Here is a 57,671-nt window from a genome sequence, read left to right as displayed (position 1 = left end):
ATGGGAACTTGCACATGCACTAGTCGAACAATTCGGAAAAGATCGTATGGAGTTAATTCAACAAAACATTACGCAACATAATAAATACGCAAAAGAATTTTAATAAAAAGGTGGTTTTAACATGCAAGTAAAAGATCAACTATTATCATTACAACCATATAAACCAGGTAAATCACCTGAACAAATGAAAGAAGTGTACGGAGATCATTCGTTTGTTAAATTAGCATCGAATGAAAATCCATTCGGCTGTTCGCCACGAGTTTTAGATGAGTTGCAAAAATCGTGGTTGGACCATGCTTTATACCCTGACGGAGGTGCTACAACGCTCCGTCAAACAATTGCAAATAAGTTACATGTGAAAATGGAACAAGTACTTTGTGGTAGTGGTTTAGATGAAGTCATTCAAATGATAAGCAGAGCAGTACTTAAAGCAGGAGATAACATCGTAACGGCTGGGGCAACATTCCCGCAGTATCGTCATCATGCAATTATAGAAGGTTGCGAAGTGAAGGGAGTTGCGTTAAATAACGGTGTATACGACTTAGACGAAATTTCTTCAGTAGTAGATAACAATACAAAAATTGTATGGATTTGTAACCCGAACAATCCAACAGGCACATATGTGAATGACCGAAAATTGACTCAATTCATTGAAGGTATTAGTGAAAATACGTTAATTGTCATTGATGAAGCGTACTATGAATACGTAACAGCAAAAGATTTCCCAGAGACATTACCGCTTTTAGAAAAACATAAAAATATTCTTGTGCTTAGAACATTTTCTAAAGCGTACGGATTAGCTTCTTTCCGCGTTGGATATGCGGTTGGACATGAAGAATTAATCGAAAAATTAAATGTTGTTCGTTTGCCATTTAACGTATCTTCATTAGCGCAAAAAGCAGCGACGATTGCTTTTGGTGATGACGAGTTTATTGAAGAAATAGTTCGTGTGAATACAGAAGGTTTACGACAATACGAAAGTTTCTGTAAGGAAAATGAAATTCCATTTTATCAGTCACAAACAAATTTCATCTTCTTGCCAGTAGAAAATGGTGGAGAGATTTATGAAGCTTGCGCACACGCAGGGTTTATTATTCGTCCGTTCCCGAATGGTGTCCGCATCACAGTCGGAACAAGGGAGCAAAATGAAGGAGTGATTTCAGTGTTACAACAACACTTTGAAAATAAAAAAAGAAAGTCTCGAGATGAGGCAAATGCGTAAAAAGGTAGTTTTAATTGGAACGGGTTTAATCGGAGGTTCTCTCGCATTAGCAATTAAGAAGGACCACGATGTAACGATAACAGGTTATGATATATTTCAAGAACAAGTAGAGCGCGCAAAAGAATTACACGTAGTAGATGAAATAGCAGTTGATTTACAGCATGCATGTGAAGAGGCACATTTAATTGTTTTTGCTTCTCCAGTTGAAGAAACGAAAAAGCTATTACACAAACTTGCGTCATTCCATTTACGAGAAGATGTTATAGTGACTGATGTTGGTAGTACAAAAGGGTCTATTATGAACGAAGCGGAAGCTTTATTTTCAAAGGAAATTTCTTTCATTGGTGGACATCCAATGGCAGGTTCTCATAAAACGGGAGTTGAAAGTGCAAAAGCGCATTTATTTGAAAATGCATTTTACATTTTAACACCGATGCATCATGTGCCAAATGAACATGTGGAAGAGTTAAAAGATTGGTTAAAAGGAACAGGGTCACATTTCCTTGTTTTAAATACAGAAGAACATGATTATGTAACAGGGATCGTTAGTCATTTCCCGCACCTTATCGCAGCAGGTTTAGTGAAGCAAGTAGAGAAACATGCAGGAGATAATCCGCTCATTCATCAGTTAGCTGCTGGAGGTTTTAAAGATATTACACGCATTGCATCTAGTAGTCCGAAAATGTGGAGTGATATTGTTAAGCAAAATCGTGAGCATTTAATGGTATTATTAAAAGAGTGGATCTCTGAAATGGAAGATTTATATGATACAGTTTCTACCGGAGATGCATGCGAGATTCAAAACTATTTTGCAGACGCGAAAGAATACCGAGACTCTTTACCAGTACGAAAGAGAGGAGCAATTCCTGCCTATCACGACTTATACGTCGATGTTTTAGATAAAGTAGGGGCATTGGCTCACATTACGAGTATTTTAGCGCGTGAGGAAATTAGTATTACGAACTTGCAAATATTAGAAGCGCGTGAAGGATTGCTTGGGGTATTACGTATTAGCTTCCAGCGAGAAGAAGATCGTATGAAAGCAAAGCTAGCGCTTGGAGAAGAAAAATATCAAACTTATGAAACAATTTAAATGAGAAGGTGAAAACGTGAAGGAAAGAACAATACAACCTGTTAATAACGGATTAAATGGCAACATTACAATTCCAGGAGATAAATCGATTTCTCACCGCGCTGTCATGTTCGGTGCGATTGCAGAAGGAAAAACAAAAATTAAAGGTTTCCTGCCTGGTGCAGACTGTTTAAGTACGATTTCTTGTTTTAAAGAAATGGGAGTAGACATTGTGCAAAACGGTGATGAAGTCACTGTAGTTGGTAAAGGATTAGAAGGTTTACAAGAACCGAAAGCTGTATTAGATGTTGGTAATTCTGGTACAACTATACGTTTAATGTCAGGGATTTTGGCAAATACACCATTTTTCTCTTGCGTACAAGGTGATGCATCTATTGCAAAAAGACCGATGAAACGTGTAACAAATCCATTAAAACAAATGGGTGCAAACATTGATGGTCGCGAAGAAGGAACCTTTACACCGCTAACAATACGTGGTGGAGATTTAAAAGCAATTGAATACACTTCGCCTGTAGCAAGCGCGCAAGTAAAATCAGCTATTTTACTTGCAGGACTTCGTGCAGAAGGTGTAACAGCTGTTACAGAACCACATATTTCTCGCGATCATACGGAAAGAATGCTTGAAGCATTTGGCGTTAAAGTAACTCGCGAAGGGAAAACAGTGAAACTAGCAGGTGGACAAAAGTTAACAGCGACAGACGTTCAAGTGCCCGGTGACGTATCATCAGCTGCATTTTTCTTAGTAGCGGGCGCGATTATTCCAAATAGTAAACTAGTATTAGAAAATGTAGGGATGAATCCAACTCGTACAGGTATTATTGATGTTTTAGAGAAGATGGGTGCAACGTTTACTGTAGAGCCAATTAACGAAGGAGCATCAGAACCAGCTGCAAACATTACAATTGAAACCTCTTCATTAAAAGGAATCGAAATCGGCGGAGATATTATCCCAAGATTAATCGATGAAATTCCTGTAATTGCATTAGCGGCAACGCAAGCAGAAGGAATTACAGTTATTAAAGATGCACACGAATTAAAAGTAAAAGAGACAAACCGTATTGATACAGTCGTTGCAGAGTTAACGAAACTAGGAGCTCGTATAGAAGCAACCGATGACGGAATGATCATTTACGGAAAATCAGCTCTAAAAGGTAATACAGTCAATAGTTACGGTGATCACCGCATAGGAATGATGCTTGCGATTGCTGGATGTATCGCAGAAGGAAAAACAATAATTGAAGACGCAGAAGCAGTAGGCGTATCATATCCTACGTTCTTCGAAGAACTTCAAAAGTTAGCTAAATAAAGTAATAAGAAGCAGATACAAGATGTATCTGCTTTTTTATATTGAATTCGTGTCGTTAAGTCCATATAATTTCATTCGCCGCACTTTAATATTTCGAATTATGGTACAATTCGAATAAGGAATGGAGGAGAGATATATGAACGTTATACGATTAAAGGAAGATAAATTTAGAGAAGCATTACGTTTATCAGAATACGCTTTTCAATATAAAGTTGATGAAGATCGATTGCAGCAACAACTTACAAAAATGAAAGAAAGTCATGAAGTATACGGTATTATGGAAGGGGAGAACTTCGCGGCAAAACTACACCTTATTCCATTTCATATATACATAGGTAAAGAAAAGTTTAAAATGGGTGGCGTTGCAGGGGTAGCGACGTATCCAGAGTATCGAAGAAGCGGTTATGTGAAAGAATTGCTTCAACACTCACTTCAAACGATGAAAAAAGACGGATATACAGTATCGATGCTACATCCATTTGCCGTTTCATTTTACCGTAAATACGGCTGGGAACTTTGTGCGAATCTTCTCGTATGTCATATGATAAAGAGTGATTTAGTTATGAAAAAACAAGTGAATGGTACGGTGAAACGTTTCAATAAAGAAAATCACCCGGAAGAGGTCGAGAAGCTTTATGAAACATTTGCAGAACGTTTTTCTGGTATGCTAGTTCGCAATGAAAAATGGTGGTTACAAGCAGTTTATGATGATTTAACATTAGCAATTTATTACGATAAAAATCAAACTGCAGCTGGCTATATGTTATATAAAATAGAAAACTATAAAATGACAGTAGATGAATTTGTTCCACTGCATAATGAAGCACGAAATGGTCTATGGAACTTTATTTGCCAGCATGATTCTATGATTAAAGATCTTGAAATGACAGTAAGTGAAAATGAACCGTTGTTATATACATTGCAAGAGCCACGTGTGAAGACAGAAATAAAACCATATTTTATGGGGAGAATTGTAGATGTAGAGCAATTCTTAAAACAATATGGGTTGAACTGGAACAATGTACAGCAAGAAGTGATCTTACATATTACAGATTCATTTGCTCAGTGGAATAACATAACAGTGAGACTAGCAAATCATGAAATAACAATTATAGAAGAACCAATGGATAAAGGAATCAAACTAGATATAAATGCACTATCTACAATATTGTTTGGATACAGACGCCCATTAGAACTAAATGAACTTGAATTAATTAGCGGAAGCGAAGAGGAAATACGAGTGTTTGAGAATGTAGTACCAGTGCGTAAGCCGTTTATTTATGATTTCTTTTAATCTGCATATTTGAAATCGGGCTATTCTAAAATTTCATTTGGAATAGCTTCTTCAGATGTTGTCAGTTTTTGTCGGTAAGTCGATATATTTTGAAAATCGCTGATATAATTAGAGATGCGCCGATATATCCTGAAAATCGCTGATATAATCAGAATTACGCTGATATATTTTAATAATCGCTGATATAAATTTTTTCACAAAACAAGGGATTAAAATCGCAATGATACTTGTCACACACTTGACTTTTAACCGATGTAATTTATAATTAAAAACGGAATGAATTTTCATTCCTGAAATTGAGGTGAAAAAATGGCTAAAAATAAACAAGAAGATATTTTTGATGCGGCAATACAACTTTTTGCAGAACGAGGTTATGATGGTACAACAATTCCGATGATTGCTGAAAAAGCAAAAGTAGGTGCTGGTACCATTTATCGTTATTTTGAAAATAAAGAAGCACTTGTTAATTCTTTATTTACGAAAAGTGTTTTACAGCTATCAGAGTTAATAAAAACCGACTTTCCAGTCAACGCAAATATTCGTGAACAGTTTAGCCATACATACAACCGTTTATTTGAATTTGCAAGACAAAATGCAGATGCTTTTCTTTTTACGAATTCTCACTGTGATAGTTATTTTCTCGATGAACATAGTAATGAAATATTCGAGGATTTTATGGGTTTCTTTATGGACTTGATTGAGGATGGAATCGAAAAAGGTTTTCTCCGTCCATTACCACCAATTGCGTTAATTATCATTGTATATCAACCGATTGAAAAATTAATTAAAGTAATGGAAACAGGCCAATTAGAATATACAGAAGAATTGGTAAAAGAACTGGAAGAAAGCTGTTGGAATGCTATTAGAATCATTTGATTCTATAGCGTTATAAGGACAGGAATGAACATTCATTCCGATGAGAGTGTGAAAAAGAAAAGCAGGAGATGATCAATCTGTACAATTAAAGGAATGAATATTCATTCCGAAATCCATAGTTTAATAGAGCTAAAAAGTAAATTAATAGAATGAGAGGAATGAACGTTCATTCCGAAAAGGTGTTTTCAAAATAATAGGAATGAATATTCATTCCGTAACTAATATAAAATTTTAATCGCGGGAGATGATCCAAATGAGCAAGCTGAAAAATTGGAGAAGTTTATCTTTTCTATTATGGATAGTTATTACTATTACAATGATCGTAACGATGCCTAATATGGATAAATTAGTGAAGGAAAAAGGGCATATTACGATTCCTAATACAGAACAAAGTAGTATTGCTGACAATATGATTAAAGAAATGAATAAAGACGGGACAGAAAAGTATGACATTATAGCAGTTTTTAATAGTGGTAGTAAAACAGCTTTAACGACTGAACAAAAAAAGGAAATAACAAAAACAATCAATGCTTTGCAAAATGAAAAAGAACAATTAGGAATTAATGAAGTTGTTTCACATTTAGATAATAAAGACTTAGAAAAACAATTAGTTTCTAAAGATAATACGACTATTTTAACGCAAATATCGGTAGATAAAAAACATGGTGAAATATCGAAAGTTTCAAATAACCTTCATAATAAAGTGAAAACGAAAGGAGTAACAACGTACTTAACAGGAAGTGACTTAATCGCGGGTGATTTTCTTACATCTTCTCAAGAGGGAGTGAAAAAGACTGAAGTTATTTCAATCATTTTCATTCTAGTTATATTAATCATTGTATTTCGTTCACCGATTGTTCCCATTGTTTCTCTTCTTACTGTTGGGGTATCGTATTTAGTTTCAATGGGGATTATTGCTCATCTTGTAGATCAATTTAATTTTCCATTTTCTAACTTTACACAAGTGTTTGTAGTTGTTGTCTTGTTCGGGGTTGGAACAGACTATAACATTTTATTATTTACGAGATTTAAAGAAGAATTAAGTAAACAAGAAAACGCATTTTTGGCTACGAAAGAAACATTTAAATCGGCAGGAAAAACAGTTTTATATAGCGGGATAGCAGTACTAATTGGTTTTGCATCTCTTGCTTTAGCGAGTTTTAAATTATATCAATCTACTTCAGCGGTAGCAATTGGTGTCGCAGTATTATTACTCGTATTAACTACGTTAAATCCATTTTTCATGGTGCTTCTAGGAAAAGGAATGTTTTATCCAGTTAAAACATTTAAAGGTCATGAAGATAGTCGCCTATGGGGATTCTTTGCGAAAAATTCAGTTGCAAGACCGTTTGTCGCTTTAATTATTGTATTCGTGATATCGATTCCTTTCGTATTAAAGTATTCTAATACACTTAATTACAACGATTTATTTGAAGTAGACAATAAATATGAGTCGAAAATGGGGATTAACGTAATAGAAAAACATTTTCCACCTGGTTTTTCTTCACCAAGTACGTTAGTCATTCAATCGAATAATAAGTTAGATGAGGCGAGTTCGCTTCAAACTTTAGATGAACTAACTGAAAAGATTTTGAAAGTGAAAGGTGTTTCAGAAGTATATGCACCGACACGTCCAACTGGTGAAAGAATTAAAGAACTATATATAAATAAACAAGCGGGTGAACTAAATACAGGTTTAGGAGATGCCAATGGTGGTATAAAGGAAATTAATGATGGATTAACTACTGCGAAAGATAAAATGGGTAGTAAGGATTCAAATAGTCTTGCAAACGTTCAAAAGTTAATTGATGGAACAAATGAAGCGAAAAATGGTGTGTCGGCATTAGGAACAGCTTTAAATCAACTATCAAATGGCATAAATGACGGAGCACAAGGTGCGCAGCAAATTGAGAGTGGGTTAACTTCAGTAAATGAAAATATAAGTGTATTATCTAATGCAACTTCACAACTTCATGCTGGCTATACACAGTTAGAAAAAGGTTTAAGTTCTTACGATCAATACTTCGGAAGTATTTCTCAAGCGATTGACGGTGCGAAGAAAGGTTATGAACAAATTGAAATGTTAATGACCAATTTCATTCAAACGAAACCAGAATTAGCAAATGATCCTAACATTCTGCAGACGATAGGAATTGCTAAAGAGGCTCAAAAGCAATTAGGTGGGCTGTCAAATGAATTAAATCAATTAGCAACGCAGCATAATGCGGCGATGGGATCATTTAAAGAAGCGAATCAATCGTTATTGAAAATGGATAACGGCTTAAAAGAAATGAGCAATGGAGTTACTAAGTTACAAAAAGGAGCAGCTAATCTTAAAAATGGATTAAATGAAGGAGCAACAGGTTCAAAACAAATTGCGAACAAGTCATCTGAGTTACAAACCGGATTAACGAAAATAAACGATGGGCAAGGACAGCTATTAACAGGACTGAAAGACTTGCAAGAACAGATGGGACAATTACAATCAGGACTATCTAAAAGTACAGAAGGGCTTGGAAAAGTAAGTAACGGCCTGAATGACGCACAGAAATATTTAGGAGAACTGAATGAATCAAAAAGCTCTGAGAAATTTTATATTCCAAAAGAAGTTTTGGAGGGAGAAGATTTCCAAAAAGCTTTGAATACGTACATGTCACATGATAGAAAGACTGCTAAAATGACAATCATTTTAGACGTAAATCCGTATTCAAAAGAAGCGATGCCAATTATTCAAGAAATCAATAAAACGATAGATGGTACTTTGAAGGGGACAGAATTAAATCATGTGAAAACAGCAATTGGAGGAACAACAGCTAGAAACGTTGATTTAAAAGAAGTAACAGGGCAAGACTTCTTACGTACAGCTACAATTATGTTAATTGGAATTGCGATTGTATTAATTGTGATTACACGCTCATTATTAAACACAATCTTTATTATTGGATCGTTACTATTAGCGTACTTTGCATCATTAGGTATAAGTGAACAAATTAGTACGCATGTATTACATGTAGATTCATTAAGCTGGAATGTTCCTTTCTTTAGTTTCATAATGATTGTCGCTTTAGGAGTGGATTATAGTATTTTTGTAATGATGAGATACAATGAGTTAGAAGGGGACTCAGCGACGAAAATTGTAACTGCTTCTCGTCATATTGGAGGAGTCGTATTATCAGCGGCACTTATTTTAGGTGGTACATTTGCTGCATTAATCCCTTCAGGTGTATTGACGCTTATACAAGTAGCATCCGTTGTTGGTGTTGCATTGTTACTATTAGCTATTATTGTGATACCAATATTGTTACCTGCTTTAATAGGATTAACGAGTAAAATGAAGGATTATACAAAGAAATTAAGTGTAAGGAAATAAAAGAAGACTCTTTTAAAAGTAACTGGTTCAGTTATAGGAGATAAAATATAAAATAACATACAAATTAGGGATGCTAAATCACATATGGTTTAGCATCCCTTTTTTAATTTTTATTACATTGTTTAAGTACTTTTATATAGTTAAATTGCAAAGGAAGAGAAAAAGAAAACAGTAAAAACACCAGCACAACGATTGGGGATTACTGACAAAGTATTTGATTTAAAAGATATAATTTACTTTAGATAGTTCACTCAAATAATGGTGGACTATCATTTTTAAAAGGTAAATGGAAAATTTATGTTAAAATAATGATAGAGATTGTGAAAAAATGTTCTTAAACTAACGGTCAGGTTACTTTAAGAAGGATTTTTCAAAGGAAATGGTGAATATCATATTTTGAAGGAGTGATTGCAGTGGAGTAAGTAATTTTTTTAATCTTGGTCAAATACTTTGAAGAAAGGGATTTATAACTATGAATACAAAACTAATAATAGTAGAAGGTTTACCTGGATTCGGAAAATCGACCACTGCAAAGCTAATAAATGATATTCTAAGCCAAAATAAAATTGAAGTTGAAGTTGAACTATTTTTAGAGGGAAATTTGAACCACCCAGCCGACTATGATGGTGTATCTTGTTTTAATAAATTTGAATTCGACAGATTATTATTTAACAGTGGAGATTTTAAAGAAGTGCTTCTTAAAAGAGTTTTAAAAAAAGGAAGCAATTATTTATTACCGTACAGAAAGATAAAAAATGAGTTTGGTGACCAGTTTCCGGACGAATTATTTAACGATATTTCAAGAAACGATATATATGAATTACCATTCGATAAAAATATTGAATTAATTGCTGACAAATGGAAAAACTTTGCTGAAATTGCTCTAGAAGATGATAAGGTGTATATTTTTGAATGTTGTTTCATACAAAATTCATTAACAATTGGGATGATTAAATACGGTGAACAAAAAGAAAAAATAATAAATTATGTAATGAAAGTTGCAAAAATCATAGAGAATTTAAATCCAATGTTATTCTATGTAGAACAAGATAATCTTGAATTTTCATTTAGGAAGGCATTAAAAGAAAGAAATCCAGAATGGGCCACAGGAATTGTCGACTATTACACGAACCAAGGCTATGGGAAAGAACATAACCATTCAGGTGTAGAAGGAGCGATAAAAGTCCTTGAAGCTAGAAGGAATTTAGAGTTAGAAATATTCGATATGTTAAAAATGAAAAAAGAAAAAATCAATAATACAAAATATGAAATTGACTCATATAGGTCAATGCTAAAAGATAAGTTAACAATACAAATGGTGAAATAGCTTTTTATAATAATTGGTACCTTAGTTGAAGAAGGAAATAAAAACGCTCAGAATATTTTCTGAACGTTTTAGTTTGCTATTTATAATGCGAAATGCATACAAGTTATTGTATTATTTCAATTGATAAACATAATGCTCCAATTATAAATGTTTTTTCAAAATGAATCCTCTTTAAAACGTGTATGTAACTTTAATATAATTAAAAACAAAGGTTTTATTCGAGTTTGGAAAGAAAGGAATAGCAATCAACCGTTGCTATTCATCCAGCTTCTACTATATAATAGCTATAGTCTACAATAATTGAGTCGTAATATGCGATTTTTTAAGACAATCGGTGAGAAAACGCTGAAATAAGCGGTATTAGTAGGAGGACACAAATGATTACAGTAAGTAACGTTAGTTTGCGTTTCGCGGATCGCAAATTGTTTGAAGATGTTAACATAAAATTCACGCCAGGTAACTGCTACGGTTTAATCGGAGCAAACGGTGCTGGTAAATCAACGTTTCTAAAGATTTTATCTGGAGAAATCGAACCATCAACAGGTGACATACATATTACGCCAGGTGAGCGTCTTGCAGTATTAAAACAGAACCACTTCGAATATGAAGAGTTCCCAGTATTAGAAACTGTAATTATGGGTCATACTCGTCTTTACAAAGTAATGCAAGAGAAAAATGCCATTTATATGAAAGAAGATTTTAGTGATGAAGATGGTATGCGTGCTGCTGAACTTGAAGGTGAGTTTGCTGAGCTTAACGGTTGGGAAGCTGAGTCAGAAGCTGCAATTCTTCTTAAAGGTTTAGGTATTGGTGAAGACCTTCATGATAAGAAAATGTCAGAATTAACTGGGGCAGAGAAAGTAAAAGTATTACTTGCTCAAGCTTTATTCGGTCAACCTGACATTCTATTACTAGATGAGCCTACCAACCACTTGGACTTAAAAGCGATCCAATGGTTAGAAAACTTCTTAATGAACTTTGAAAATACAGTTATCGTTGTATCCCATGACCGTCACTTCTTAAATAAAGTATGTACGCACATGGCTGATCTTGATTTCGGTAAAATTCAACTTTATGTTGGTAACTATGACTTCTGGTATGAGTCAAGCCAATTAGCTTTAAAATTAACGCAAGATGCTAATAAGAAAAAAGAAGAGAAAGTAAAAGAGTTACAGAACTTCATTGCGCGCTTTAGCTCAAACGCATCTAAAGCGAAACAAGCAACTTCTCGTAAAAAATTATTAGATAAAATTACATTAGATGATATTAAGCCATCATCTCGTCGTTACCCATTCGTTGGCTTCACACCAGAACGTGAAGTAGGAAATGACTTATTAACTGTTGAAGGTCTTTCTAAAACAATTGATGGTGAAAAAGTGTTAGATAATGTGTACTTCACTTTAAATAAAGGTGATAAAGTTGCATTTATCGGTCGTAACGATATTGCGATGACGACATTATTTAAAATCCTTATGGGTGAAATGGAGCCAGATAGTGGTTCATTCAAATGGGGCGTTACAACATCTCAATCGTACTTCCCAAGAGATAACTCTAAATACTTTGAGAACAGTGACTACAACTTAGTTGAATGGTTACGTCAATTCTCTCCACAAGATGAGTCAGAAAGCTTCTTACGTGGTTTCTTAGGCCGTATGTTATTCTCAGGCGAAGAAGTTAAGAAGAACGTTTCTGTACTATCTGGAGGCGAAAAAGTTCGTTGTATGTTATCTAAAATGATGTTAAGTGGTGCAAACGTAATTACACTTGACGACCCAACGAACCACTTAGACCTTGAGTCTATCACTGCATTAAACAATGGTTTAATCGCATTTAAAGGTACAATTTTATTCACATCACATGACCATCAGTTCGTACAAACAATTGCAAACCGCATTATCGAAGTAACGCCAAACGGTGTAATCGATAAAGAGGCTACTTACGATGAGTTCTTAGAAAATGAAGAACTTCAAAAACAAGTAGATGCAATGTACAAAGGTCAATAATAAATGATAAAAAACCTCGCTCTCGTTATGAGAGCGAGGTTTTTTATCATCATTATTTTTATGGATTGTGAATAATTATTCAAGAATAACTTTATTAGAGGAAAGAGATTTGGATTTTGCACATAGAAGAATTGCTGAAGCATAAATAACTGAATGAAGAAATAATATATATCGAAAAATTAAATGCTATCTATTGTGAATTTCATTATATTACATTAATGTTCCAGAACTGGAGACATATTTATTTGCGAAGTAGTGAATAAAGGTATATAGTATGTGATGTCATTATTAGTGGATGAATCTTGGGAGAAGACAGGAAATGTTACAAATTTATTTTGTTAAATAGAAACCAAGGTCAAAATGTCTAGAAAGAAATAGTTGAATAAATACTAGCTTCAAATTATAATTACTAGTATTCTTCATATAGTTAAATAAATAAAATCTATTTGAAGATAAAAAATTGAATAGAGAGACAGACTTATAAAAAAATAAGCCTTGGATGATCAAAAGAGGTGGAGAAATGAAACAATTCTTATTAAAGAGCAAAAGTGTGCTAAGCAATCATTTTGGATTCTTTCTGTTTGCCGTTATTTTATTTTGGCTCAAAACATATGCGGCTTATGTAACAGAATTTAATTTAGGTATTTCAAATACAATCCAAAAATTCTTGCTGTTTTTCAACCCGCTTAGTTCAGCAGTGCTATTTTTAGGACTTGCATTATTTGCAAAAGGGAAACGATCTTATATTTGGTTAATTGTTATCAACTTGTTATTGTCGATTCTTTTATATGCAAACGTCGTATACTATCGCTTTTTCAGTGACTTTATTACGTTCCCGACGTTGACACAAACGAATAACTTTGGAGATTTAGGTGGTAGTATTGTTGCGTTGCTACATCTTTATGATCCGCTATACTTCTTAGATACAATGATTTTAATTGTGTTAGTTGCAACGAAATTTGCAAATCCGAAACCAATTCGTGTTGCGAAATATAAAGTATCACTAGTATTTGTAGCAGGTATTTTATTATTCAGTGTTAACTTAGGACTTGCAGAATCTGACCGTCCTGAATTATTAACAAGAACATTTGATCGTAATTATATTGTGAAATATTTAGGAGCATATAACTATACAATTTATGATGGTATTCAAAGTGCGAAAGCATCAACGGAAAGAGCGTTAGCTGATGGAGATAATATGACGGAAGTAAGAAATTATTTAACATCAACTTACGCAAGTCCAAATCCTGAGTATTTCGGTAAAGGTAAGGGAATGAACGTAATTTATATTCATTTAGAGTCATTCCAAAACTTCTTAATTGATTATAAATTAAATGGTCAAGAAGTTACGCCGTTTTTAAACTCATTTACAAAAGATGCGAATACGCTTTACTTTGATAACTTCTTCCATCAAACAGGACAAGGGAAAACGTCTGATGCGGAGTTTATGTTAGAGAATTCTATGTTTGGTTTACCACAAGGATCTGTATTTACAACGAAATCTCATAACACATACCAATCAGCACCAGCAATTTTAGGGCAACAAGGATACACATCAGCTGTATTCCATGGCAACTATAAAACATTTTGGAACCGTGACGATATTTATAAATCATTTGGTTTTAATAAATTCTTTGATGCTTCATACTATGATATGAACGAAAAAGATGTAGTAAACTATGGATTAAAAGATAAACCATTCTTTAATGAATCCATTCCGTTATTAGAGACATTGAAACAACCGTTCTATACGAAGTTTATTACGTTATCAAATCACTTCCCTTATCCAATTGATAAAGAGGAAGCGACAATTGAACCAGCGAACACAGGTGACTCATCTGTAGATACGTATTTCCAAACAGCACGTTATTTAGACGAATCTGTAAAAGGTTTCATCGATTACTTGAAACAATCTGGTTTATACGATAATTCTATTATCGTTATGTACGGAGACCATTACGGTATTTCAGATAATCATAATGCAGCAATGTCAAAAGTAATGGGTAAAGAAATTAACTCGTTTGAAAATGCACAGTTACAGCGTGTACCTTTAATCGTTCGTGTACCAGGTGTGAAAGGTGGCGTACAACATCAATACGGTGGTGAAATTGATGTTCTTCCAACTCTTTTACACTTACTAGGAACAGATACAAAAAATTATGTTCAATTTGGTTCAGATTTATTATCACCAGATCATAAACAAGTTGTTGCGTTCCGTAACGGCAACTTCGTAAGCCCAACAGTTACTGCACTAAACGGCAAATATTATGATACAACAACTGGAAAACCTGTAGAATTTACAGATGAAATAAAACAAAATGAACAAATGGTTCAAAACTCGTTAAAATACTCTGACCAAGTCGTAAATGGTGACTTATTACGATTCTACACACCGGAAGGATTTACACCGATAGATCGTTCGAAGTATAACTATAACAATCGTGATAAAAACAAAACGAAAGTAAAAACGGCTCCGGAAGGGGAAGCTAAATAAATAACAAAAGGCACTATTCAAATGAATAGTGTCTTTTGTTTGTAAATATAACATCATCATCAGATAGAACCATCTGTTGCTTTTTGTTTTGCCTTTCCGAAGAAAACTACACCGGCAATGATGATAATGATGAATGCCCATTTTATGAAAGGGTTACTTTCGAAAAATGCAGCGAACCATTTTTCATCCACAATCATTTTCGCGGCAGTATAAGCTAAAACAGCTGCTCCAATCGTAATGATGATAGGATACCGGTCAACCCATTTTAAAATTAATGTACTGCCCCAAACTACTACTGGAATTGAAACTAATAGCCCGATAATTACTAAAGAAAAGTTGCCATGTGCAGCTCCAGCAACAGCGAGAACGTTATCAATTCCCATCAATGCATCAGCAATGATAATGGTTTTAATAGCAGACCAAAAACCTTCTTCTGCTTTAATATCATGATCTTTGCCTTCAGCAATTAATTTGTAAGCAATCCATATAAGGAGTACACCACCAATTAGAAGTAGCCCTGGTATTTTTAACAACCAAACGACAATTAAAGTAGCGAGAGCTCTAATCGCGATTGCCCCGATAGTGCCCCATATAATAACTTTCTTTTGTTGATCTTTCGGTAATCGTCTTGCTGCTAATCCAATTACAATGGCATTATCACCTGCTAACACTAAATCAATTACAATAATGGCAAGCAAGGCTGACAAATATTCAGCTGAAAGAAAATCCATATACATCCCCCCTTAAGAGTAATATGTGCTAAAGTGTTGATAATATAAAAAATAGGATTGAATTTGTATATTCAATCCATAATTTCTTACTGTATTTTGATAAATCTATTTCAATTTCGTATAAGTCGCTTTTGCACTCTTTTTTGCTTTTCGTTTCTTTTTCTTAATTTTCGATTCATCTTTTTAATACGGTTTTCTTTTCTATTATCCCAGTTATCACTTCTGATTGTATGAATAGATGTATCTTCCTTAGCACGAAAACGTCGTACTTTTTTTACGAAGGAAAGGGGGATTTTTCCGATAACCCCTTGTTTTTCTAACGAATCCTCTTTATCTAGATACCAATCAGGATGTGATAATAAATAGTCGAAATCGAATATGATCCCGTATTCTTTATCCATATAGGTATACCATTCTTCCAGTGCAGGTTTATCTGCTTGATGAAAATACATAGAACTATCACACATGGCACAACACCAGTAACTAATATCACTCCATAGTACCCATTCTTTCGGTACATCTAGTGTTAAAATTACCATTTTTGAATTTTTTCTACCCCAAGCTTTATGATTTCGGTTTGGGTAATTATTTGCTTCCCAGACCCAAATAGGATAGTTACCTTCGTAATGAGGCAATTTTGTTTTAGCAACGCGCACCATCCAGTCATATGAATATATATCGTCTGAATCGATAAATTCTTTATTACCTTCTAAATAACCAAGTTTCTTAAATTGCTTCCAAGCTTCTTCAGTTTGAACTGTATATACGATCATAATGGCACCTACTTATTTAAACTAAATTATAGTATAGCATGTGATTTTTAATTTGTATTGATTTAGAGAAGGGGGAGTTTGAGTCGAATATACGAGGAGTAACTCAACGATAAAAAGACTTGATTCCTATATAAAGGAAATCAAGTCTTTTTCATTACATACGATTATCATGCCAGAAGTTTAATGGGAAGTGTTCGTTCTCACTATAGGCTTCTAATTCATATCCTTTTTCTTTCAGCCCTTTAATAATACCAGGTACTGCTTTTACAGATTGTGGATGAATGTCGTGCATAAGGATAACTTCTGTCGGCTTGTTTGCACCATTGATAACGTTTTCTACAATTTTAGCTGATGCAGCGTCAACAGGCATTTTGTTATATCTCCAGTCTAATGAATCAATTGTCCAATCCCAAACTTTTAGCCCATTCTCAACAACTTTGTTACGAAGCGCTTCGTTTAATCCTGGCATTGAGCCGTAAGATGGACGAGTTAATACTGGCGATTTACCTAGAACGCCAGCGATTAATCCTTGGTCTTCTTTCATCTCATCTACATAATGACCTTCTGTGTAAAGTTTCTTGTAGTTATGAGTCATACTGTGCATCCCAACGTAGTGGCCTTCAGCATCTTCGCGTTTTACAAGATCAGGGAAAGCTTTTACATTTGAACCAATAAGGAAGAATGTTGCTTTTGCATTTTCTTTCTTTAACATATCTAAAAGCTCAGCTGTGTATTTTCCAGGACCATCATCAAATGTTAAATAAGCTACTTTTCTAACTTGCCCATTATATTGTTTAGGAGCTTCTTTCGGTGCAAGAGATGATTGAATTTCACTTACAAGTTGAACAGATTTTGCTTCATCCTCTGTACTTGCTAGAGCAGTATGTGCTGATCCTAAAGCCGCTTCGTATGTAAATAATACCCCCGCGCAAATCAACATAGCCCTTTTCACTAAAGTTGTCATTCGAATTCCATTGTGCATAATTTTCCTTCTCTCTATAAAAGTTCTACTCTACTATATTAGCAATTATAGGTATGGAAATGCAAAAAAACTTTTTTACAAGCGCAAGAAAGTTTGTAAAAAAGTATGCAAGATTTTAAAGGAATGGCATTTTTAAAGAAATGTCATAAAAAATTGGATAAATTGAATTATGAATTGGAAACAATACAAGAGATATTAATTTTAGGAGGTGCTTTAATTGAATTATAAAAAAATGCTTTCTATATTTATGACGAGCATATTTACGGTAGGATTGTTAATTGGTTGTAACCCAGCTCCAAAAGATGAAAAGGAGCCAGATCCAACGGAGGAACCTTCTGAACAAAGACAGGAGGAAAAAAATGAAAAACAAGACCCTGCTAAAGAACAAAATAATGAGTTAAACAAAAAGGATGAACAAGAACCAGATCCAACAGAAGAGCCATCTGAGGAACAAAAGAAGAAAAAAGAAAATGAGTAGTCGAACAGTAATGAATTGTATAGCTTAACATATCAAATATTTTCGGAAAACATAAACCACTTTTCGCTCTAAAAGGAAAGTGGTTTATAATTGTATATGAGCTAATGAGTGTAAAAAATATAGATAGCCAAACTTATTTTCAGCTTAATATGCGTAACTTATAAAGAAAAGAAGCTGTATACCATACTTATTAGATGTTTCATGTAATACGGAGTTGATGATGAAAAAATATATTTTTTTGCGAATCAATAAGGAGACGGTATATCTTCTGGATAAATTTAAAATTTCACATACCGTATTTTAAAAATACACATAGGAAAACCAAAAAGTAATGTAGAATATATCGTACATACATATATGAAGTCAAAATAAAAGATAAAGAGGTGGGTATATGTTACTTGAGGAAGTAATGCAGCAACTAGAGGAATATGGAACAGAACAAAATCGTAAAACGTATAAAAATCACGGAGCGAAAGAGCCACTATTCGGAGTTAGTTTTGCCAATTTAAAATTGTTAAAAAAGAAGATAAAAAAAGATCACGATTTAGCAATTTCATTATGGGAAACAAAAAATATGGATGCAATGACTTTAGCAACAATGATTTTAGATCCAAAGAAAGTTACGACAGAACTGCTAAATAAATGGGTACAGGAAGTTGATTATTATTGTTTAATGGATGTTTTGATGACGGCTATTTGTACGTCGCCAATTGCGATAGAAAGAATGGACAAAGTCTGATGATGAATGGATTGGACGAGCAGGCTGGTCTTTATTAGCAAATATAGCGATTAAAAATAAAACGTTACAAGATGATTTCTTCTTTCCTTATCTAGAAGAGATTAAAGCAAATATACATAATGAAAAAAATAGAAAAAAAGAAGCAATGAATAGTGCTTTAATTGCGATAGGAATTCGTAATGAAGACTTAGAGAGAAAAGCGATTGAAATGGCACGTGAAATTGGAAAAGTGCAGGTTGATCACGGGGCAACATCTTGCAAAACACCAGACGCAGAGCCGTATATTAAAAAGGCGAGAGAAAGAGCTAAAAAAAGAAAGTGAAATAAGAAAAGGGGAACGGTTATGAAAGCAATGGAAGCGGCACAAAGCATAATTACATCACAATTTCCGAATTGTGATGTAGCTTTACTTGGAGGAAGCGTTGCAAGAGGAGAAGCGACAAAAACATCCGATCTGGACATTGTAATAGTTGATCAAAGTTTAACGTCTTGTTATCGAGAATCTTTCTATAGTAATGGCTGGCCTGTTGAAGTGTTTGTACATAATTTTGAAACGTATAAAACCTTTTTTAAAATGGATTGCGATCGCGGGAGACCTTCGTTACCACAATTAGTTTCAGAGGGGATTGTATTAAAAGGTGAAAATGAAATTGTTGAAAAACTAAAAAGAGAAGCAAGTGATTTACTAAATAAAGGACCAGTTAAATGGACCGAAGAAATGATGAAGCAGAAGCGGTATTTTATTACGGATACTTTGGATGATTTTATTGGTGCATCAAAAAGAGAAGAAGAATTGTTTATCGCGAATTTATTAGCTGATTTATTACATGAATATGTATTAAGAGTAAATGGGAAATGGCTTGGAAATTCAAAATGGTTTATAAGGGTACTTAGAAAATATGATGAACAGTATGCAGATCAATTTGTAGCGGCGTTCGATCATTTTTATACAACGGGAGAAAAAAGTAAATTAATTACTTTTGTAGAAAAAACGTTAGAACAGTATGGAGGAAGAATGTTCGAAGGGTTTTCTATAGGAAAATAAAAAGGGGATAGCACAATGAATGTTCCATTCGTTCAATTAAGAGAACTGACGCTAGATGATGTAGAAGACCGATATCAATGGTCATTAGATACAAAAGTAACAAAACATTTAGTTGTACCAGATCAATATCCACCGTTCACTCTTGAAGATACAAAACAATGGATTGAGGCATGTATAAATCGAAAAAATGGTTATGAACAAAGAGCTATCACTGCAGAGAACGGCATACATATTGGATGGGTAGATCTTAAAAACTTTGATAAAACAAATAAAAATGCAGAATTGGGAATCGCGATTGGTAATAAAGAATACTGGGGTAAAGGGTATGGAATAGCCGCCCTATATAGTATGTTACATGTAGCATTCTTTGAATTAGAAAAAGTATGGCTACGTGTAGATGAAAATAATTTACAAGCTAGAAAGAGCTATGGAAAGGCTGGTTTTGTATGCGAAGGGTTAATGAGAAATGATCGATTACGTAAAGGTCAGTTCATTCATCGCTATCGTTATAGTATGTTAAGAGAAGAATATCAATCTTTAATTAGTAGTTTGTAAAAATGTTATGTTAACTTAAAGGGGATGAAGAAATATGATTCGATTACTTACGAAAGAAGATGCAAAAAAATATTGGGACTTACGTTTACAAGCATTACAAGTAAATCCCGAGGCATTTGTAACGACTTATGAAGAGGCGATTCGTCAAGAAAATCCGATTAAGCGAGTGGAAAGTAATTTAACAGCTGCTACTAGTTGTACATTCGGTGCTTTTAATGAGGAGAAGCAATTAGTTGGAGTTGTCACTTTACTAACAGAAGAGAAAGAGGCGTATAAACATAAAGGGCATATCGTTGCGATGTATGTAGATGCAAGCAATCGAAGAAGTGGCCTTGCACGTGAGTTAATATGTAAGGCAATTGAAAGAGCAAAAGAAATGAACTTGGAACAATTAACATTAGGTGTTGTATCCACAAACGAGCCGGCAAAAAAATTGTATGAATCAATGGGCTTTAAAACATATGGAATTGAAAAAAGAGCTATAAAAATGAACGGTGTATATAGTGATGATGAATATATGGTGTTGTTCTTTTAAGAGAGGGAGTTTCGTATGAAAGATCTTCATTTAGAAAAAAATATGAACCCGCAAGTTGCGATTTTGTATGCGATGGTTACGGATACATATAAACGATTGCAAAAGTTAGTAGAAGGTATTGATGAGAAGGAATTGTCTTTTAAAGGATCAGAAAATAATGAAAATAGCATCGGACAACTACTTCAACATTTAGCAGTTGTTGATTTGCATTGGGTGTATCGCTTAAAAGGAGAAGCAGTTCCAATCGTGCTTGAAAATAAATACGGACCTATGTTAAATGAAGTAGGAGAACTGCCAAGTTTAAAAAAACAGACGTTACAACAATTAATGCAAGATTATGAAGCGGTGCATCATATGTTTTATGAGGAATGCATGAAACTAACAGAATATGATTTAACACGAGAGGTTTTTTATGAAAAGGGAGAAAATGCGACTATAAGATGGGGGATATGGCATATAGCCGATCATAATCGATATCATCAAGCTCATATTGGTCGACTAAGAACACTATATAGAGCTAGAATAGATGCGAGATAAAGATTTCGAATTTTAATTATATTTAATTTGTTGTATAGTATAAGAAGAAACTAAACAAGGGGTTTTATAATGAAAGCTATTGCAGTAGGGATATTGGCATCATTTTTCTTTGCCTTTACCTTCGTTTTAAATCGGGCAATGGATCTAGAAGGCGGAAGCTGGATTTGGAGTGCATCATTACGGTACTACTTTATGGTTCCAATGCTTTTACTTATTGTCATGTATAGAGGAAACTTAAAGCAACTCTTTCAATATATGAAAAATAATCCGAAAGATTGGTTAGTGTGGAGTATCGTTGGATTCGGTCTCTTCTATGCACCACTTAGTTTTGCTGGAGCTTTTGGACCTGGTTGGCTCGTTGCATCTACATGGCAAATTACAATCGTCGCAGGGATTTTGTTAACACCATTTTTTGCGGTAGATCCGTTACATAAAAAACTCCCAATGAAGGAATTAGTTATGTCGGGTATTATTTTATGCGGTGTTGTACTTATGCAAGTAGAACATGCTTCTTCATTAGGAATTCGTGAAACCGTTTTATGTGTAGTTCCAGTACTTATTGCAGCTTTTGCGTATCCTCTTGGAAATCGAAAAATGATGCAAGTTTGTAAAGGGGAGTTAGATGTATTCCAGCGAGTTCTTGGTATGACATTAGCAAGCCTACCATTTTGGTTTTTACTATCTGGTTATGAAGTATCAACAGGTGGTCTACCGTCAAGTAGCCAAGTGTTTCAATGTTTTATTGTAGCGGTTAGTTCAGGTTTAATCGCAACGGTATTATTCTTCTTTGCGACAGATCTTGTAAAAGATGATCCGCAAAAACTAGCAACAGTAGAAGCAACTCAGTCAGGTGAAGTTTTATTTGCGCTAGTAGGAGAACTCATCTTACTATCTGCGCCAATTCCGTCATCTTTATCTTGGATTGGTATGAGTCTAGTTATTATTGGAATGATACTACATAGTTATGTAGCAGTCGTTGTGAAAAAAGAAGAAAAAATAACTGCGTAATGAGATTAGCTCTTTTTATAAAGAGCTAATCTTTTTTCGTAAAAAGGGATGAAGAGATGAATTTGCAACACGTTGAACAAATTGAGAAAGATTCTATTTTAAATGTACTACAATATGCAGTTGGACCAAGTGAAACGAGTTTAAAGAAAGCGGTTTTATTTTATGAAAGGAATAAAGGGACATTGTATAGACATAAAGAACAGGCTTGTATAGGTATTGAAATAATAGGAGCAAATAAAGCAAAAATTCGCCACATAGCAGTCATTCCGCAATATCGTCATAAAGGGATTGCGTTGCAGATGATAAAGGAAGTAGTAAGAATACATCAATTGACGTATCTCGAGGCAGAGACAGACGATGAGGCGGTAGAATTTTATAAAAAAATTGGTTTTCAGGTTAGAAGTTTAGGAGAAAAATATCCAGGAGTTGAAAGATTTCATTGTTACTTGTAAAAGGAGCAATGAAAATATACATATTGAGTATGGTTTGAAAAAAGTAATAATAACATTATATAATATAGGTATCTGGAAAAATATAGATAAAAGAAGATGGGTGTATAACACATGAGAATGGATAAAAGTAAATTTATAAAAATTGCTACTTCAATAGGAGTGTCATCTTTTTTATTAACGGGCTGTGGCGATTATGAAGAAGATACTGCCCAGCAAGAAAGTACTGCTGTTAAAACAGATGGTGCAAAACAAGGAAATGAACAAGAAAGATTAAATTGTGATGATAAAGCTCCAACTAATGAAAATGTAGAAAAAGATGAGTTATGTAAGGAAAATAACCCGTCATTTTCTTCTTATCATGAAAATTCACATTTACCGATACTGCCGTTCGTTGCAGGATATTTATTAGCAAGCAGAACTTCAAATATGAATTATACAGTAAAACCGAATATAATGAAGAAACCGTATGCAAATAACATTATTCCATATCGTGAAAAAGACCAAAGTAGAACTGGAGGCAGCGGTGGTGGAGGGTATTACGGCGGAACTAACAGCAACAATAATAAATCTTCCAATAAAGTAGATTTAAATAAACAGCAGCCAAATCCATCAAATAAAGTAACACCAGATACAAATGCGCCGAAATCATCTACGACACAAACGCCGAAAGTGAATTCTGGTTCTAGTGGAATTGGGAATGCAAAAGCGCCAGCAGGATCCTAAAATGAAAGGATAATGGAGTAATGTATACAGAACAAGAACAGAAAGATTATATGAAAGTATGGTTTTCACTTGCAGAAGAGGCTGGTCGGAATGGGTTTACTTGGCCGAGTCTATTAGAAAATGAAGAATGGAATCAATATATGGCAACAGGTATGTATCGTATGCCAATAAAAACTTATACTGCTATTTCAAAAGCGACAGAAGAAATTATGTATGTGCTATATAGAACGTATCAATACATTCTCAATACGACAAAAGATTTTCAAAAATTAGGATTTCCAGCTGAAACGTGGGAAATTGCGAGAATGAAACATACAGGTTTGTTTTCATATTTTACAAGGTTTGACTTTATCGTAAATGGTGAAGATATAAAGTTAATAGAAGTAAATTGTGATACACCCACAGGTTATTTAGAGCCATCTGTCGCAAATGAAGTATTATGCCGTTATCACGATGTAAATCATCCAAATCATATAGAAGAGCATATTGTGCAGGCGTGGGAACAAATTAAACATGACTATAGTATAGATCCTAGAGAAACGATTTATTTTACGAGTTATGATTGGCATGATGAAGACCATCAAACGGTTCAATTTTTAAGAAGCTATTGCTTAGATCAGTCAACGGATTATATAGGTATACAAGATATCGTCGTGGCAGATGATGGTATATATACGCCAGATGGTGAGAGAATTCATTATTTATATAGACTATATCCAATTGAATATTTAGTTTCAGACGCTGATAAAAACGGGAAAAGAATTGGACTCCAGTTTTTAGATCATATAGCGCAAGGTAGAGTGAAAATCATTAATCCACCAGCTGCTTTTCTTATGCAAAATAAAAGTGTACTCGCATTAATTTGGCAACTTTACGAAGAGGAAGTTTTCTTTGAGGAAGAGGAGCGAGGAATCATTCAGAACTACTTCTTACCGACATATTTTACAAATAAACCGTTTATAGAAAGAAATGAATCATATGTTTCTAAACCTTTATACGGCCGTGAAGGCGGAGGAGTATCTATATACGAAAATAATGAACTATTAGCTGAAGATAAAACAGAGTATTACTTTGAACAGCGGAAAATATATCAGCAATACGTAGAAATGCCTGACTATCCAATTGACACGTGGGACGGTCCGTATACTGGTAAACTATTAATTGGTTCACACTGTATTAGCGGGAGAGCTGCTGGTTTATTTTTACGTGTAGGTGAGAAAATAACAGGAAATTTATCGATGTTTACTGGAGTTACAATTGAAGGATAAATGAAACAAAGAGCTTATCATTTTTGATAAGCTCTTTGCTCATATAGCGTTTTTATTGCTGTGATGTAACGCTTTCATTTTTCTTCATTTCAAAGATTTTGTTTCCATCTTCATCTACAATTGTAATAAAGTCTCTAAGTTTTGGTACACCAATATACATGACTGGGTTTTCATCTTTTCCTTTACTTTTCTCGATATGCAAGACGATAACAGATTTGTCTTTTTCATCCTTCACTTCTTTTACTGTAATTTTATCATTTTTATATTTCGTTCCAAATGCTAAATATATCATTCTTTTACCTTCGCTAATACTATCATTTGAGTAATGTACCATCGTTGGATCTTCTTGTGCTTTTTCATATAAATTTGATGGGCCCAATCCAATTTTATTATATCTGGATTTTTCTATTACCCAATAATCTTCATATTCATTTTGAAAAGAGACACATGCGCTTAAGAAAACGAGTCCAAATAGTAGAAAAGAGAATAAAGCTTTTTTCATTTGTTCACCTTCTTTAGTTATTTCAAATCAATACACCATAATGTAACTGATATCTTTGTAAGTATATTACCATTTTTTTATGTTCGTAAAGACGATTAAGTTAAAAATTAAGAAAAATATGATAATATATGTATGTATGTAGTATTTTAAAACAAATGGGGGAACAATCGTGAAAATGAATGACATAGTGGCAAGTACGCAATTGCCAAATACAATCAAAACAATTACAAATGATTTAAGAAAATTAGGGTTGAAAAAAGGAATGACGGTTATTGTACATTCTTCGTTAAGTTCTATTGGCTGGGTATCAGGCGGAGCAGTTGCAGTAGTAGAGGCGTTAATGGAGGTTATTACAGAAGAGGGAACGATTATTATGCCAACTCAGTCTTCGGATTTATCTGATCCGAAACATTGGTCAAGACCACCTGTACCTGAAGAATGGTGGCAAATTATTCGGGATAACGTCCCAGCATTTGAGCCACATATAACACCAACAAGGGCAATGGGAAAAGTAGTTGAATGTTTTCGTACATATCCGAATGTAGTACGTAGTAACCATCCATTAGGAAGCTTTGCTGCATGGGGAAGACATGCAGAAGAAATAACGGAGAATCAGTCACTATCGATGAGTTTAGGAGAAGAATCTCCATTAAGAAAAATATACGATCTAGACGGATACATATTATTAATTGGTGTTGGATATGATTCCAATACTTCTGTACATTTATCAGAAGTACGTTCTGGTGCATGTGAGTTAATAAAAGTAGGGGCACCTATTATAGAAAATGGTGAAAGAGTATGGAAAGAATTTGTTGATATGGATTACGATTCTGATAAATTTGTAGAAATTGGTGTAGAGTTTGAGCAAAAGGGAACCGTAACAATGGGGAAAATAGGAAACGCAAAGTGCCGTCTTATGAAACAACGTGATATAGTTGACTTTGGAACAGAATGGTTTCGTAAGAAAAATTAGTAAGGGATGGTTACGATGAAGGGGAAAAAGGTATTAATTACAAGCGGTGGTTGTTTAGAAAAATGGGATCAAGTACGCGGACATACAAATATGGCAAAAGGAACAATTGGAAGAATAATCGCCGAAGATCTTATAAGTAAAGGGGCCCATGTTATATATTTACACGGTTATTTTGCGGAGAAACCGAATGATATAAACAATCAATTAGAATTACACCCATTTGAAGGAATTATTGATTTACGAGATAAAATGAAAAGTATCATTACGCATGAAAAAGTCGATGCGGTTATTATGGCAGCGGCTGGGTCTGATTGGGTTGTGGACAAAATTTGTGATCAAGAGGGCAATGTTCTTGATATGAATGGAAAAATCTCAAGTGATATAGCGCCAATTATACATTTTCAAAAGGCACCGAAAGTATTAAAGCAAATAAAACAGTGGGATTCAGAAACTGTACTCGTTGGCTTTAAACTTGAAAGCGATGTAAATGAAGAAGAACTGTTTGAAAGAGCGAAAAATAGAATGGAAGAAGCAAAGGCAAGTGTAATGATTGCAAATTCACCACATTCTTTATATTCGCGCGGAGCGGTACACTACGTAATTGGACAAGACGGTAAAGGGCAGTTATGTAATGGAAAAGATGAAACAGCGAAAGAAATTGTTAAAAGGTTAGAGGTATTATGTAATCGCGTTACTGCTTTATAATTTCAAGTATTTGGATAAGAGTGAATCTGCATAGTATATATTGGTAAGTGAAACTTTTTGCTTTGATACAAACGTTAACCATTCAATATGGATACATAGAATAATTGGTGAGGAGTGAATTCTATGGAACATTTATTAAAGCAAGCTATTAAACTCCGGAAAGAAAAGAAATATGCGCAGTCTAAAGAGATACTCATTGGATTAACGAACTTTACGAGGGATGCAGAAGTACTTTATCAATGTGCATGGATACATGATGTAATGGGGCTGGAAACAGAAGCTATGCCGTATTATGAACAGGCGATTGCAAACGGTCTTGAAGGTGAGTCGCTTTGCGGCGCATATATCGGTCTTGGTAGTACATATCGTTGTATAGGTGAGTATGACAAAGCAATTACTGTTTTAGAAACAGGTTTGCAGCAGTTTCCAGATAATGATGTGATGAAAGTATTTTTGTCATTAGCGAAATATAATGTAAACGATCATGAATCCGCGATGAAATTATTACTTGAAACAGTCGTAAAAGTAGAAGAGGTTAAAGAATTTGAACGTGCTATTTCATTTTATAAAGACCATTTAAACGAGGTTTATAAATAGAGGAGTGAATGTATGAGTGTCACACTTTCGCGAAGGCGAAAAGGTATATGGATTGGACTTGTATCTTTAATTTTGTTATCAAACTATTTATTGTATGCTCTTCCGATTGTACCAGCTACTCCGAAAGAAGTTGTTCTTGGATCATTATTAGATTGCATGTTTGTAATTCCAGTCATTACGTATTTCTTTATTATTCGAAAAAGATACTCGTTAACATATATATTTCCTGTTGTAATAGCTGGTTATATATTTGCAAGATTTATTATTCCAAGCGACTATTTACAAGCTTTTTCATACGTTTCTTATATTATAGTTGCAGGAGAAATTGCTTTTGTATGTGTAGAGTTATTTCTTCTATATAAAATTGTTAGAAAGCTTCCTAACATAATAAAAAAATATAAAGAATATAAAAGTGAGTATTCTTTATTTTCTTATGCAATTGATGCTGCGTTTGAAGCCACTATGAAAAGAAATAAATTAGTAGATATCATTGTAACAGAGTGTAAGTTAATCTATTATGCATTTTTATCGTGGCGTGAAAAAGTGCCAGAAGGTGAATCCGTATACTCATATCACAAAAAGACTGGTGCAATAGGTGTATATATCATGATCATCCATGCGACCTTAATAGAAAGTATCGGTTTTCATTATTTGCTTCATCAATGGAATCCAGTAATAGCATGGATGTTACTTATTTTAAACGTGTATGCAATGTTTTATTTTTTAGCTGAAATACAAGCAATGCGAAAAAATCTAATTATTCTTGCGGAAGAAAAGATAATCATTCAAATTGGGTTAGGAAAGAAAATTATTATACCATTTACACAAATTGATACAATTACGTTTTATAAAGGAGAACTTTTAAAGAAAGAGAAAGAGGTTCTTGATGCAACCGTGATGGAATTTATAAAGGAACCTCCAACATTTGAAATAATACTTAAAGAGCCAATGAAAGCGCAATTGTTATATGGATTTTCTAAAACAGTAAGTCGTGTTCACTTAAATGTTGATGAGGAACGGAAGTTTTATGATGCGGTTACGGAGAAGTTAAAACATGAATAATGCTACTAATTTTCATCATGCGTTTGGTGTGTACGGCATTTGTATCGAAAACAATCAAATATTAGTAATCGATAAAATGAAAGGTCCATATAGAAATCGGTATGATCTACCTGGTGGTAGTTTAGAAGATGGGGAAACATTATTAGCTGCACTTCATAGAGAGATAAAAGAGGAGACCGGGATAAATGTAACGGTAGTAAAACAAATAGGTACAATTGATTTTCAATTTCCATCAAAGTTCAAGGAGTACACACATGTACATCATATCGCAGTTTTCTACGGTGTTGAAAGGTGCGGAGGTAAATTCGAAGTACCGGAACAATTTGAAGAACAAGATTCATCAGGAGCTAGATGGATTCCTATCGAAAGCATTACAGAACGCAATTCATCTCCGCTTGTATGTAGTGCAGTAGAGTGGCTGAAAACAAATGAGCTTCCATTAGAAGTGAAAAAATATGAAACATGGACAGTGAAAAACTCCTTCTAAAATAAGAGGGAGTTTTTATTGTGTATTTGGAGACCAAACACTTCTTTATCACTATATAAATGGATATAATTAAGGTTAGAAATAGCTTAAGGGGAAACAAACAATGAATAAATTACTTACACTTAAAAGTAAAATTGTAGAAAGAAAAATCCGGTATGACTCGACAATAGTAGATCATACTTGCTTATTACTTGAAAAGCAGTTGCAAAGTATCGTGCTATTTCATGAGGTTCAGTATTCATTTACAATGACTGCACATAGTGCAAGTTTAACAATCCCAAAAGGAAGTTACACCATTGCATACTACTGGGAAGATCGTCCGTACAATTTATACATATGGAGAGATAAGAATGGAATGTATGTAGGCTCTTATTTTAATGTTGTAAAAAATACGCAAATAACAGACGAACTAGTGTCATTTGAAGATTTAATTATTGATATTTTAGTACTTCCAAGCGGAGAATATTTTATTTTAGATGAAGATGAGTTACCTGAGCCTTTAGAGAGTTTTGAAGGTGGCTATGTGAATGAAGCTCTTTATGTATTAGAGGAAATCATTCAAAAGACGCTTCCTCAAATGATTGTAGAGACAGAAAGGGTGAGGTTAAACTAAAGTGTAATCGCTTTGAAAATAGAATACGTGTTTAATGAAATTGAGTAGTCTTAAGTTATATGATCTAACTTTTTTGATAAGTGTAAGGTTAGAAGTGTATTTCTTGAGGCATGTGAGTTTTCTTATTGGTTACAATGGATTAAGAACGATAAGAAATAGCTTTCGATGAAACAACAGTCAAGAAGTTTAAACAAATCGTTTGTATGTTTTAATAAAACCTAGTTGACTTATCGGAAATGTTTGTATAATATGTAGTTAATTCCATAACGTATTGCTGATTGGAGAAACCAAAGGCATTTTATCTATTGATAAAATGCCTTTGGTTTTTTTATTACATAAATACTGAATCTATTCATTTAGATGAATCATTTCAAGGAGGGGAAGAAGTGACTGTTTCAATTAATGAGGTATCAAAATGTTTTTTGAAGCAAACTGGTACTGTTCAAGTATTAGAGAATATTAATTTTCAATTAGAAAAAGGGGATTTTGTTACAGTAATTGGTCCGAGTGGTTGCGGGAAAAGTACATTATTAAAAATTGTTGCCGGTTTAGACAACGATTTTGAAGGTGAAATCATTATTGATGGGGAGCGCATAACAAAACCGAGTAAGAAGCAAGGATTTATATTTCAAGAGCATCGTCTGTTTCCGTGGTTAACAGTTGAAGAAAACATTGCAGCTGATTTGTCATTAAAAGATAAGTATGTGAAGGATAAGGTAAAGGAATGGGTTGAAATTGTTCGGTTAGATGGTTTTGAAAAATCATATCCGAAAGAAATATCAGGTGGGATGTCACAACGCGTTGCGATTGCAAGAGCTTTATTAAGAGACCCAAGTGTATTATTACTCGATGAACCTTTTGGAGCACTGGATGCGTTTACGCGAAGTCATTTGCAAGAAGTATTGCTGAATATTTGGGAGCAAAAGAAAACGACAATGATATTTGTTACACACGATATAGATGAAGCGATATATCTTTCAAACCGAATTGTCATCATGAGTGCAAAGCCAGGAGAAATACATAAAGTAATTGAAAATAATTTGTCTTACCCGCGAAATAAAACTTCTCAATCATTCCAACAGCTTCGAACGAAAGTATTACAGCAGTTTGAGCATGGAGGATTGATTCAAACAAGTATATAGGGAAAGGGTGAGTATTTATGTATAAAAAATTTAAAGTTCTTTCTTTTGCTTTAGCTATTTCTTTATTTTTATTCGGATGTGAAAAAAGCACAGCAAGTAGTAAGAAAGAAGATGTAACAGTGCAAATTGGTATTCAGCAAGGATTAAGTCCGCTCTTACTGGCACAGAAAAAGGGCTGGTTTGAAGAAGAATTTAAAAAGGAAGGAGTTAAAGTGAAATGGACAGAGTTTCAAAGTGGTCCTCCTTATTTTGAAGCAATTGCATCAGATCGATTAGACTTTGGTGAAGTGGGGAACTCCCCGGTTATTTCAGCGCAATCAGCAGGTATTGGATTTACTGAAATTGCTAATACAAGCTATGCGAGAAAAGGAACAGGGATTCTTGTACAACAGGATAGCAAGATTACGAGTGTCAAAGAATTGAAAGGTAAAAAAATCGCAGTTGCAAAAGGAAGTAGCGCATTTAATTTATTGTATCGAGCGCTAGATAAAGAAGGTATCGATGCGAAAGATGTTAATATCATTCAGTTACAACCAGATGAAGCGCAGCCAGCATTTGAATCAGGATCAGTAGATGCATGGGCAATTTGGGATCCCTTCATATCGTTACATACGGTAAATAAAGGAGCGAAGGTGATTACAGATGGTGAAATATTAAATGTATCTTCTCCAGAGTTTTTAATTGCGAGAACAAAATTTGCAAAAGAGCATCCAGAATTAGTTGAGAAATTCCTTAAAGTATATGAAAAAGCACGTGTATGGCAAGATGAAAACTTGGATGAGGCAATAAAAATATACAATTCTGCAAAGAAAATAGATGCAGAGATTGTAAAAGAAGTATTTCAACACGACAAACCCATCTTAGTTCCGGTAACAAAAGAAATAATAGCAGAACAGCAAAAGACAGCAGACTTTCAATATAAGCTCGGTTCTATAAAGAAAGAAATTAAGACAGATAAAGTTGTAGATAATTCTTTCGTAGAAAAAGCGTTAAAGGCGAAGTGAAAAGAGGTTGTATAAATTGGAGAATACGAAAGCGGTTATTAAAAGGGCGAGTATAACGATTGAGAAAAACAATGTAAAGAAAGTACAGAAGACGAATATCAAATTTTTGATAAGGGCAATTACTATACCGATTATTATATTAATAATTTGGCAATTGGCCGGCGTATTTGGTCTAGTTTCTAAAACAGTTTTACCAACGCCGCTAGATATATTTGTAGCTTTTCAAGAACTTTTAAAAACAGGAGAGTTATTCGGTCATTTAAGTATTAGTGTATTCAGGGCTGCGGCTGGTTTCTTTATTGGCGGGAGTTTAGGAATTATTTTAGGAACAATTGTTGGATTTTCAACGAGGAGTGAGCAATATTTAGATCCGTCAGTACAAATGTTAAGAACTGTGCCTCACTTAGCTGTTGCACCGCTTTTCGTATTATGGTTCGGTTTTGGGGAAACATCAAAAGTGTTATTAATTGCAGATGGTGCATTTTTTCCTTTATACGTAAACGCGTTTCTAGGAATACGAGGTGTAGATTCAAAATTATTTGATGTTGCGAGAGTGTTAGAGTTTAGTAAAAGAAAATTAATTACAAAATTAATTTTACCTGCCGCATTACCGAACCTATTACTAGGAGCAAGATTATCATTAGGAGTTGCATGGGTGAGTTTAGTAGTAGCAGAACTTATGGGATCTACAGAAGGTATTGGCTATATGATAATGGATGCAAGGCAATTTTCAAATACAGATATCGTATTTGTCGGTATTATAATTTTTGCATTCGTTGGGAAGTTTTCTGATTCACTCGTACGTTTACTAGAAGTTAAGTTTTTAAGATGGAGGGATAATTTTAAAGGTGAGACAGGGAATTAATATATAAATTATTAGGGGTAATTTATATAGAGTGCTTTAATATACGTTTCAAAATAATAAAGGGGTGTGCAAAAAAAATGGAATTATTATGGTTTATTCCGGCTTATGGAGATGGTAGATATTTAGGTACAACAAAGAGAGGAAGAGCAGCTGAGTATGGTTATTATAAACAAGTTGCACAGGCAGCCGATTATTTAGGATATACAGGTGTGTTACTTCCAACTGGTCAAGGTTGTGAAGATCCATGGGTGTTAGCGTCAGCTCTTGCAGCTGAGACAGAAAAGCTGAAATTTTTAGTAGCAGTTAGACCGGGACTAATGTCACCAACAGTTGCAGCGAGGATGGCTTCTACATTTGATAGAATTTCAGACGGCAGACTTCTAATTAATGTAGTAGCTGGAGGGGATCCAGTTGAATTGCAAGGTGATGGATTATATCTTGAGCATGATGAAAGATATGAAGCAGCAGATGAGTTTTTAAAAGTTTGGAAATCGACATTGCAAGGTGAAACAATTTCTTTAGAAGGAAAACATATTAAGGTTACGGATAGTAAAGTTGTGTTCCCGCCAGTTCAAACGCCTTACCCTCCTATATATTTTGGAGGATCATCCGCTGCTGGAAAGGAAGTTGCAGCAGAACATAGTGATGTATATTTAACGTGGGGCGAGCCACCAAAGCAAGTGAAAGAGAAAATAGATGAAGTAAGAAAACTTGCGGAAGAAAAGGGGCGTACGGTTCAATTTGGCATTAGATTACACGTAATTGTAAGAGAAACAGAAGAAGAAGCATGGGAAGAGGCAGAACGTTTAATTCAATATGTAGATAATGAGACAATTGAGCTTGCTCAAAAAACATTTGCAAGATACGATTCAGTTGGTCAAAAACGAATGACTTATTTAAATAAAGGTACACGGGAGTCGTTAGAGATAAGTCCAAACTTATGGGCTGGTATAGGACTTGTAAGAGGTGGCGCAGGTACTGCACTTGTAGGTGATCCGCATACAGTAGCAGATAGAATAAAAGAATATGAAGCATTAGGAATTGATACATTTGTTTTATCAGGATATCCTCATTTAGAAGAGGCATATGAAGTGGCAGAACTGTTATTTCCTTTATTGAAAGAAGATAAAAAACAAGAGAATAAAATTGTTGGTGAAATGATAGCTGATGCATATGCATTAAAAAAATAGTGAGAAATAAAGTGAAACTTTAATCCTTTGGATGAATTGTCCCAAAGGATTATTAGTTGAACCAATCGGGTATTTACAGGCAGTTTCACCTATGCTTTACTCCATTTTATTTACTGCCTGTTAATACGGGATAAAAAAACTCGCAAGTAAATCACTTGCGAGTTTTCATCGTAAACTATCAGAAAATATGGTAAAATTAAATAGTAACTTAAGGTACGGTTGGTTGTTCAATTATCACTTCTCCAAGTAGGAGGGGGGTGATAATAAGTGAGTGAAATAGCGTTGTTACTGCAAGGTGGACTGTTTCTCGTTGCATTGTTAACGTTCGTCGTCGTTTTAATAGACAAGCTCAAAAAATAACAACCCACCTATGCCAATAGAATGTGGGTTGTTTTGTTTGTAAGAAACAAATAGGATAAATGAACAATCCAATCTGCTAAGTTACGTGGACTAGTGTGTAGCCGCACACTAGTCTTTTTTATTTATATACAATTTATAATTGGTTTATGTGATTGTATTGTTCTTTTCATACTTATTATAACACAGTGTCTTTTCATCAAGAAAGGAGACCGTATGTTCTGTTTTGTGATTAAATAGAAGGTGCTTTTTCTTTAAAGAGCCCGTCCATATACTGTTTTAAAGTTTGGACATAAAATTCCTGTTTATTTACATTATTGACCCCGACAATTGGTGATGGAAGTTCATATCTCTTTTCGGATAAATGAACGACAACGTCAAAAATATCAAATAGACGAATGAAACAGAACAGGCCATCTTTATCGCTTAATAAAATAAAGTAATGGTTTTCGCTATTTGTATTTAATGTATTCCATAATGAACTTTTGCTTAAATCGCGAACAATGCTCTTTTCTTTTAATTCTATGAAGTCAGCATTTGATAGAATGTTAGAAATATCAATCGCATCTGGATCTTCAAAATAGCCATCGACTGCTTGTACAGCGAAAGTATAAGCCATTTTTAATACACTCATTTTATACTTACGGTTATCTAAAAGTAATTCACGTTGAATAGAGCTAGCTACTTTCGTTACACGTTCTTCTTTCCAAATTTCATTATGTAGTGAAATATCGTGCTTTTTACATAGTTTCATAATTAAAGCATTGGAATAAAGTATTTCATCACTTACTTCAACAACATCTGTCTCAGCGGCCGCAAGTTCCTCACCATGCTCATTTGTATAGAGAGGGGAGTCAATCTGTTTTTTCATTTGCTCAATCTTAAATTGACTTAATTTATGCCGAATTAAGGGGCGATCAATATTTGTTGTCATTTGTTCATGACAAGTATCACAAATGGAGTTTGTGAAATAATATCCACATAATATTTCTGGGATGACATATTGTTCACTAAGTTCTTTCGTATCTTTTCTGCAAATGATGCATTGTGTCATTTTTATCACCTTTACCTGCAAATTTGTATGTAATCTCATTGTAGTGTATTTATTGGTATTTTGGAATATTGTAAAGGAAAATATTATGTGAAATTGTTGCTTGTTTTGGTACAATGAAGAGAAGTGCTAGTTTAAAGGAGGACGTTTTTTTGAAATCGAAAGTGCACTTTTGGACATTAGAAGTGCTAATGGTTGTAGCGATCATATTTATTTGCACAAAAATATCGTTTCTATTTCAACCGATTGGTATCTTCATATCAACGTTGTTTTTCCCAATCTTAATCGCGCTTTTTTTATACTTCATATTTAATCCGGTATTAGTCTTTTTGGAGGATAAAAAAGTACCTAGAAATTTAGCGATTTTACTGTTATATCTTTTTATCATAACATTAACTGCGGTAGGAGTGGGAGTAGTAGTTCCAACGATCTCCCAACAGCTAATGGATTTAGTAAAAAATATGCCAGGTTATATAAAAGAGGGAAAAGTATACATACAAGATTTATCCCATCATAGATTGTTTGAATGGTTATCTACACAAAACTATGTTTCCATTGAAACAATTGAAAAAAATGCAATTGAATACTTAAAGGATATACCAAACACACTTACGTCGAGTGCAACGGCTTTATTTGGTATTATCACGAACGTTGCGTTAGTCATATTTACAGTACCGTTCATATTGTTTTACATGTTTAAAGATGGACATGCGTTTCCAGGGAAAGCAGTTAGTCTATTACCTGAGTCTTACCGTGAAGAAGGACTTCGTATCATTAAGGAAACGAACGAAACATTATCTGCATATATTCAAGGGCAAGCGCTCGTTTGTATATTTGTAGGTGCTTTTACTTTTATCGGTTATTTCATTATCGATTTACCGTACGCTTTCGTTTTAGGAATTATAGCAGCATTTACAAATATCATTCCTAACTTAGGTCCATTTATCGGTGCGGCACCAGCTGTTATTGTAGGTCTGTTCGTATCTCCGATGCAAGCGTTGTACGTAATTATTATCGTAACAATTGTACAACAGTTTGAAAGTAACATCATTTCACCGCGTATTATGAGTTCAAAATTAAATATCCATCCGTTAACAATTATTATTTTAATTTTAGGGGTAGGTAACTTTGCGGGAATTATCGGAATGATTTTGGCAGTACCAGTTTATGCAGTAACAAAAACAGTTGTATCGAACTTAGTGAGATTGTTTAAGACGAAACGAAGTAATCGAAAATAGTATAAGTTGAGAAAGATACACCGCTTTTTAAGTGGTGTATCTTTTGTTTGTTAATCAATGTAAAAAAGTGTATGCATAAACTTTTATTATATATTTATTACATATCAAATATAACGATAAACTTGTATGATATAGCCTCTATAAAACTATGTGGAATCCCTCTGAACTATCCAAATCATTTCCTTACAGCGTGCTAGCAACATCATAATCGACCCCTTTCAAATTTTATATTTTTAAAGGATTATAGATGAGAGTAGTACTTGCTTCTACGATCTCTAATTTCGTCTATAATCTCTTTATATTGTTCTTCTTGTTTTAATTCAGCTCCAGAAAGGTTCTTTTTCTGAATTGTAATTGTTAAAAAGAAAAGGTGAAACTTCATGATACATTCCTCCTTTCGAAAGGAATTATAGATGGCTACAGTAGTGACTTTGACGTTCTTTTACATCCTCCATAGCTTTATTAATTTGATGGTCATGCAATATCTCACTGTCTGAGAACTTAGTTTTTTGAATGGTGATCGTTAAAAAGAATACTTTAAATTTCATTAGATAAAACCCCTTTATAAGTTTATTAGAAAAGACGGCTGTAATAAGAAGCTTGATGCTCTTTTACTTCGTCCATAATAGTTTGAATGTGTTGCTCACGCAAAATCTCATTCTGAGAAAGCTTACGTTTTTGAATAGTGATAGTTAAAAAGAATGCTTTAAATTTCATGAAGGCATTGCTCCTTTATAATTAATTTAGAAAAGACGTGTGTAATAAGAGGCTTGACGCTCTTTTACTTCATCCATAATAGTTTGAATGTGTTGCTCACGTAAAATCTCACTTTGAGAAAGTTTATGTTTTTGAATGGTGATCGTTAAAAAGAATGCTTTAAATTTCATGAAGGTATTGCCCCTTTAAAATATATTTTTAATACATTTGCGTATAGTATGAACTTTTAATGTCAGTCATTTCATCAGTCAGTTGTTTTAATTGTTGTTTACGATTGATTTCAGCTTCAGTTAAAGTATTTTTCTGAAGTACAGTCGTAAAAAAGAAAATATGAAAAGTCATAAATGAATTCCTCCTTTCGAAAAGGAATTACATGTGATCACAATAAAGTGTTTGGCGCTCCTTAACATCATTCATAGCTTTTTCAATTTGCTCATTATGAAAAATTTCATCTTTGGAAATTGTATTTCTTTGAATCGTAATACTTAAAAACAATACGCTAATTGTCATCGAATGTTGCTCCTTTCTTTAAAAAATAATGTAAGAGACTAAAAAATCGCACAAAAAAGCCACAGGAAGATATAGTTCTCCTATGGCCAGGCGTGAAAAAGCCACAGGAAAGTATACGACCTCCTGTGGCGAATTTATGAATTAATAGAAATAAAGTGCGATTTTCAATTCTCCATTAGGGTGGTCGAATTCATATTTAATTGTCCAGAAAACACAGGTGCAGTTAACGCTAAAGTTAAAGCATGTAATTGTAATTTCATCATTTCCTTCGACCTCCTTTTAGAATATTTTTCTTACGTTAGTAAGTATATACAATTAATGGATAATTGTAAACATGAAAATTGAAAATTTTTAATTTTGATTAAAATGCGTATGTTTTAAAGAAATTTGACGAGACATAATGTAATTAACGAAATAGCGATAAAAATGGGGGCTGCTAAATGAAATATATGCATCGTAATGGAGTGGTTATGCTAACAATTTTTTTATGTATTACTGCTTGTTCTAGCGGAGAAAGAATAAAAGAAATATCTGATATGGAACCAAGTGATTTTAAGAAATATGCTGGGACATACGTTGGTAATCATTCAGTTGAAACTTCAAAATTTTAGAAAGAGAGTCATTCTTAAATGAATGACTCTCTTTTTTTAAAGAAATTTATGGAAATAGATATTTTTATGTGATATGGTTAATTACATAAGTAATGAACCTATGAACCTAAGGTGGTGAAATTGTGAAACCTACTCTAGAGGAAAATAAATTAATATACTTGCAAATTGCAGAAACGATTGAATCAGATATTTTAAAAGACATATTACTTGAAGAAGAACAAGTTCCATCAACAAATCAATTTGCGAAAATGTTACAAATAAATCCAGCTACTGCAGCTAAAGGGGTAAACGTATTAGTGGATGAAGGGATTTTATATAAAAAGAGAGGGATCGGGATGTTTGTTGCAAAGGGAGCGAAAGAAGTCGTACTAAAAAAGAGACAAAACACTTTTATGACTGAATATTTACCGAAAGTGTGGGAAGAAGCAAAAGTGCTAGAAATATCAAAAGATGAATTGATGGATATGATTCAAAAAATTACGAAGGAGGGGAAAGAGGGATGATTGCACTTGAAACGAAAGAGATAACGAAAAAATATAAAAAGAAAGTAGCTGTAAATGAAGTTACGATTTCATTGGAAGAGCATAAAATATATGGTTTGCTTGGAAGAAATGGAGCAGGAAAAACGACACTATTAAATTTACTTGCAGGCCAAATTACTTCAAGTAGTGGAAGCGTATCAATATTTGGCGAACATGTTTTTGAGAATAGTAAAGCGATGCAAAATATTTGTTTTGTTAGAGTGAAAGAAGAAGCTCATTTAAGTTTTAAAGTAAAAGAAATTTTTAAGATGTGCAGCATGTTTTATAAAAACTGGGATGGAAAGTATGCTGAAGAACTCGCTAATAAATTTCAGCTTAATATGACAGTGAAATATCATAAATTATCACACGGCATGCAAACAGTCGTCGGCATTATTCAAGGGTTAGCAAGTAGGGCGCCAATAACAATTTTTGATGAACCGACTACAGGTTTAGACGCAGCACATCGAGAGTTGTTTTATAGTTTACTACTAGAAGATTACGCTGAGTATCCACGAACAATTATATTATCAACACATTTAGTAGAAGAAGTAACCCATGTGATTGAAGATGTAATTATCATAAAAGAAGGAAAACTAGTTGTTCAATCATCGGTAGAAGATTTATTGCAACAAGGTCATATTATTTCAGGAAAAAAAGATAAAGTAGATGGATTTTCAAACAATAAAAAAGTAATAAATCGAGAAGTTTATGGAAATAAGGGGATTGCTGTTATATGGGACGAGCTTTCTAATGAAGATTATTACTCTCTTGAAAAAGAAGGTTTAGTAATTGATAGAATTACATTACAAAAACTATTTATTCACATAACTGGTGGTGAAGTGAAATGACGATGTTATTGAAGCAGTTAAAGTTACATATTAATTTTCATTATAAAGCAATTTTAATATTTTGGATTGTAGCTTTATTAATAAAAGGGTCTTTAAATGCTGTTCATTTAAATGGAGCGAACATTGGTTATTTACCCGAAATTATAAATAATCCTTCAATAGCAATTATGTTATTTATAGTAGGGAGTGTTTTCATCATACAAGATGAGCTATTTCGTTTAGCAGTTTCATTCGGTGTAACGAGAATCCAATATTTTATCGGAGCCATTTGTTATATCGTATTGCAATCCGCAATGTTTGCGTTTCTTCAAGTAATGCTTATGCAAGAAATAAAATATAATTTAGTAAATGTTAGTTTTGGAGAGCAATTGGTACAAGAATTTATTTTGCACTTTTTATTTTATGTTACAACAGCATGTTTCTTCCAAGTGGTAGTGGTTTTTAAACAACGATTTCAGTGGATTGGTCTTATGATTGGTGGAACACTATTCTTATCAACAATTAGTGTACTTTATGGAGAAGCAGGGGTAACCGGTTTATTATTTACAAGTGATGGATCTTTAGTAGATATTCCATATTTTACTGTTATTTCAATTGGATTAACTACCTTTTATATCATAACTAGTAGTATATTTATACGCAAAGTATCATTTGAACGAACGGTTTAATAGAGTGTTAGATTATTTTAGAGAGAAGGAAGAGTAAATGGAAGATACTTCTTCATTAATAACTGTCTTTTTATGCATTGCACTACTAATATTTTGGCGTCGTTATCGCTCCATGCATAGGCCAATAAAGGGATCAGGAAAACGTATTTTATGGCCATTATTATTTTTAACACCAGGGATTATATGGTTTTTTGGCCCCGTACATTCAGCTATATTACAAGTAATTATAGCGGTATTCATTGGTGTACTTTTTGCTGTGCCGCTTATAGTATTAACAAATTATGAGCAAAGAGAGGATGGGAATATTTATACGAAAAAAAGTGCAGCTTTTTTAATTACTTTTATTGCACTGATTATTTTAAGATATGGTTCAAGGCAATATATTGTTGATTTAGATCAACAAACGATTGGTTTATTATTTTACGTAGTTGCCGTGTCATATATCTTTCCGTGGAGAATTGCTTGTTATATTAAGTTCAGAAAAGTTTGGCGGGAAAAGAATAATCATGCTATATAAGAAAAAACTTCTCTTTTGAGAAGTTTTTTCTTTTTATATATAATTGTAAACATTTGTTGAAGTGCACACTGCTATACAATATGATAAATATAAAAAAGGGGAAGTAGGGAGTATAAAAATGCGTACGATTTTACTTTTTCTAAATAAAATTTCTATCAATGAAATAGAGGCCATTAGGCTAAAACATGATCCTTTATTTGGGTTAATTCCACCGCATATTACAATTGTATTCCCATTTAAGAGTAATATTTCAAATGATGAATTAAAATCTCATATTTTGAATTTATCAAGAGGGGTAGGGAAAATTGAAATTGAATTCGCAAATCGTATTACTAGTGTAGGAAACTATTTGTTTTTAGAAGTTGAGAGAGGGAAAGAACAAATAACCAAACTACATGATATGCTGTATACAGAACCTTTAAGACAATTTTTGAAAGAAGATATTCCGTACATACCACATGTAACAATCGGGAGAAAAGAGAGTGCGGAGTTAGCTGCAAAAGTAGCCGAGGATATTCATAGTTTACCTGAAAAGTTACAATGTGTAATTGATAGAATTAGTGTGGAGCGAATTGGAGAGAACGAGGAATCAATTATTGAATTTGAAGTACCGTTGCAAAAAAGCTGACAAAAGTCAGCTTTTTTTATTCGTAGCATAAAGTAAAGCACCAATCGCACCACTATTACCACCATCTCGTAAAAAGATGGGTGTTTTATTTTGGTATTTTGTGTAGCTACTAATAATATTTTGAAGATGTATGTTATTACATAGAGTCGAACCAATATAAATAATATGGTCAATGTTTTTTGTTTCGGCGAATTGAAGGCTTAATGCAGTAACGACTTCACCGACAAGTCCTTGTACAGTAGCAAGTATATCTGAGCTATTATAAATTGAGTCTGTAATAGCGGCTTTACCAAAATTGCTTGCAGTTAAACTATTATCAATAGGAGAGAGAATACCACCATAAATATCTCCAACCGTAATATCAAGTTCTTTTCTAGATCCTACTTTTGTTAAAGGAATCACATCTTCAAAATGATCTATATTTGTTAACAATTTTGAAAGCCCCATAATAGTACCACCGCCAACACCGGTTCCACCAGCGCGAATATATTTGTCATTATAAACGTAATGAATAGAAGTACCTGTACCGATATTTGTTAAAACAAAGTTGTTTATATCATATTTTTCTTTTTTTAATATGTAACGGACACCTACAAGAGTAGCTTCAAATTCGTTTAGTTCAACTATTTTATATGAGTCTGAAAGTAGTTGTTGTAATTGTTTCGCTTTACCACCAGTAATACATATTTGTTTTATACCAGTTCGGTTCTTAAGCCAATCTATTATGTTATCTTGTTCATTTGAATAAAATTTTTCAAAGGCTAATTGCTTTTTTTCGTTCAAATAAGCAATTTTCGTTAATGTTCCTCCAGCATCGATACCGATCGTACTTTCCATTTTTCTGCCCCTAACTAAGTAATTTGTTTACTCTGTTCATGTTGATGAGACGAATTTGTAGGAGATAGATACCCTAGTGAATGAAAACGTCTCTATTCTGCTTGGTATATTAATAGCTTTTCTATCGTTACAATCGGCTGATTATTAACGGTTGCGGTACCTTTACCAAGAACAAAACCTCGGCGATTGCGAGTTAACTCATAATGTAAATCAAGTTTATCACCAGGATATGCTTTTTCATGGAATTCAACCCCATCTAAAGAGGAAAGGAAGCCTAGCCCTTCAGAGTCACTTGTATGTACAAATGCGCTAAGCTGAGCAAGTGCCTCTACAATTAACATATGAGGCATATGATTTTGACTATCATTTATAAACCATTCGTTATTTGTAATGAGTTTATATCCTGTAACGGATTCACCTTGTTTTACATTTGTTACTTTATCAATCATTAAAAATGGATAACGATGGGGAAGAGTGTCCTTAATATGCATATGAAAGTACCTCCAATGAATAATACCCCTGCTATAGTTAAGCAGGGGAGTTGCAATTAATTTTTAACTAATTCTTCTGCTTTTTCAAGAGAAAAAATACCGCTATTTCTAATGTTTTCAACAACTTGTTGTAACACTGCTTTATCTTGAACGAGTGCAATGCGTACAAATCCTTCTCCGTGAGGTCCGAATGCATGACCTGGTGTGACAACGACATTCGCATGATCCATTAATGCATAAGCGAAGTCTATAGAAGTCCAGCCTTTCGGAATTTCGGCCCAGACGAACATACTGCCAGCTGGTTTTTCAACATTCCAGCCAAATGTTCGGAACCCATCGACTAAAGTATCTCTACGTTCTTGATAAATACGGCGGTTTTTCTCACAAAAAGCAGCACCATTTCTTAGTGCAGCACATGCCGCTTTTTGAATTGGTAAAAATACTCCGTAATCTGTATTAGATTTAAATTGTGTAAGTGCCCCGACAATTTCTTCATTACCAATCATATAACCAATACGGCTACCTGCTAAACTATAACTTTTTGACAAAGAGTTGATTTCTACGCCAACATCTTTAGCACCAGGCACAGAGAGGAAGCTAATTGGTTTATTACCATCAAAATAAAATTCAGCATAAGCAAAATCATGGAAAACAATAATGTTATGCTTTTTCGCGAATGCGATTACCTCTTTAAAGAAATCTTCATGAGCCATTGCTGGAACGGGATTCCCTGGGAAGTTTAAAATCATCATCTTCGCTTGATCCGCAATTTTTTCAGGGATTAGCTCTAAGTTAGGCAAGAAATCATTTTCTTTTTTTAAAGGCATATAGTAAGATGTTGCACCGGCCATTTGAATTCCTGTTTCATAAGCTGTATATCCTGGGTCAGGAACTAATATAATATCTCCCGGATTCGCATAAACCATAGGTAAATGAACGAGTCCATCTTGTGACCCCATTAATAATAAAACTTCTTTATCGGCATTTAATATAACATTATGAGTGTTGTTGTAATATTCAGTTACAGCTTCGTGAAATTCTTGAATACCACTTAATGTGTATCCATAGCTTTCTTTTTGATTTGCTGTATGTACCATTTCTTCTCTTACGAAATCAGCAGGTGGCATATCAGGATTCCCGATACTTAAATCAATCATTTTGTGACCTGCTGCAATTTTTTCTTTTTTATAGGCTCCTAATTCACTAAATATAGAAGATTGGAATGCTTTCATTCTAGTTGCTAACGTGTAAGTCATCAAAACCCCTCCTAAAAAACAGTGTTTTCTTTCTGCGTTTTTAATTATTCTGAAAACACATGGTTACATTTTATCACTTTTTTGTGAAAATTAAAATGATTGACAAATTTAGAGGGAGGATAAAGAGATGGAATATAAAATAACGCAGAAAATATTTTCTGCGTTTGATATGAAGTGTCATCATTTCTTTTTATATGTACATAATCTTTCCACTGCATAAAAGTATACATTTAATTTGCCATCGACAACTTGTAAAGTTTGATCCGATGTAAATGAGTTACCATAATCAATGTGATATACATTAGAATCCTTTACAAATGAACCTTTGTATAAATCTTCTTTTTTCTTTGTTGTTTGCATTTCTACTAAATATTGAATAATTTTTTCTTTCTTTTCTTCTTTTACAACTGTTTCAAATTTATACGATATAGGACAAAGACCGTTTTTGTTGTCAACGACTTCCCAAGAACTGTATATATCATTATTGCTACATCCACTGAGTAGTATAATGAATAACGGAATAATTAATAGAACCTTTTTCATTTTGTACTCCTTTCTTTTCGTTTTCAATAAACGTGCGAATACGATAGGGATATTGTAATAAATAAAGTTTAAATTTTTATAAAGAATTATTTAATTTCATATAAAAATTTAGAGGGGATTAAAAAAGCATGAGTCTAGTGTAAAGTCAGATTCATGCCGAGTACAATAGTCTATGTGATGTTTCTTTTGAGGAAAAATAAAGAGGAAAGTAGGATCACAATTCCATTTAAAATATATACAATTGCAACAATAAAGGCTAGGCCCCCTGCGCCAAATCCAGCTTTATCGAATATAGAAGCGAACGCTACGGTAGCCAAAAAAAACAATAGGAGTTATCAGTAAAAATATGAAACCGGCGATAATTCTTTTTTTAAAGTTATGTCCAGATAAGGAAATAGCTAAAAAGTTTATGATGCTAAGCAGAGCTAATACAAAAATAAATATACTAAATAACTGCATGCCATCAGACAATTGCGCACCCCCTATATATCATGTTAGTATACTGTATTCGAAAGAGAAAAGGGGTACTCCTTTAAATAATTACAATAAGCGTAATAAATAAGTTTGTATATAACAAAGACGCATGGATTAATCTAATAGGACCCATGCGTCTTTGTTTATGTTATAAATTCGCAGATTGCGATGGTTGTTTTTCATACTGTTTCTGTTTAGAAAGCGATATGAAAATAATGAATAATGAAATAACACCGAAAATAAGAACCATATATTGCAATCCAATCGTATCTAAGAAGAAGCCTGTGCCAAGTAAGACAATTTGGAACATCACTCTTTCAAACATATTACGGAATGAGAAGAGTCGGCCGTGATAGCTCTTTTCCACTTTTGTTTGGAAAATTGTCGACATAATAGGGAAGAAACAACCAACACTAAAACCAAACAACCCAAATGATGTAAGAGACATCCATTTTATATCGCTAAAGAACAATGATAGATGTGCAAAAGCGGTACAAACAGCGAAGAAATATAGTAACTTTTCAGGTTTGAAATGATCAGATAAACGTTTAATAACGAAGGCACCTAACATAAATGCGATACCTTCAATCGTATATATAAAGCCTTTAATCGTTGGATCATGTTGCATTTCGCTAATATTAATTACCATTAAATTAAATCCAGCTATAAATAATAGAGGGATAATACTTAATATAAGTGCTGTGAAAGCAATCGGAATTCCTCTTAAAATACGAAATACTTCCATAAAGCTATTATCTTTTGCAGCTTGTTTACTTGGTGTTGTTGATTTCTTATCTTCGAATTGTAGGAAGAAAGTTGAGAGGAATAATAAAGCATATGCTGCCATTGAGAAGGCGTACATATATTGTAAACTCATTACAACTAAAAGAATTCCACCTAGTGAAGTACCTGCAATACGAGCGATTGTACCTACATTCATATGTACACCGTTCATTTGTAATAACTCATGCTCACGTACGATGAGTGGAATTACAGATTGTAATGCAGGGAAATAAAATGCTGCTGAAATTTGAAGCGCAACCATAAATGCAATCATAAAGGCGATACTTTCAAATTGGATAGCGAAAAACATAAAAATAACACTAATAACACGACCAAAACCAGCATAAAGAAGGACTTTTTTCTTTTCATATTGATCGATGATACGACCAGCCATAGGTCCCACTAGAACACCTGCTAATAGTCCGATAAACAATATAACTGATTTCATGAAATCAGAAGGGACATATTTTTGCATAAATTCCAGGTTGCCAAGAATTCCAAGCCATAACCCTAAACCAGCAATAAACTCCCCAATTAAAACAATCCAAACATTTTTATTACGCCACATAATATAAAACCTCTCCGTCTTTTAAAATGAAAAACTCGTATATAAAACCTCCTTATTTTATATATTATTTTTAACGAACTTTTTTAGAGTCAGAGTCTATATTACGTGTTTCATGAGTGGATTTCAATTTATTTGATTTATTAAAAATTTCATTTGTGATGTAATGAAATAAGCTTCTAATGATACGTATATTAAAAATAAAAAAAGCAAGAACGTAATATTACGTCTTACTTTTCTCAAATATAATATTTGAGTAGGTTTGCTTAATATGAATTATAAACTTGTCCAATTGCTAACCCACTAAAAGAGAGGGGACCAATGACATCTGCACTTGCATCACTTGTCAGATTTTCCACAGTTAAAGTATATTCGTGAATCCCGTTGCTTACATTTTTATCAATAGTTTGAAATGTTTCAACGGAATATTGTTTATAATCTGTGGAGCCTATACTTACTTGTGTGTTAAAAATATCAATGTCGTTACGGAAAATTCTAACAAATATTTGTGATATATTTGTTACACTTTTAAAACCAATTGTGGTAATTAATTCTATTCTATTATTGCGTGAATATTTTAGTGGAATTTTTAATTCAATATTTACTAGAATTGCTTTGTTTGGGGAGTTGGGAATTGTAAAAGTCGTTGCATCCGTTTTATTTATTGGCTGAATACCTTGGTAATCAATGATATGAGTTATGTTCGTCACCTCCTCATATATAAAAATATGAACGTAATGACGGATTAGATTGGACGTATAAAAGAAGATATAAATAAAATTGAGAATAGGGTTACATATAAAGTTATAATATAAAAGCATCAAGAATAGAACCACGATTAGGAGGTATATTTCTTGATGCTTTTCATACTTTAAGCAGAAAATTCTTCTTTGCGTACTTCGAAAAATTCATTACGACGTAAGTAATTATAAACTTTCTCGGAAACCTCTTCTTCTTCAGACATTAAGAAACGATGATCAAAAGCATAGAAGGATTGACCTTTAACTAATTTTACGTAGTATATTTTACACGCCTCCTCTAGCAGAATTGGAATTTACTTAATATTATGATGGCCCATATGCTTGTGAATCATACTTGAAGTTTCAAAGGATAAAAGCTAAACAAATTAAAAAAGCTTACAAAATTGTAATGTTGTTGTCACGTTTTCCGATAGTTAAAAATAACCAATCTCTTCTATACTACAAATAAGTTACATAAAATAAGGGGGTAAAAATAATGGGTGAAGTGATTGGAGAAGTTGTAGTAGGTATTTGTGAGCTTGTAGTAGAAGTAACGGCAGAAGCCATTGGTAGCATAGCTTCAGGAAATGAAAAAAGGGAAAAAGAAACTATATAGGATAAAAAGCTGTAAGATACATTTTCTTACAGCTTTTTGTTTTTTCAAAGCACTATATGTAATCTGACTAAAAGAGGAATTGAAAATATGAAATAGAACTTATTAGGTATCTGAATCGTGTAAATAATAATAGAAAGAAGATGATAAGATGAGTAAAGAAGAGCTTGTAAAACAACAGTTTGGTAATAATGCGGAAAAGTATGTGAAAAGTAAAATTCATGCAAAAGGACCAGATTTACAATATGTAGTTCAACAAGTCGAGTCTCGTCATAATAATCGTCTTCTTGATATTGCTACTGGCGGTGGACATGTTGCGAATGTATTAGCTCCATTGTTTAAAGAAGTAGTTGCCTTAGATTTAACAGAAAAAATGTTAGAGAATGCGAAAGATTTTATTATAAGTAATGGACATGAAAATGTATCTTTTGTCGCTGGAAACGCTGAAAATTTACCGTTTTCTGATAGTTTTTTTGATACAATTACGTGCCGAATTGCAGCACATCACTTTACGAATCCAGCTCAGTTTATTTATGAAGTAAATCGTACGTTAGAACGTAATGGATTGTTTATATTAATAGATAATATTTCACCGGAAAATAATGAATTTGACATATTTTATAATTTTATAGAAAAAAAGCGAGATCCGAGTCATGAACGAGCTTTAAAAAAAACAGAATGGATTACCTTGTTAGAGAAAAATGGTTTGCAAATGCAGTCATGTCTTACTTTTGACAAGAAATTTGATTTTGACTGGTGGTGCGATATGATGAATGTACCTTTGCAGAAGCGGGTGAAGTTAACAGAATGTATGATGAAAACATCAGTTGAAATGCAAGAATTCTTTAACATTCAATATGAAAATAATAAAATCATATCGTTTTATACTGAAATGGCATTGTTTGCATGTAAAAAAAGTTCAACATTAAAAAGATAAATTTCTTGCAGTCTTTCCAAAGTACGTTATACTTAGTAACAGAGAAAATGAGAATTGAGGAAATGTAATAATGATTCGCGTACGTATTGAAGGAACTGAAGAAGAAATGCTTGAATTTATGGAGAAAATGCCGGATATTCCTGGATTTGAAAAAACACATATGAGAGAACCGAGAAAAGGAAATAATCCAAAATATGATTCAAGTAAAAATGTACTAGCATATTTATCTTATAAAAAGATTGAAGTCGCCAATAAATAGGCGGCTTTTTTAGTTTGCACCGTTTCACAGCCTTGTCTTTTTTACATACTAATAATAGTAGATAATGCTGAAGAGGGGTGAGTATAGTTAATAAGAAAATCATCTTTTTTGGAGACTTTGGTATTGATGATGCTGTGGCGTTAATTTATGCAAATAAAACATGTAAATTAGATATTTTAGGTATTGTTGCTGAATATGGGAATGTATCGCGAGAAATCGTAACAGAAAATGTGTATTTTTTAGAAAGATACTATGCTACAGAAGTAAAAATCATTGAGGGTGCAGCAAGACCGATGACAGCTGAAGAACCTTTATTCTTTCCTGAAATTCATGGGGAGCATGGTTTAGGGCCAATTATTCCGCCTGATATGAGGATTTGTAAACGGGAAAATTTTTGTGAATTAATTAAATTAATTGAACCTTGTCCAGAAGATATTATTATCGTAGCAACAGGACGATTAACAACATTGGCAACGTTATTTTTATTATATCCAAATGTTATGGATAAAGTATGTTCGTATTATATTATGGGCGGTGCTTTTTTATTTCCTGGTAATGTTACTCCTGTATCAGAAGCGAATTTTTATGGAGATCCAATCGCCGCAAATATTGTAATGAAGTACGCAAAGAATGCGCATATTTATCCATTAAATGTAACGCAAGAAGCCCTAATTACTCCTGAAATGGTGGATATTATTAATAAAGAAGGAACAGGGCAGGCGAAACTTATAAAACCAATGATTGATTTTTATTATGAGAACTTTTATAAAAAAGAATACCCTGGTATTGCTGGAAGTCCGATTCATGATTTACTTCCGTTTATTTCGTTTATAAATGATGATATTTTTGAATATAAAAAATCAGCAGTTTGGATTAGTACGACAAATGACGTAACAAGAGGGCAAAGTGTGGCAGACTTTAGAAAAATAGCTGAGCCGACAAGGTTTGATGATCGTCCAGTACAAAGGATTGCGGTTGGTTTTAACTATCCTGCATTTAAAGAAGAGTTTATGCGGACAATATTGAAACCTGATTGCCCATAATATGTGAAATATGAAGGATTTCTACCATAAATCAAAAAAACTGGCTGTCCATTATTTTGAAATAATTTAATAGTTGAGCTGTATGAATAACTTATGGAAAATGTAACATAACTAATGGTAAGCAATTGTTTCTAATTATATTTTGATTGTTGAAATATAAAGGAGGGTATTATATGATTTGGTCTCTAATCGTTGGTGGTATATTAGGGTGGCTTGCTAGCTTAATTACTGGCAGGGATGTACCAGGTGGTGTAATTGGTAATATTATCGCTGGTATTATCGGATCTTGGATTGGTACGAAATTACTTGGTAGTTTCGGCCCGGTAATCGGCGGATTTGCAATTATTCCAGCTTTAATTGGTGCGATTATTTTAATTTTCATCGTAAGTTTCTTATTACGAGCAATGCGAAAATGAATGTAAGGACTGTTTACATTTGTAAGCAGTCCTTTTTATATGTTATGCTAGTATTATACAATCAGGAGGTGTCAGCATTGAAATCATTTACAGTAAATTTCCATCAAGAAGATAATGCTAAAGCGACAACAGTACATAAATTAAGTGAAGAGGACTTCAATAAAGCAACAGAAAAAGGTACTCGTCATCTATTTGATTTAGATACAAACGTTGGATTCTTCGTATTCTTTGACGCAGAAGATGCAGAAGGAAATGATCAATACTTAATGCTACAATATGAAGGAGATCATGAAGAGCCAACTGCGTGCTACGGATTTGATTTAAAACTATACTATCAATTTTTAGCACTATACTTAAATGATCTTGAATTCCAAGGCGAAACGGATGAGGAAGAGGAAGAATATGGTCCAATTCATCATTTAGCTCACTTACTTTACCATATTGTTGAAGATGGTAAGTCAATCGAAGTGTAAAAATACATATGTAAAGCTGTCCTTTTTGGACAGCTTTTTTCATTATTATAATGAATGTTATGATTTGCAAAATGGTAAATGGATTTCTGATGGTGATAAATGGTTTGATTAAATAGAAAAAGCAACAAAGAAGGTTCATCCTCCTTTGTTGCTTTTTCTACGTTTAAGGGAGGATTGCAGTGTAAATAGCGAGAAGGAGTGTATAAGGAGATGGGAAAAATGATAAACAATACAATTCCAAGTTTTTTAAAATTATGGGAAAGTAACGAAGTAGAATTAGCAACGCTTAATCAATACTTCACTTCGCATCCAGAAATATTTGAAGAATACTTTAAGTATCATTGTCCTAAAACGAAAGAACGTCTTTCTAATGCCATTAATCTATATCCCGCAAAAATAGAAGATATTTGTATCATTGCAGAATCATTGCCAATCATTATCCAAGAGGTAACAAATGCATATCATAATAAATTTAACTTTGATGTAAAAATGAAATTTCATTTATTTGTTGGAGGATTTGGATCAAATGCATTTGTAGAAAGGGAGATTATTGGAGACATATTTTTTGCGGCAGAAAAATTATCTCCAGATTTAAATCACCTTCGTGTTATTGTCGCTCACGAAATAGGACATATATATCATAATGTTATGTTACAAAATGATGGAATGGACTGGGGGAAAGCCGAGTGGGCCGATGCGACAGTTAATTTGTATCGTGAAGGCGTTGCAACATACTTATCAAAGCAAATTATAAAAGGTTTAAATGAATCAGTATATTACTCATATGACAATGATGGTGAACGTTGGTTACAATGCTATATAGAAAATGAAGAACATATAAAGAAACGTTTTTTGGAAGATTATATAGAAGGATGGACGTTTGAAAAAGAGAAAGAGTGGTTTCGGTTATCTGGTGGACAGTATTTTGGATACAACCGACTCGGTTATTTTTTAGGAACTGCTTTTGTAGAATATATTGTACAAGCATTGGGAGAGAGTGAAGTATTTACTTTTTGGAATAAATACAATTTAAAAAGTAGTGTGTTGGATTGGTTATCGAAATGAATAGCATTTAATAGGGAGCTGAAATGTATGAAAGTGTATGTAAAGATAGCTTTATTATGTCTTACTTTTACATGCATATTTGCCTTAGCGGCATGTAAAGGAACAGATGAAAAAAAGGAAACAAACCCAACTTCGGAAAATAGTAAAAACGAACAGAATACTTCTTCTGAAGGAAAGAAAGAGCCTGAGGTTAAATCAAATACCGATTCAAATTCGAAGGATACAGTTATAAATCAAAAATCAATTAACCACGTTAAAAACTTGTTTGAACTAGCGAAAGAAGGAAAAGTACCTAATGTTCCGTTCGCAGCTCATACAGGAGATATTGAAGAAATAGAAAAAGCGTGGGGGAAAGCAGATAAAACAGAACAAGCAGGAAACGGGATGTACGCAACTTTTACAAATAAAAATGTTTCCTTCGGTTTTAATAAAGGATCACAAGTTTTTGATGTACGCTCCTATCATGCAGAACTAAAATCAATTACATTACAAGAAATTGAAAAGGCATTAGGAAAACCAAACTCAGTTAAAGGAAATGGTGATGATAAAATATATGTATATAAAGTAAATAATCAGTTTGAGTTAAAATTCATCATTCCAAAATCGACTGGAAAGGTAAATCATATTTCGGTATTTTCGCCAGAGGATAGTATAAATAAAATGGCAGGGTAGGATAATAAAAAAAGGATGTCACAAAAGTCGAAATCGATGACTATGTGACATCCTTTTTTTGGGTGTAAATAAGAAACTTCCTTTTATAAAATATGATGGGGATGCTCTAAAACAGCTTTTTGAATAACTTCTCTTCTTTTCTTACGCTCTAAATTTCGAACAAAAAGAGCTTGGATAATGCCTCCAATTGTTAAGAAACAAGCACAAATATAAAATAGCATACTACCGTTTAGTTTACTTAATAAAACCGCACCGATAACAGGACCGCAAGTTCGAGATACATCCCAGTGTAAGCCGTAAATTGAAAAATACAATCCACGTTTATCTGAAGGAGCGATTTCTGAAACAAATCGAAGTAAATGGTTTAAAGCAATACTTTCGCCAATGACTAAAAAGAGTAATGTGAAAAATAGTGACACGATTGTTGCTGAAAGGCCGTAGCCAATTGCAGCTATTGTATAGCAGATGTAAGAAATAAGAATAATTTTCGCCATAGAAAATCGTTCAGACCATTTCACAAGGAAAACTTGTAGAGTGATTTCCATAAGAGCTTTGCATGTTGTAATAAAAACGAGTATGCGATCGAAATCCGGAAGTGTATGTTTCACGAAAATAAGATAATTTGTTTCAGTTTGTGCATAAAAAAAGCTAATAGGAAGTGTAGTGATCATTAGTCCAAATACGGCGTAATGTTTTTGTACAAATTGTTTTGGAGATGATACTTCAAGCTTTTGCGTTGATGTTGTCATTGCCGGAGCGGTTTCTGGAAGCTGTATCCAAACAACGACTGCATATGCTATAAGTGCAATGCTTTGCACTATAAATACATATTCAGGGTGAGTCTTATAAAAAATAGTACCAATTAAAGGGCCGATTAGGGTACCTATTGCTCCCATCGTTTGCAGAAGAGAGAAAACTTCTGCTTGCTGCCCATGTTTTGTTAAATCAGCAATTTGTGCCCGTTGAGCGGGAATATATAAGGAACGGCCAACCCCATTTATGACATATAACAAAGCAAATATAAAAACGGATTGAGCAAAGATGAAGCTGCCAATTGCAACGCCTTGTAGTAATAAGCCGAGTAACATAATTTTCTTTCGCCCATATTTATCAGTCACTCTTCCAGCAATAAGTGTAAATATAATGTCCGAAAGCGGTTGTAACCCGAAAATAAGCATAGTCATCATAATATTGCCGTTTAGCATCTTATTAACGTAAATAATCATAATGATAGCTAACATTGATTCAGTTGTTCGAGTTAATAATTCACCGCACAGTCTAATAAGGATTGGTTTATTGTAACGTAATAAGAGATGATTCAATATTATTTCCTCCTTTCTATATTGAAATGATAAGATGAAAGGAGAATTGGAAAAAGGGTAGAAAGAATAGGGAGTATTTTTCACCTTTTAGGGGGAATATGATGTTTATTTTAGATCAATACATTGAACTATGGATTGCCTATGGGAAAGGGAAAAAAGAAGGAGAACAATTAGAAATAACAGTGCAAAATATATCCGAAACATTATTTTGTACAGAGCGTAATAGTAAATTAATAATAAAAAAGTTAGAAGAACTACGTTGGATTGTTTGGTTTCCAGGGCGCGGAAGAGGGAATCGTTCTAAACTAATATTTCAAAAGCAACCAATGACATTAATTTTACACAGAGGAAAAGAGCTAACGAAAAAAGGGGATGTAAAAAGTGGAATCTCATTTGTAGAGCGCTACAGCGCACAATTTCCGTCAGTAAAGAAAGAGTATGAAGTTTGGATAGATTCAATATTTGGTCATCAAATAGAAAGGACATCCGAAGGGAGAAGAGATGTACTTCGTTTGCAGGTTCAAATGAATTTAGATATTGCATTAGATCCAATCTACGCTATAATGCGATCGGAATGTCATATGGTTAAACATATTTTTGATACACTCGTATATATAAATGAGGAAACAAACTCAATAGAACCAAGGCTTTCTTTTCAATGGGAATATAATGATGCAGAAAAGATATGGACGTTTTATTTACGAAAAGGAGTTCACTTTCATAATAGGAAACAACTTACTGCACATGATGTTATACATTCATTGAATCGATTTATGAAAGCTGAAAATAACCCACATGCGTGGATGTTACAACATATTGAAAGCTTCCGCGCAGTAGATGAATATGTTATTGAAATTCAGTTACGTACGGAAAATAGGATGTTTTTACATATGATAAGTGCAGAACAGTGTTCTATCGTAAACGTAGATGAAGCAGGAAACCTCATTGGAACAGGTCCCTTTAAATTAAGCGAAAAGAATGCACATTTATTTGTATTGGAAGCACATGATTTATATTATCGTGAAAGATCTTTTCTTGACCGAATTGAACTATTGAATGTAGAACAAAGTGTAAATACATACGATATTTTAGTAAAGGCGCAGTATAAAGATAAAGAAAAACATAATAAAGAACTATCTCGGCTTGAGTCGAACGTGACATATATAACATGCAATCTTGCAAAAGAAGGACCAATGCAAGATTATATGTTCCGAAAAGCGTTATATAAAATCATTCATGGCCAAGCAATCGTTCAAGAACTCGGCGGAGAACGTGGAGAAGTGGCAAAGGAAATACTATTAGCTAGTGACAGTATAGTAGAGATTGAGGAAGATATAGAAAGTTTAATTAAAGAAAGTATGTATCAAAATGAAGTGCTACAAATTTACACATTTACAGGGCAAGATCATGTAGAAGATGTGCAATGGATACAAAAAGAGTGTGCGAAGTACGGTATTCGTGTAGAAAATAATTTTCTTGAAATAGAAGAGTTATTGGAAATAAATACGATACAAAAGGCTGATATGATGCATGATAGTGCAACGATTAGCGAACGAATAGAAGATAGTCTACTATACATGTTTCTTACAAAAAATAGTTTTATTCATGGGCAAAGCAGCATGGACTTTCATGCAATGTTATCTCCTTATTTCAAACAAGAACAAGTAGAGAATAGAGTTACACTGTTACGCGATATTGAGGACACATTGTTACGTCAAATTCATGTTATTCCTTTATATCGCAACAAACAACAAGTAACTTCTCATGAAAAAGTACAAAATATAATGATTAATTCACAAGGGTGGATCGATTTTTATAAAATATGGTTTAAACCTTGATAAAAAAAGGTTCTTACGCATTCTTTACAAGAGGTATAAGAACCTTTTTTTGTATGTAAAACAGGTTTGTTTTACACATTGTTACGCTACTTGTGATAAAAGTTCATTTACAACGTAACAGTGTTATGTTACATTGTTATCAGGAAGGAGTGTTATACAGTTGAGTACAGATTTAATTTCAAAAAAAGATTTATTAGAACTAACTGGTATTTCATACGGACAGTTATATAGGTGGAAAAGAAAAAATTTAATACCGGAAGATTGGTTTGTACGAAAGTCAACATTCACAGGTCAAGAGACATTTTTTCCGAAAGAAAAGATATTAGAACGTATTAATAAAATTCAAACGATGAAAGAAGATTTATCACTTGATGAACTAGCGAATATGTTTTCACCGAGTGTAAGAGAAATTCTTTTAACAAAAGAAGATATCTTACGTAAAGGGATTGCATCAGAACCAGTTTTACAATTTTTCATAGAACAAACGAATAAAACATCAGAGTTTCAATTTGTAGATATTCTTTATGTGTACATGTTAGAAGAATTATTACAATCGGGAGAGATTAGTTTAGAAGAAGGAAAAATGGTCATGCAAGTTTTACGTGAAAATTATGAAACAATTAAACATAAAACTTGTGATTTAATTATCGTTCGTAAGTTAGGGATTTCTACATGTTTCTTAGTTTCAAATGTGGATGATTTAATTTTTGAAAAGGGAACAAAAATCGTTTTACGTGAAGCAATTACGAAATATACCGAAGCATTAAAAACGAAACTATTGTAGTGGGGGAGAAATTATGCGTACAGAAAATTTAATTATAAATGGTTACGGTTCATCGAATGGTGGCGAGTTTCATAAAGTGCAATTAAATGGAAAAGGGACTGTCAATGGAAATGTTGAATGTGAAAAATTTGAATGTAACGGTTACGGTGCTGTTACGGGCGATTTAAAAAGTAGCAGTGCACGAATTAGCGGATCAGGTAAAGTCGATGGCACAGTTCATGCTGAAACGATGCGAATTGATGGAAAAGCTACAATTACGCAAAATGTAAAGGCAAACAGTTTGAAAATTGCAGGAAAAGGTACGATAGGTGGGAATGTCACTGGTGAAGAATTTAAAATCAATGGTCAAGCGACGATTGATGGCAATTGTGAAGTGGATACTTTTTCTTCTGATGGACAGTTTGAAGTTGGTGGATTATTAAGTGCAGATGAAATAAATATAAATATTCACGGTACATGTCGAGCGAAAGAAATTGGTGGTCAAACGATTAAAGTAAGACATAGGCGGGGCACTTTTAGTAGACTGTTTAAATCAGTATTTGGTTTACAATTAGAAGCTGAACTGTTAGAAGGTGACAATATCGATATTGATTATGCTCACATAAGAACGGTAAGAGGAAACAATGTTACAGTAGGGCCGAATTGTGAAATTGAACTCATTGAATATACGGGTGTTCTTACTGTTGATAAAAGTGCAAATGTAAAGGGAATTAAGCAGGTTTAATGGGAGGGAGTAAGTAATATGGAACATCCACATAGTCTCACAGTAAATGGTTCCGGTAATTCAGCAGGTGGAGATTATAACAAAGTGAAGATACGCGGCGAAGGAACGATTTCTAATGATATGAGCTGTAATGAATTTAAAACGTATGGTACGAGTGGTGTACGCGGTAATATGAAAGTGAAAAACTATGTCGTGTATGGAGATAGTGAAGTACAA

Annotated in this window: 67 protein-coding genes and 2 pseudogenes (2 of these 69 cut by a window edge); 49 read left to right on the top strand and 20 right to left on the bottom strand. The window is 33.5% G+C overall.

Annotation, left to right across the window (positions count from 1 at the left end):
* The 10 genes from aroC to ACVWY7_RS21830 all read left to right on the top strand — a co-directional run.
* On the top strand, positions 1-103 hold the final stretch of the coding sequence (gene aroC / locus ACVWY7_RS21875; RefSeq protein WP_001269396.1) for a chorismate synthase. 1,070 nt of this gene lie to the left of the window's left edge; the window shows 103 of its 1,173 coding nt (coding positions 1,071-1,173); its start codon lies off the left edge, out of view; the stop codon is at positions 101-103.
* An 18-nt stretch (positions 104-121) separates the two neighbouring features.
* The gene (gene hisC / locus ACVWY7_RS21870) at positions 122-1,222 is read left to right on the top strand and encodes a histidinol-phosphate transaminase (protein WP_326969525.1); all 1,101 of its coding nucleotides are present in this window, start codon (positions 122-124) and stop codon (positions 1,220-1,222) included.
* Positions 1,215-2,315, top strand: a complete 1,101-nt coding sequence (gene tyrA / locus ACVWY7_RS21865) for a prephenate dehydrogenase (RefSeq protein WP_002080245.1) — start codon at positions 1,215-1,217, stop codon at positions 2,313-2,315. The genes hisC and tyrA overlap by 8 nt, the downstream gene beginning before the upstream one ends.
* Before the next feature lie 16 nt (positions 2,316-2,331).
* The gene (aroA, locus tag ACVWY7_RS21860; protein ID WP_326969526.1) at positions 2,332-3,621 is read left to right on the top strand and encodes a 3-phosphoshikimate 1-carboxyvinyltransferase; all 1,290 of its coding nucleotides are present in this window, start codon (positions 2,332-2,334) and stop codon (positions 3,619-3,621) included.
* Between the two features lie 136 nt (positions 3,622-3,757).
* Positions 3,758-4,915 carry a GNAT family N-acetyltransferase gene (locus ACVWY7_RS21855; protein WP_326969527.1) on the top strand — a complete coding sequence of 386 codons (1,158 nt, stop codon included), beginning with the start codon at positions 3,758-3,760 and terminating at the stop codon, positions 4,913-4,915.
* A gap of 309 nt (positions 4,916-5,224) precedes the next feature.
* Positions 5,225-5,791 carry a TetR family transcriptional regulator gene (locus tag ACVWY7_RS21850; protein ID WP_001107293.1) on the top strand — a complete coding sequence of 189 codons (567 nt, stop codon included), beginning with the start codon at positions 5,225-5,227 and terminating at the stop codon, positions 5,789-5,791.
* Positions 5,792-6,044: 253 nt separating this feature from the next.
* The gene (locus ACVWY7_RS21845) at positions 6,045-9,161 is read left to right on the top strand and encodes an MMPL family transporter (protein ID WP_000040252.1); all 3,117 of its coding nucleotides are present in this window, start codon (positions 6,045-6,047) and stop codon (positions 9,159-9,161) included.
* Between the two features lie 472 nt (positions 9,162-9,633).
* Positions 9,634-10,488 carry a P-loop NTPase family protein gene (locus tag ACVWY7_RS21840; protein WP_001093182.1) on the top strand — a complete coding sequence of 285 codons (855 nt, stop codon included), beginning with the start codon at positions 9,634-9,636 and terminating at the stop codon, positions 10,486-10,488.
* Between the two features lie 377 nt (positions 10,489-10,865).
* On the top strand, positions 10,866-12,491 hold the full coding sequence (locus ACVWY7_RS21835; RefSeq protein ID WP_000633868.1) for an ABC-F family ATP-binding cassette domain-containing protein: 1,626 nt from the start codon (positions 10,866-10,868) through the stop codon (positions 12,489-12,491).
* A 520-nt stretch (positions 12,492-13,011) separates the two neighbouring features.
* Entirely contained in the window at positions 13,012-14,985 is a 1,974-nt protein-coding gene (locus tag ACVWY7_RS21830; protein ID WP_000808766.1) for an LTA synthase family protein, read from the top strand.
* Positions 14,986-15,044: 59 nt separating this feature from the next.
* Here ACVWY7_RS21830 and ACVWY7_RS21825 read toward each other — a convergent pair whose 3' ends face one another.
* From ACVWY7_RS21825 to ACVWY7_RS21815, 3 genes are all read right to left on the bottom strand, one after another.
* Positions 15,045-15,716 (bottom strand): TerC family protein, encoded by a 672-nt coding sequence (locus ACVWY7_RS21825; RefSeq protein ID WP_000346924.1) that lies wholly within the window; start codon positions 15,714-15,716, stop codon positions 15,045-15,047.
* A gap of 110 nt (positions 15,717-15,826) precedes the next feature.
* A complete protein-coding gene (locus tag ACVWY7_RS21820) occupies positions 15,827-16,489 on the bottom strand; it encodes a DUF3841 domain-containing protein (RefSeq protein ID WP_061681462.1) in 663 nt (220 codons plus the stop codon).
* A 154-nt stretch (positions 16,490-16,643) separates the two neighbouring features.
* On the bottom strand, positions 16,644-17,471 hold the full coding sequence (locus ACVWY7_RS21815; protein WP_000551429.1) for a peptidoglycan-N-acetylglucosamine deacetylase: 828 nt from the start codon (positions 17,469-17,471) through the stop codon (positions 16,644-16,646).
* 217 nt (positions 17,472-17,688) lie between these two features.
* Here ACVWY7_RS21815 and ACVWY7_RS21810 point away from each other — a divergent pair, with 217 nt between their 5' ends.
* From ACVWY7_RS21810 to ACVWY7_RS21765, 10 genes and pseudogenes are all read left to right on the top strand, one after another.
* Positions 17,689-17,949: a lipoprotein gene (locus tag ACVWY7_RS21810; protein ID WP_001106984.1), complete on the top strand. Its 261-nt coding sequence runs from the start codon at positions 17,689-17,691 to the stop codon at positions 17,947-17,949.
* A gap of 391 nt (positions 17,950-18,340) precedes the next feature.
* Positions 18,341-19,010, top strand: a pseudogene (locus ACVWY7_RS21805) (DNA alkylation repair protein).
* Positions 19,011-19,031: 21 nt separating this feature from the next.
* On the top strand, positions 19,032-19,733 hold the full coding sequence (locus ACVWY7_RS21800; protein ID WP_105989686.1) for a nucleotidyltransferase domain-containing protein: 702 nt from the start codon (positions 19,032-19,034) through the stop codon (positions 19,731-19,733).
* 15 nt (positions 19,734-19,748) lie between these two features.
* The gene (locus ACVWY7_RS21795; protein ID WP_105989685.1) at positions 19,749-20,288 is read left to right on the top strand and encodes a GNAT family N-acetyltransferase; all 540 of its coding nucleotides are present in this window, start codon (positions 19,749-19,751) and stop codon (positions 20,286-20,288) included.
* 34 nt (positions 20,289-20,322) lie between these two features.
* The gene (locus ACVWY7_RS21790) at positions 20,323-20,823 is read left to right on the top strand and encodes a GNAT family N-acetyltransferase (protein WP_105989684.1); all 501 of its coding nucleotides are present in this window, start codon (positions 20,323-20,325) and stop codon (positions 20,821-20,823) included.
* Positions 20,824-20,838: 15 nt separating this feature from the next.
* Entirely contained in the window at positions 20,839-21,360 is a 522-nt protein-coding gene (locus ACVWY7_RS21785; RefSeq protein WP_105989683.1) for a DinB family protein, read from the top strand.
* Positions 21,361-21,429: 69 nt separating this feature from the next.
* Positions 21,430-22,368: a DMT family transporter gene (locus ACVWY7_RS21780; RefSeq protein WP_000643660.1), complete on the top strand. Its 939-nt coding sequence runs from the start codon at positions 21,430-21,432 to the stop codon at positions 22,366-22,368.
* A gap of 56 nt (positions 22,369-22,424) precedes the next feature.
* Entirely contained in the window at positions 22,425-22,820 is a 396-nt protein-coding gene (locus tag ACVWY7_RS21775; RefSeq protein ID WP_105989682.1) for a GNAT family N-acetyltransferase, read from the top strand.
* Between the two features lie 111 nt (positions 22,821-22,931).
* A complete protein-coding gene (locus ACVWY7_RS21770; protein WP_001242155.1) occupies positions 22,932-23,543 on the top strand; it encodes a hypothetical protein in 612 nt (203 codons plus the stop codon).
* 20 nt (positions 23,544-23,563) lie between these two features.
* Complete coding sequence (locus ACVWY7_RS21765) at positions 23,564-24,811, top strand: glutathionylspermidine synthase family protein (protein WP_000287853.1); 1,248 nt, start codon at positions 23,564-23,566, stop codon at positions 24,809-24,811.
* Positions 24,812-24,863: 52 nt separating this feature from the next.
* Here ACVWY7_RS21765 and ACVWY7_RS21760 read toward each other — a convergent pair whose 3' ends face one another.
* Complete coding sequence (locus tag ACVWY7_RS21760) at positions 24,864-25,313, bottom strand: hypothetical protein (RefSeq protein ID WP_000709415.1); 450 nt, start codon at positions 25,311-25,313, stop codon at positions 24,864-24,866.
* A 175-nt stretch (positions 25,314-25,488) separates the two neighbouring features.
* On the opposite strand from ACVWY7_RS21760, the gene aacC reads away from it, so the two are divergent.
* The 11 genes from aacC (at position 25,489) to ACVWY7_RS21705 (ending at position 34,311) form a co-directional block, all read left to right on the top strand.
* Positions 25,489-26,286 (top strand): BA2930 family N-acetyltransferase, encoded by a 798-nt coding sequence (aacC, locus tag ACVWY7_RS21755; protein ID WP_125902946.1) that lies wholly within the window; start codon positions 25,489-25,491, stop codon positions 26,284-26,286.
* Positions 26,287-26,301: 15 nt separating this feature from the next.
* Positions 26,302-26,991, top strand: coding sequence for a phosphopantothenoylcysteine decarboxylase domain-containing protein (locus ACVWY7_RS21750; protein ID WP_000676692.1), 690 nt, complete (start codon positions 26,302-26,304; stop codon positions 26,989-26,991).
* Positions 26,992-27,114: 123 nt separating this feature from the next.
* Complete coding sequence (locus ACVWY7_RS21745; protein WP_000400627.1) at positions 27,115-27,588, top strand: tetratricopeptide repeat protein; 474 nt, start codon at positions 27,115-27,117, stop codon at positions 27,586-27,588.
* Between the two features lie 12 nt (positions 27,589-27,600).
* Positions 27,601-28,650, top strand: coding sequence for a hypothetical protein (locus ACVWY7_RS21740; RefSeq protein ID WP_000117482.1), 1,050 nt, complete (start codon positions 27,601-27,603; stop codon positions 28,648-28,650).
* Positions 28,643-29,137: an NUDIX hydrolase gene (locus tag ACVWY7_RS21735; RefSeq protein ID WP_105989681.1), complete on the top strand. Its 495-nt coding sequence runs from the start codon at positions 28,643-28,645 to the stop codon at positions 29,135-29,137. The genes ACVWY7_RS21740 and ACVWY7_RS21735 overlap by 8 nt, the downstream gene beginning before the upstream one ends.
* Before the next feature lie 103 nt (positions 29,138-29,240).
* On the top strand, positions 29,241-29,750 hold the full coding sequence (locus tag ACVWY7_RS21730; protein WP_001037859.1) for a DUF402 domain-containing protein: 510 nt from the start codon (positions 29,241-29,243) through the stop codon (positions 29,748-29,750).
* Between the two features lie 386 nt (positions 29,751-30,136).
* Entirely contained in the window at positions 30,137-30,892 is a 756-nt protein-coding gene (locus ACVWY7_RS21725) for an ABC transporter ATP-binding protein (protein WP_000218623.1), read from the top strand.
* Between the two features lie 17 nt (positions 30,893-30,909).
* A complete protein-coding gene (locus ACVWY7_RS21720; protein ID WP_105989680.1) occupies positions 30,910-31,896 on the top strand; it encodes an aliphatic sulfonate ABC transporter substrate-binding protein in 987 nt (328 codons plus the stop codon).
* Positions 31,897-31,912: 16 nt separating this feature from the next.
* Entirely contained in the window at positions 31,913-32,761 is an 849-nt protein-coding gene (locus ACVWY7_RS21715; RefSeq protein WP_062921199.1) for an ABC transporter permease, read from the top strand.
* Positions 32,762-32,838: 77 nt separating this feature from the next.
* A complete protein-coding gene (gene ssuD, locus ACVWY7_RS21710) occupies positions 32,839-33,951 on the top strand; it encodes an FMNH2-dependent alkanesulfonate monooxygenase (RefSeq protein WP_000422277.1) in 1,113 nt (370 codons plus the stop codon).
* Between the two features lie 267 nt (positions 33,952-34,218).
* On the top strand, positions 34,219-34,311 hold the full coding sequence (locus ACVWY7_RS21705) for a putative holin-like toxin (protein WP_001289320.1): 93 nt from the start codon (positions 34,219-34,221) through the stop codon (positions 34,309-34,311).
* Between the two features lie 229 nt (positions 34,312-34,540).
* Here ACVWY7_RS21705 and ACVWY7_RS21700 read toward each other — a convergent pair whose 3' ends face one another.
* Positions 34,541-35,362, bottom strand: a complete 822-nt coding sequence (locus tag ACVWY7_RS21700; protein ID WP_000189693.1) for an HNH endonuclease — start codon at positions 35,360-35,362, stop codon at positions 34,541-34,543.
* A gap of 149 nt (positions 35,363-35,511) precedes the next feature.
* On the opposite strand from ACVWY7_RS21700, the gene ACVWY7_RS21695 reads away from it, so the two are divergent.
* Entirely contained in the window at positions 35,512-36,597 is a 1,086-nt protein-coding gene (locus ACVWY7_RS21695; protein ID WP_000837886.1) for an AI-2E family transporter, read from the top strand.
* A gap of 241 nt (positions 36,598-36,838) precedes the next feature.
* On the opposite strand, the gene ACVWY7_RS21690 is transcribed toward ACVWY7_RS21695, so the two are convergent.
* The 6 genes from ACVWY7_RS21690 to ACVWY7_RS21665 are packed head-to-tail and all read right to left on the bottom strand — an operon-like array spanning position 36,839 to position 37,824.
* Complete coding sequence (locus ACVWY7_RS21690) at positions 36,839-36,979, bottom strand: YrzI family small protein (RefSeq protein ID WP_000668505.1); 141 nt, start codon at positions 36,977-36,979, stop codon at positions 36,839-36,841.
* A gap of 25 nt (positions 36,980-37,004) precedes the next feature.
* Positions 37,005-37,145, bottom strand: coding sequence for a YrzI family small protein (locus ACVWY7_RS21685; protein ID WP_000669812.1), 141 nt, complete (start codon positions 37,143-37,145; stop codon positions 37,005-37,007).
* A gap of 25 nt (positions 37,146-37,170) precedes the next feature.
* Positions 37,171-37,314, bottom strand: coding sequence for a YrzI family small protein (locus tag ACVWY7_RS21680; RefSeq protein ID WP_000668975.1), 144 nt, complete (start codon positions 37,312-37,314; stop codon positions 37,171-37,173).
* A 26-nt stretch (positions 37,315-37,340) separates the two neighbouring features.
* A complete protein-coding gene (locus ACVWY7_RS21675; RefSeq protein ID WP_073523569.1) occupies positions 37,341-37,484 on the bottom strand; it encodes a YrzI family small protein in 144 nt (47 codons plus the stop codon).
* Positions 37,485-37,512: 28 nt separating this feature from the next.
* On the bottom strand, positions 37,513-37,656 hold the full coding sequence (locus ACVWY7_RS21670; protein ID WP_000142734.1) for a YrzI family small protein: 144 nt from the start codon (positions 37,654-37,656) through the stop codon (positions 37,513-37,515).
* A gap of 27 nt (positions 37,657-37,683) precedes the next feature.
* Positions 37,684-37,824 (bottom strand): YrzI family small protein, encoded by a 141-nt coding sequence (locus ACVWY7_RS21665; protein ID WP_000156192.1) that lies wholly within the window; start codon positions 37,822-37,824, stop codon positions 37,684-37,686.
* 440 nt (positions 37,825-38,264) lie between these two features.
* Here ACVWY7_RS21665 and ACVWY7_RS21660 point away from each other — a divergent pair, with 440 nt between their 5' ends.
* The 6 genes from ACVWY7_RS21660 to ACVWY7_RS21635 all read left to right on the top strand — a co-directional run bounded on the left by ACVWY7_RS21660 (position 38,265) and on the right by ACVWY7_RS21635 (position 41,620).
* Positions 38,265-38,435 carry a hypothetical protein gene (locus ACVWY7_RS21660; RefSeq protein WP_000876545.1) on the top strand — a complete coding sequence of 57 codons (171 nt, stop codon included), beginning with the start codon at positions 38,265-38,267 and terminating at the stop codon, positions 38,433-38,435.
* A gap of 122 nt (positions 38,436-38,557) precedes the next feature.
* Entirely contained in the window at positions 38,558-38,938 is a 381-nt protein-coding gene (locus ACVWY7_RS21655) for a GntR family transcriptional regulator (protein WP_000805177.1), read from the top strand.
* A complete protein-coding gene (locus ACVWY7_RS21650; RefSeq protein ID WP_073523575.1) occupies positions 38,935-39,807 on the top strand; it encodes an ABC transporter ATP-binding protein in 873 nt (290 codons plus the stop codon). Before ACVWY7_RS21655 ends, ACVWY7_RS21650 begins: the two co-directional genes overlap by 4 nt.
* Positions 39,804-40,475, top strand: a complete 672-nt coding sequence (locus ACVWY7_RS21645; RefSeq protein WP_073523577.1) for a DUF4052 family protein — start codon at positions 39,804-39,806, stop codon at positions 40,473-40,475. Before ACVWY7_RS21650 ends, ACVWY7_RS21645 begins: the two co-directional genes overlap by 4 nt.
* Before the next feature lie 37 nt (positions 40,476-40,512).
* Positions 40,513-40,992 (top strand): CcdC family protein, encoded by a 480-nt coding sequence (locus ACVWY7_RS21640; protein WP_105989679.1) that lies wholly within the window; start codon positions 40,513-40,515, stop codon positions 40,990-40,992.
* 118 nt (positions 40,993-41,110) lie between these two features.
* On the top strand, positions 41,111-41,620 hold the full coding sequence (locus tag ACVWY7_RS21635) for a 2'-5' RNA ligase family protein (protein ID WP_073523585.1): 510 nt from the start codon (positions 41,111-41,113) through the stop codon (positions 41,618-41,620).
* Between the two features lie 6 nt (positions 41,621-41,626).
* Here the strand turns inward: ACVWY7_RS21635 and coaW are convergent, their stop codons facing one another.
* The 8 genes and pseudogenes from coaW to ACVWY7_RS21595 form a co-directional block, all read right to left on the bottom strand.
* Positions 41,627-42,457, bottom strand: a complete 831-nt coding sequence (coaW, locus tag ACVWY7_RS21630) for a type II pantothenate kinase (RefSeq protein ID WP_073523586.1) — start codon at positions 42,455-42,457, stop codon at positions 41,627-41,629.
* Between the two features lie 92 nt (positions 42,458-42,549).
* Positions 42,550-42,948: a 3-hydroxyacyl-ACP dehydratase FabZ family protein gene (locus tag ACVWY7_RS21625; protein WP_000547665.1), complete on the bottom strand. Its 399-nt coding sequence runs from the start codon at positions 42,946-42,948 to the stop codon at positions 42,550-42,552.
* Positions 42,949-43,004: 56 nt separating this feature from the next.
* Positions 43,005-44,204, bottom strand: coding sequence for an LL-diaminopimelate aminotransferase (locus ACVWY7_RS21620; protein WP_142395567.1), 1,200 nt, complete (start codon positions 44,202-44,204; stop codon positions 43,005-43,007).
* Positions 44,205-44,384: 180 nt separating this feature from the next.
* A complete protein-coding gene (locus ACVWY7_RS21615) occupies positions 44,385-44,747 on the bottom strand; it encodes a hypothetical protein (protein WP_105989677.1) in 363 nt (120 codons plus the stop codon).
* A 170-nt stretch (positions 44,748-44,917) separates the two neighbouring features.
* Positions 44,918-45,218: pseudogene (locus tag ACVWY7_RS21610) on the bottom strand (hypothetical protein).
* Between the two features lie 151 nt (positions 45,219-45,369).
* On the bottom strand, positions 45,370-46,572 hold the full coding sequence (locus ACVWY7_RS21605) for an MFS transporter (protein WP_000269250.1): 1,203 nt from the start codon (positions 46,570-46,572) through the stop codon (positions 45,370-45,372).
* Between the two features lie 263 nt (positions 46,573-46,835).
* Positions 46,836-47,279 carry a hypothetical protein gene (locus tag ACVWY7_RS21600; RefSeq protein WP_000182015.1) on the bottom strand — a complete coding sequence of 148 codons (444 nt, stop codon included), beginning with the start codon at positions 47,277-47,279 and terminating at the stop codon, positions 46,836-46,838.
* A 161-nt stretch (positions 47,280-47,440) separates the two neighbouring features.
* A complete protein-coding gene (locus tag ACVWY7_RS21595) occupies positions 47,441-47,593 on the bottom strand; it encodes a YqbF domain-containing protein (RefSeq protein WP_071735967.1) in 153 nt (50 codons plus the stop codon).
* Between the two features lie 480 nt (positions 47,594-48,073).
* Here ACVWY7_RS21595 and ACVWY7_RS21590 point away from each other — a divergent pair, with 480 nt between their 5' ends.
* The 7 genes from ACVWY7_RS21590 (at position 48,074) to ACVWY7_RS21560 (ending at position 52,787) form a co-directional block, all read left to right on the top strand.
* Positions 48,074-48,859, top strand: a complete 786-nt coding sequence (locus ACVWY7_RS21590; RefSeq protein WP_105989676.1) for a class I SAM-dependent methyltransferase — start codon at positions 48,074-48,076, stop codon at positions 48,857-48,859.
* Positions 48,860-48,929: 70 nt separating this feature from the next.
* On the top strand, positions 48,930-49,118 hold the full coding sequence (locus ACVWY7_RS21585) for a DUF3970 family protein (RefSeq protein ID WP_000621879.1): 189 nt from the start codon (positions 48,930-48,932) through the stop codon (positions 49,116-49,118).
* Between the two features lie 77 nt (positions 49,119-49,195).
* Positions 49,196-50,161: a nucleoside hydrolase gene (locus ACVWY7_RS21580; RefSeq protein WP_000029503.1), complete on the top strand. Its 966-nt coding sequence runs from the start codon at positions 49,196-49,198 to the stop codon at positions 50,159-50,161.
* A 173-nt stretch (positions 50,162-50,334) separates the two neighbouring features.
* The gene (locus tag ACVWY7_RS21575) at positions 50,335-50,577 is read left to right on the top strand and encodes a GlsB/YeaQ/YmgE family stress response membrane protein (RefSeq protein WP_000638308.1); all 243 of its coding nucleotides are present in this window, start codon (positions 50,335-50,337) and stop codon (positions 50,575-50,577) included.
* A gap of 77 nt (positions 50,578-50,654) precedes the next feature.
* Complete coding sequence (locus ACVWY7_RS21570) at positions 50,655-51,050, top strand: hypothetical protein (RefSeq protein WP_000834883.1); 396 nt, start codon at positions 50,655-50,657, stop codon at positions 51,048-51,050.
* Positions 51,051-51,269: 219 nt separating this feature from the next.
* Entirely contained in the window at positions 51,270-52,115 is an 846-nt protein-coding gene (locus ACVWY7_RS21565; RefSeq protein ID WP_456523972.1) for an aminopeptidase, read from the top strand.
* Between the two features lie 27 nt (positions 52,116-52,142).
* Positions 52,143-52,787, top strand: a complete 645-nt coding sequence (locus ACVWY7_RS21560) for a YjgB family protein (RefSeq protein ID WP_000870472.1) — start codon at positions 52,143-52,145, stop codon at positions 52,785-52,787.
* An 83-nt stretch (positions 52,788-52,870) separates the two neighbouring features.
* Here the strand turns inward: ACVWY7_RS21560 and ACVWY7_RS21555 are convergent, their stop codons facing one another.
* Positions 52,871-54,109, bottom strand: a complete 1,239-nt coding sequence (locus ACVWY7_RS21555; protein ID WP_105989675.1) for an MDR family MFS transporter — start codon at positions 54,107-54,109, stop codon at positions 52,871-52,873.
* Positions 54,110-54,210: 101 nt separating this feature from the next.
* On the opposite strand from ACVWY7_RS21555, the gene ACVWY7_RS21550 reads away from it, so the two are divergent.
* From ACVWY7_RS21550 to ACVWY7_RS21535, 4 genes are all read left to right on the top strand, one after another.
* Positions 54,211-55,947, top strand: coding sequence for an ABC transporter substrate-binding protein (locus tag ACVWY7_RS21550; protein ID WP_105989674.1), 1,737 nt, complete (start codon positions 54,211-54,213; stop codon positions 55,945-55,947).
* Positions 55,948-56,107: 160 nt separating this feature from the next.
* Positions 56,108-56,731, top strand: a complete 624-nt coding sequence (locus tag ACVWY7_RS21545; RefSeq protein WP_000102270.1) for a YhbD family protein — start codon at positions 56,108-56,110, stop codon at positions 56,729-56,731.
* A 13-nt stretch (positions 56,732-56,744) separates the two neighbouring features.
* Positions 56,745-57,455 carry a bactofilin family protein gene (locus ACVWY7_RS21540; RefSeq protein WP_105989673.1) on the top strand — a complete coding sequence of 237 codons (711 nt, stop codon included), beginning with the start codon at positions 56,745-56,747 and terminating at the stop codon, positions 57,453-57,455.
* Between the two features lie 18 nt (positions 57,456-57,473).
* Positions 57,474-57,671, top strand: the start of a protein-coding gene (locus ACVWY7_RS21535; protein WP_105989672.1) for a cytoplasmic protein. Its footprint extends 510 nt past the window's final position; the window shows 198 of its 708 coding nt (coding positions 1-198); the start codon lies at positions 57,474-57,476; its stop codon lies off the right edge, out of view.

The organism is Bacillus sp. TE9106W (assembly GCF_054062215.1).
This window is presented reverse-complemented; position numbering and strand designations above follow the sequence as displayed.

Excerpts from the sequence above, each read along its gene's own strand:
- hisC (WP_326969525.1), top strand. The coding sequence starts at position 122 with ATGCAAGTAAAAGATCAACTATTATCATTACAACCATATAAACCAGGT.
- coaW (WP_073523586.1), bottom strand. The coding sequence starts at position 42,457 with ATGGAAAGTACGATCGGTATCGATGCTGGAGGAACATTAACGAAAATT.
- ACVWY7_RS21830 (WP_000808766.1), top strand. The coding sequence starts at position 13,012 with ATGAAACAATTCTTATTAAAGAGCAAAAGTGTGCTAAGCAATCATTTT.
- ssuD (WP_000422277.1), top strand. The coding sequence starts at position 32,839 with ATGGAATTATTATGGTTTATTCCGGCTTATGGAGATGGTAGATATTTA.
- ACVWY7_RS21835 (WP_000633868.1), top strand. The coding sequence starts at position 10,866 with ATGATTACAGTAAGTAACGTTAGTTTGCGTTTCGCGGATCGCAAATTG.
- ACVWY7_RS21770 (WP_001242155.1), top strand. The coding sequence starts at position 22,932 with ATGAGAATGGATAAAAGTAAATTTATAAAAATTGCTACTTCAATAGGA.
- ACVWY7_RS21540 (WP_105989673.1), top strand. The coding sequence starts at position 56,745 with ATGCGTACAGAAAATTTAATTATAAATGGTTACGGTTCATCGAATGGT.
- ACVWY7_RS21845 (WP_000040252.1), top strand. The coding sequence starts at position 6,045 with ATGAGCAAGCTGAAAAATTGGAGAAGTTTATCTTTTCTATTATGGATA.
- ACVWY7_RS21840 (WP_001093182.1), top strand. The coding sequence starts at position 9,634 with ATGAATACAAAACTAATAATAGTAGAAGGTTTACCTGGATTCGGAAAA.
- ACVWY7_RS21665 (WP_000156192.1), bottom strand. The coding sequence starts at position 37,824 with ATGACAATTAGCGTATTGTTTTTAAGTATTACGATTCAAAGAAATACA.
- ACVWY7_RS21750 (WP_000676692.1), top strand. The coding sequence starts at position 26,302 with ATGAAGGGGAAAAAGGTATTAATTACAAGCGGTGGTTGTTTAGAAAAA.
- ACVWY7_RS21785 (WP_105989683.1), top strand. The coding sequence starts at position 20,839 with ATGAAAGATCTTCATTTAGAAAAAAATATGAACCCGCAAGTTGCGATT.
- ACVWY7_RS21560 (WP_000870472.1), top strand. The coding sequence starts at position 52,143 with ATGAAAGTGTATGTAAAGATAGCTTTATTATGTCTTACTTTTACATGC.
- ACVWY7_RS21650 (WP_073523575.1), top strand. The coding sequence starts at position 38,935 with ATGATTGCACTTGAAACGAAAGAGATAACGAAAAAATATAAAAAGAAA.
- ACVWY7_RS21795 (WP_105989685.1), top strand. The coding sequence starts at position 19,749 with ATGAATGTTCCATTCGTTCAATTAAGAGAACTGACGCTAGATGATGTA.
- ACVWY7_RS21765 (WP_000287853.1), top strand. The coding sequence starts at position 23,564 with ATGTATACAGAACAAGAACAGAAAGATTATATGAAAGTATGGTTTTCA.
- ACVWY7_RS21575 (WP_000638308.1), top strand. The coding sequence starts at position 50,335 with ATGATTTGGTCTCTAATCGTTGGTGGTATATTAGGGTGGCTTGCTAGC.
- ACVWY7_RS21740 (WP_000117482.1), top strand. The coding sequence starts at position 27,601 with ATGAGTGTCACACTTTCGCGAAGGCGAAAAGGTATATGGATTGGACTT.
- ACVWY7_RS21585 (WP_000621879.1), top strand. The coding sequence starts at position 48,930 with ATGATTCGCGTACGTATTGAAGGAACTGAAGAAGAAATGCTTGAATTT.
- ACVWY7_RS21780 (WP_000643660.1), top strand. The coding sequence starts at position 21,430 with ATGAAAGCTATTGCAGTAGGGATATTGGCATCATTTTTCTTTGCCTTT.
- ACVWY7_RS21680 (WP_000668975.1), bottom strand. The coding sequence starts at position 37,314 with ATGAAATTTAAAGCATTCTTTTTAACTATCACTATTCAAAAACGTAAG.
- ACVWY7_RS21760 (WP_000709415.1), bottom strand. The coding sequence starts at position 25,313 with ATGAAAAAAGCTTTATTCTCTTTTCTACTATTTGGACTCGTTTTCTTA.
- ACVWY7_RS21700 (WP_000189693.1), bottom strand. The coding sequence starts at position 35,362 with ATGACACAATGCATCATTTGCAGAAAAGATACGAAAGAACTTAGTGAA.
- ACVWY7_RS21825 (WP_000346924.1), bottom strand. The coding sequence starts at position 15,716 with ATGGATTTTCTTTCAGCTGAATATTTGTCAGCCTTGCTTGCCATTATT.
- ACVWY7_RS21690 (WP_000668505.1), bottom strand. The coding sequence starts at position 36,979 with ATGAAGTTTCACCTTTTCTTTTTAACAATTACAATTCAGAAAAAGAAC.
- ACVWY7_RS21640 (WP_105989679.1), top strand. The coding sequence starts at position 40,513 with ATGGAAGATACTTCTTCATTAATAACTGTCTTTTTATGCATTGCACTA.
- ACVWY7_RS21685 (WP_000669812.1), bottom strand. The coding sequence starts at position 37,145 with ATGAAATTTAAAGTATTCTTTTTAACGATCACCATTCAAAAAACTAAG.
- ACVWY7_RS21625 (WP_000547665.1), bottom strand. The coding sequence starts at position 42,948 with ATGCATATTAAGGACACTCTTCCCCATCGTTATCCATTTTTAATGATT.
- ACVWY7_RS21850 (WP_001107293.1), top strand. The coding sequence starts at position 5,225 with ATGGCTAAAAATAAACAAGAAGATATTTTTGATGCGGCAATACAACTT.
- ACVWY7_RS21675 (WP_073523569.1), bottom strand. The coding sequence starts at position 37,484 with ATGAAATTTAAAGCATTCTTTTTAACGATCACCATTCAAAAACATAAA.
- ACVWY7_RS21605 (WP_000269250.1), bottom strand. The coding sequence starts at position 46,572 with ATGTGGCGTAATAAAAATGTTTGGATTGTTTTAATTGGGGAGTTTATT.
- ACVWY7_RS21550 (WP_105989674.1), top strand. The coding sequence starts at position 54,211 with ATGTTTATTTTAGATCAATACATTGAACTATGGATTGCCTATGGGAAA.
- ACVWY7_RS21670 (WP_000142734.1), bottom strand. The coding sequence starts at position 37,656 with ATGACTTTTCATATTTTCTTTTTTACGACTGTACTTCAGAAAAATACT.
- ACVWY7_RS21730 (WP_001037859.1), top strand. The coding sequence starts at position 29,241 with ATGAATAAATTACTTACACTTAAAAGTAAAATTGTAGAAAGAAAAATC.
- ACVWY7_RS21720 (WP_105989680.1), top strand. The coding sequence starts at position 30,910 with ATGTATAAAAAATTTAAAGTTCTTTCTTTTGCTTTAGCTATTTCTTTA.
- ACVWY7_RS21775 (WP_105989682.1), top strand. The coding sequence starts at position 22,425 with ATGAATTTGCAACACGTTGAACAAATTGAGAAAGATTCTATTTTAAAT.
- ACVWY7_RS21565 (WP_456523972.1), top strand. The coding sequence starts at position 51,270 with ATGATAAACAATACAATTCCAAGTTTTTTAAAATTATGGGAAAGTAAC.
- ACVWY7_RS21620 (WP_142395567.1), bottom strand. The coding sequence starts at position 44,204 with ATGACTTACACGTTAGCAACTAGAATGAAAGCATTCCAATCTTCTATA.
- ACVWY7_RS21735 (WP_105989681.1), top strand. The coding sequence starts at position 28,643 with ATGAATAATGCTACTAATTTTCATCATGCGTTTGGTGTGTACGGCATT.
- ACVWY7_RS21855 (WP_326969527.1), top strand. The coding sequence starts at position 3,758 with ATGAACGTTATACGATTAAAGGAAGATAAATTTAGAGAAGCATTACGT.
- ACVWY7_RS21745 (WP_000400627.1), top strand. The coding sequence starts at position 27,115 with ATGGAACATTTATTAAAGCAAGCTATTAAACTCCGGAAAGAAAAGAAA.
- ACVWY7_RS21820 (WP_061681462.1), bottom strand. The coding sequence starts at position 16,489 with ATGATCGTATATACAGTTCAAACTGAAGAAGCTTGGAAGCAATTTAAG.
- ACVWY7_RS21590 (WP_105989676.1), top strand. The coding sequence starts at position 48,074 with ATGAGTAAAGAAGAGCTTGTAAAACAACAGTTTGGTAATAATGCGGAA.
- ACVWY7_RS21635 (WP_073523585.1), top strand. The coding sequence starts at position 41,111 with ATGCGTACGATTTTACTTTTTCTAAATAAAATTTCTATCAATGAAATA.
- tyrA (WP_002080245.1), top strand. The coding sequence starts at position 1,215 with ATGCGTAAAAAGGTAGTTTTAATTGGAACGGGTTTAATCGGAGGTTCT.
- aacC (WP_125902946.1), top strand. The coding sequence starts at position 25,489 with ATGAATGACATAGTGGCAAGTACGCAATTGCCAAATACAATCAAAACA.
- ACVWY7_RS21615 (WP_105989677.1), bottom strand. The coding sequence starts at position 44,747 with ATGAAAAAGGTTCTATTAATTATTCCGTTATTCATTATACTACTCAGT.
- ACVWY7_RS21815 (WP_000551429.1), bottom strand. The coding sequence starts at position 17,471 with ATGCACAATGGAATTCGAATGACAACTTTAGTGAAAAGGGCTATGTTG.
- ACVWY7_RS21645 (WP_073523577.1), top strand. The coding sequence starts at position 39,804 with ATGACGATGTTATTGAAGCAGTTAAAGTTACATATTAATTTTCATTAT.
- ACVWY7_RS21800 (WP_105989686.1), top strand. The coding sequence starts at position 19,032 with ATGAAAGCAATGGAAGCGGCACAAAGCATAATTACATCACAATTTCCG.
- ACVWY7_RS21660 (WP_000876545.1), top strand. The coding sequence starts at position 38,265 with ATGAAATATATGCATCGTAATGGAGTGGTTATGCTAACAATTTTTTTA.
- ACVWY7_RS21790 (WP_105989684.1), top strand. The coding sequence starts at position 20,323 with ATGATTCGATTACTTACGAAAGAAGATGCAAAAAAATATTGGGACTTA.